56 protein-coding genes and 4 tRNA genes (2 of these 60 only partly in view) are annotated in these 56,312 nt (G+C 60.4%); 30 read left to right on the top strand and 30 right to left on the bottom strand.

The window, feature by feature from the left end:
- The 3 genes from BN2694_RS06445 to BN2694_RS06435 form a co-directional block, all read left to right on the top strand.
- Positions 1 to 238 carry the 3' portion of a HalOD1 output domain-containing protein gene (locus BN2694_RS06445; protein WP_244605376.1) on the top strand. It extends 50 nt beyond the left edge of the window, so only the last 238 of its 288 coding nucleotides appear in the window; the start codon falls outside the window, past its left edge; it ends in the stop codon at positions 236 to 238.
- Between the two features lie 64 nt (positions 239 to 302).
- Positions 303 to 674, top strand: a complete 372-nt coding sequence (locus tag BN2694_RS06440; protein WP_135663625.1) for a methylglyoxal synthase — start codon at positions 303 to 305, stop codon at positions 672 to 674.
- A gap of 54 nt (positions 675 to 728) precedes the next feature.
- Positions 729 to 802: transfer RNA gene (locus BN2694_RS06435), tRNA-Phe, on the top strand.
- 144 nt (positions 803 to 946) lie between these two features.
- Here the strand turns inward: BN2694_RS06435 and BN2694_RS06430 are convergent.
- Positions 947 to 2,548 (bottom strand): oleate hydratase, encoded by a 1,602-nt coding sequence (locus BN2694_RS06430; protein ID WP_135663624.1) that lies wholly within the window; start codon positions 2,546 to 2,548, stop codon positions 947 to 949.
- Between the two features lie 212 nt (positions 2,549 to 2,760).
- Entirely contained in the window at positions 2,761 to 3,090 is a 330-nt protein-coding gene (locus BN2694_RS17395) for a helix-turn-helix domain-containing protein (protein WP_135663623.1), read from the bottom strand.
- Between BN2694_RS17395 and BN2694_RS06420 the strand changes: the two genes are divergently transcribed.
- Entirely contained in the window at positions 3,080 to 3,442 is a 363-nt protein-coding gene (locus tag BN2694_RS06420) for a hypothetical protein (RefSeq protein ID WP_135663622.1), read from the top strand. The genes BN2694_RS17395 and BN2694_RS06420 overlap by 11 nt on opposite strands.
- Before the next feature lie 409 nt (positions 3,443 to 3,851).
- Here the strand turns inward: BN2694_RS06420 and BN2694_RS06415 are convergent, their stop codons facing one another.
- Together BN2694_RS06415 and BN2694_RS06410 are read right to left on the bottom strand one after the other, a co-directional pair.
- Entirely contained in the window at positions 3,852 to 4,382 is a 531-nt protein-coding gene (locus tag BN2694_RS06415) for a 50S ribosomal protein L16 (protein WP_135663621.1), read from the bottom strand.
- An 85-nt stretch (positions 4,383 to 4,467) separates the two neighbouring features.
- Positions 4,468 to 5,775 carry a hypothetical protein gene (locus tag BN2694_RS06410; RefSeq protein ID WP_135663620.1) on the bottom strand — a complete coding sequence of 436 codons (1,308 nt, stop codon included), beginning with the start codon at positions 5,773 to 5,775 and terminating at the stop codon, positions 4,468 to 4,470.
- 179 nt (positions 5,776 to 5,954) lie between these two features.
- Here BN2694_RS06410 and BN2694_RS06405 point away from each other — a divergent pair, with 179 nt between their 5' ends.
- A complete protein-coding gene (locus BN2694_RS06405; RefSeq protein ID WP_135663619.1) occupies positions 5,955 to 6,944 on the top strand; it encodes a glutathione S-transferase family protein in 990 nt (329 codons plus the stop codon).
- A gap of 222 nt (positions 6,945 to 7,166) precedes the next feature.
- On the opposite strand, the gene BN2694_RS06400 is transcribed toward BN2694_RS06405, so the two are convergent.
- Both BN2694_RS06400 and BN2694_RS06395 read right to left on the bottom strand, forming a co-directional pair.
- On the bottom strand, positions 7,167 to 8,156 hold the full coding sequence (locus tag BN2694_RS06400) for a Kiwa anti-phage protein KwaB-like domain-containing protein (protein WP_135663618.1): 990 nt from the start codon (positions 8,154 to 8,156) through the stop codon (positions 7,167 to 7,169).
- A gap of 46 nt (positions 8,157 to 8,202) precedes the next feature.
- The gene (locus BN2694_RS06395; protein WP_135663617.1) at positions 8,203 to 8,895 is read right to left on the bottom strand and encodes a hypothetical protein; all 693 of its coding nucleotides are present in this window, start codon (positions 8,893 to 8,895) and stop codon (positions 8,203 to 8,205) included.
- A gap of 519 nt (positions 8,896 to 9,414) precedes the next feature.
- On the opposite strand from BN2694_RS06395, the gene hcp reads away from it, so the two are divergent.
- Both hcp and serA read left to right on the top strand, forming a co-directional pair.
- Entirely contained in the window at positions 9,415 to 10,722 is a 1,308-nt protein-coding gene (hcp, locus tag BN2694_RS06390; protein ID WP_210408921.1) for a hydroxylamine reductase, read from the top strand.
- 106 nt (positions 10,723 to 10,828) lie between these two features.
- The gene (gene serA / locus BN2694_RS06385; RefSeq protein ID WP_135663616.1) at positions 10,829 to 12,394 is read left to right on the top strand and encodes a phosphoglycerate dehydrogenase; all 1,566 of its coding nucleotides are present in this window, start codon (positions 10,829 to 10,831) and stop codon (positions 12,392 to 12,394) included.
- Here serA and BN2694_RS06380 read toward each other — a convergent pair whose 3' ends face one another.
- Positions 12,395 to 13,660 carry a M48 family metallopeptidase gene (locus tag BN2694_RS06380; protein WP_135663615.1) on the bottom strand — a complete coding sequence of 422 codons (1,266 nt, stop codon included), beginning with the start codon at positions 13,658 to 13,660 and terminating at the stop codon, positions 12,395 to 12,397.
- Between the two features lie 133 nt (positions 13,661 to 13,793).
- Here BN2694_RS06380 and BN2694_RS06375 point away from each other — a divergent pair, with 133 nt between their 5' ends.
- From BN2694_RS06375 to BN2694_RS06365, 3 genes are all read left to right on the top strand, one after another.
- Positions 13,794 to 14,324 (top strand): J domain-containing protein, encoded by a 531-nt coding sequence (locus BN2694_RS06375; protein ID WP_135663614.1) that lies wholly within the window; start codon positions 13,794 to 13,796, stop codon positions 14,322 to 14,324.
- A 51-nt stretch (positions 14,325 to 14,375) separates the two neighbouring features.
- Positions 14,376 to 15,071 carry a phosphoglycolate phosphatase gene (locus BN2694_RS06370; RefSeq protein WP_135663613.1) on the top strand — a complete coding sequence of 232 codons (696 nt, stop codon included), beginning with the start codon at positions 14,376 to 14,378 and terminating at the stop codon, positions 15,069 to 15,071.
- 245 nt (positions 15,072 to 15,316) lie between these two features.
- Entirely contained in the window at positions 15,317 to 15,685 is a 369-nt protein-coding gene (locus tag BN2694_RS06365) for a hypothetical protein (RefSeq protein ID WP_135663612.1), read from the top strand.
- 149 nt (positions 15,686 to 15,834) lie between these two features.
- Here BN2694_RS06365 and BN2694_RS06360 read toward each other — a convergent pair whose 3' ends face one another.
- The 3 genes from BN2694_RS06360 to BN2694_RS06350 form a co-directional block, all read right to left on the bottom strand.
- Positions 15,835 to 16,710 (bottom strand): hypothetical protein, encoded by an 876-nt coding sequence (locus BN2694_RS06360; RefSeq protein ID WP_135663611.1) that lies wholly within the window; start codon positions 16,708 to 16,710, stop codon positions 15,835 to 15,837.
- Between the two features lie 118 nt (positions 16,711 to 16,828).
- The gene (locus BN2694_RS06355; protein ID WP_135663610.1) at positions 16,829 to 17,749 is read right to left on the bottom strand and encodes a dihydrodipicolinate synthase family protein; all 921 of its coding nucleotides are present in this window, start codon (positions 17,747 to 17,749) and stop codon (positions 16,829 to 16,831) included.
- Between the two features lie 469 nt (positions 17,750 to 18,218).
- Positions 18,219 to 18,695 carry a redoxin domain-containing protein gene (locus BN2694_RS06350; protein WP_135663609.1) on the bottom strand — a complete coding sequence of 159 codons (477 nt, stop codon included), beginning with the start codon at positions 18,693 to 18,695 and terminating at the stop codon, positions 18,219 to 18,221.
- Positions 18,696 to 19,033: 338 nt separating this feature from the next.
- Between BN2694_RS06350 and BN2694_RS06345 the strand changes: the two genes are divergently transcribed.
- From BN2694_RS06345 to BN2694_RS06335, 3 genes are all read left to right on the top strand, one after another.
- On the top strand, positions 19,034 to 20,152 hold the full coding sequence (locus BN2694_RS06345) for a TIGR04053 family radical SAM/SPASM domain-containing protein (protein ID WP_135663608.1): 1,119 nt from the start codon (positions 19,034 to 19,036) through the stop codon (positions 20,150 to 20,152).
- A 357-nt stretch (positions 20,153 to 20,509) separates the two neighbouring features.
- The gene (locus tag BN2694_RS06340; RefSeq protein WP_244605375.1) at positions 20,510 to 21,733 is read left to right on the top strand and encodes a Fic family protein; all 1,224 of its coding nucleotides are present in this window, start codon (positions 20,510 to 20,512) and stop codon (positions 21,731 to 21,733) included.
- Positions 21,734 to 21,833: 100 nt separating this feature from the next.
- Positions 21,834 to 22,361: a hypothetical protein gene (locus tag BN2694_RS06335; RefSeq protein ID WP_135663607.1), complete on the top strand. Its 528-nt coding sequence runs from the start codon at positions 21,834 to 21,836 to the stop codon at positions 22,359 to 22,361.
- Between the two features lie 206 nt (positions 22,362 to 22,567).
- Here BN2694_RS06335 and BN2694_RS06330 read toward each other — a convergent pair whose 3' ends face one another.
- The 5 genes from BN2694_RS06330 to BN2694_RS06315 all read right to left on the bottom strand — a co-directional run bounded on the left by BN2694_RS06330 (position 22,568) and on the right by BN2694_RS06315 (position 24,257).
- Positions 22,568 to 22,792, bottom strand: coding sequence for a hypothetical protein (locus BN2694_RS06330; protein ID WP_449272216.1), 225 nt, complete (start codon positions 22,790 to 22,792; stop codon positions 22,568 to 22,570).
- Positions 22,793 to 23,015: 223 nt separating this feature from the next.
- Complete coding sequence (locus BN2694_RS17620; protein ID WP_244605374.1) at positions 23,016 to 23,195, bottom strand: hypothetical protein; 180 nt, start codon at positions 23,193 to 23,195, stop codon at positions 23,016 to 23,018.
- Between the two features lie 9 nt (positions 23,196 to 23,204).
- Entirely contained in the window at positions 23,205 to 23,486 is a 282-nt protein-coding gene (locus BN2694_RS17615; protein ID WP_244605373.1) for a DUF234 domain-containing protein, read from the bottom strand.
- Between the two features lie 50 nt (positions 23,487 to 23,536).
- Positions 23,537 to 23,611: transfer RNA gene (locus tag BN2694_RS06320), tRNA-Ile, on the bottom strand.
- 573 nt (positions 23,612 to 24,184) lie between these two features.
- Positions 24,185 to 24,257 (bottom strand) — tRNA-Asn (locus tag BN2694_RS06315).
- 114 nt (positions 24,258 to 24,371) lie between these two features.
- Between BN2694_RS06315 and cca the strand changes: the two genes are divergently transcribed.
- The gene (gene cca, locus BN2694_RS06310; RefSeq protein ID WP_135663605.1) at positions 24,372 to 25,724 is read left to right on the top strand and encodes a CCA tRNA nucleotidyltransferase; all 1,353 of its coding nucleotides are present in this window, start codon (positions 24,372 to 24,374) and stop codon (positions 25,722 to 25,724) included.
- Here the strand turns inward: cca and BN2694_RS06305 are convergent.
- The 4 genes from BN2694_RS06305 to BN2694_RS06290 form a co-directional block, all read right to left on the bottom strand.
- Positions 25,703 to 26,713, bottom strand: coding sequence for a histone deacetylase family protein (locus BN2694_RS06305; RefSeq protein WP_135663604.1), 1,011 nt, complete (start codon positions 26,711 to 26,713; stop codon positions 25,703 to 25,705). The genes cca and BN2694_RS06305 overlap by 22 nt on opposite strands.
- Positions 26,710 to 27,150, bottom strand: a complete 441-nt coding sequence (locus BN2694_RS17895; protein ID WP_135663603.1) for a histone — start codon at positions 27,148 to 27,150, stop codon at positions 26,710 to 26,712. The genes BN2694_RS06305 and BN2694_RS17895 overlap by 4 nt, the downstream gene beginning before the upstream one ends.
- Before the next feature lie 84 nt (positions 27,151 to 27,234).
- Entirely contained in the window at positions 27,235 to 28,656 is a 1,422-nt protein-coding gene (locus BN2694_RS06295; protein WP_135665477.1) for a single-stranded DNA binding protein, read from the bottom strand.
- Between the two features lie 84 nt (positions 28,657 to 28,740).
- Complete coding sequence (locus BN2694_RS06290) at positions 28,741 to 29,376, bottom strand: twin-arginine translocation signal domain-containing protein (protein ID WP_135663602.1); 636 nt, start codon at positions 29,374 to 29,376, stop codon at positions 28,741 to 28,743.
- A gap of 131 nt (positions 29,377 to 29,507) precedes the next feature.
- On the opposite strand from BN2694_RS06290, the gene BN2694_RS06285 reads away from it, so the two are divergent.
- The 3 genes from BN2694_RS06285 (at position 29,508) to BN2694_RS06275 (ending at position 32,179) form a co-directional block, all read left to right on the top strand.
- A tRNA-Arg gene (locus tag BN2694_RS06285) sits at positions 29,508 to 29,580 on the top strand.
- 449 nt (positions 29,581 to 30,029) lie between these two features.
- Positions 30,030 to 30,950, top strand: a complete 921-nt coding sequence (locus BN2694_RS06280; RefSeq protein WP_244605372.1) for a DUF7139 domain-containing protein — start codon at positions 30,030 to 30,032, stop codon at positions 30,948 to 30,950.
- Positions 30,951 to 31,120: 170 nt separating this feature from the next.
- Entirely contained in the window at positions 31,121 to 32,179 is a 1,059-nt protein-coding gene (locus BN2694_RS06275) for a cell division FtsA domain-containing protein (RefSeq protein ID WP_135663600.1), read from the top strand.
- Positions 32,180 to 32,186: 7 nt separating this feature from the next.
- On the opposite strand, the gene BN2694_RS06270 is transcribed toward BN2694_RS06275, so the two are convergent.
- Positions 32,187 to 32,519 carry a hypothetical protein gene (locus tag BN2694_RS06270; RefSeq protein ID WP_135663599.1) on the bottom strand — a complete coding sequence of 111 codons (333 nt, stop codon included), beginning with the start codon at positions 32,517 to 32,519 and terminating at the stop codon, positions 32,187 to 32,189.
- 86 nt (positions 32,520 to 32,605) lie between these two features.
- On the opposite strand from BN2694_RS06270, the gene BN2694_RS06265 reads away from it, so the two are divergent.
- The 4 genes from BN2694_RS06265 (at position 32,606) to BN2694_RS06250 (ending at position 35,903) form a co-directional block, all read left to right on the top strand.
- Complete coding sequence (locus BN2694_RS06265; protein WP_135663598.1) at positions 32,606 to 33,583, top strand: hypothetical protein; 978 nt, start codon at positions 32,606 to 32,608, stop codon at positions 33,581 to 33,583.
- A 628-nt stretch (positions 33,584 to 34,211) separates the two neighbouring features.
- Positions 34,212 to 34,406: a hypothetical protein gene (locus tag BN2694_RS06260; protein ID WP_135663597.1), complete on the top strand. Its 195-nt coding sequence runs from the start codon at positions 34,212 to 34,214 to the stop codon at positions 34,404 to 34,406.
- Positions 34,399 to 34,683, top strand: a complete 285-nt coding sequence (gene eif1A / locus BN2694_RS06255; protein ID WP_135663596.1) for a translation initiation factor eIF-1A — start codon at positions 34,399 to 34,401, stop codon at positions 34,681 to 34,683. The genes BN2694_RS06260 and eif1A overlap by 8 nt, the downstream gene beginning before the upstream one ends.
- A 161-nt stretch (positions 34,684 to 34,844) precedes the next feature.
- Positions 34,845 to 35,903 carry a hypothetical protein gene (locus BN2694_RS06250; RefSeq protein ID WP_210408920.1) on the top strand — a complete coding sequence of 353 codons (1,059 nt, stop codon included), beginning with the start codon at positions 34,845 to 34,847 and terminating at the stop codon, positions 35,901 to 35,903.
- Between the two features lie 286 nt (positions 35,904 to 36,189).
- Here the strand turns inward: BN2694_RS06250 and BN2694_RS17015 are convergent, their stop codons facing one another.
- Positions 36,190 to 36,768 (bottom strand): hypothetical protein, encoded by a 579-nt coding sequence (locus BN2694_RS17015; RefSeq protein ID WP_167879971.1) that lies wholly within the window; start codon positions 36,766 to 36,768, stop codon positions 36,190 to 36,192.
- Positions 36,769 to 36,945: 177 nt separating this feature from the next.
- Here BN2694_RS17015 and BN2694_RS06240 point away from each other — a divergent pair, with 177 nt between their 5' ends.
- Positions 36,946 to 38,121 (top strand): inorganic phosphate transporter, encoded by a 1,176-nt coding sequence (locus BN2694_RS06240; protein WP_135663595.1) that lies wholly within the window; start codon positions 36,946 to 36,948, stop codon positions 38,119 to 38,121.
- A gap of 59 nt (positions 38,122 to 38,180) precedes the next feature.
- Here BN2694_RS06240 and BN2694_RS06235 read toward each other — a convergent pair whose 3' ends face one another.
- The 3 genes from BN2694_RS06235 to BN2694_RS06225 all read right to left on the bottom strand — a co-directional run bounded on the left by BN2694_RS06235 (position 38,181) and on the right by BN2694_RS06225 (position 40,752).
- On the bottom strand, positions 38,181 to 38,609 hold the full coding sequence (locus BN2694_RS06235) for a universal stress protein (RefSeq protein WP_135663594.1): 429 nt from the start codon (positions 38,607 to 38,609) through the stop codon (positions 38,181 to 38,183).
- A gap of 289 nt (positions 38,610 to 38,898) precedes the next feature.
- Positions 38,899 to 39,375 carry a dihydrofolate reductase gene (locus BN2694_RS06230; RefSeq protein WP_135663593.1) on the bottom strand — a complete coding sequence of 159 codons (477 nt, stop codon included), beginning with the start codon at positions 39,373 to 39,375 and terminating at the stop codon, positions 38,899 to 38,901.
- A gap of 54 nt (positions 39,376 to 39,429) precedes the next feature.
- Positions 39,430 to 40,752, bottom strand: coding sequence for a hemolysin family protein (locus tag BN2694_RS06225; RefSeq protein WP_135663592.1), 1,323 nt, complete (start codon positions 40,750 to 40,752; stop codon positions 39,430 to 39,432).
- Between the two features lie 146 nt (positions 40,753 to 40,898).
- Here BN2694_RS06225 and BN2694_RS06220 point away from each other — a divergent pair, with 146 nt between their 5' ends.
- A complete protein-coding gene (locus BN2694_RS06220; protein ID WP_135663591.1) occupies positions 40,899 to 41,189 on the top strand; it encodes a hypothetical protein in 291 nt (96 codons plus the stop codon).
- 44 nt (positions 41,190 to 41,233) lie between these two features.
- Here the strand turns inward: BN2694_RS06220 and BN2694_RS06215 are convergent, their stop codons facing one another.
- The 4 genes from BN2694_RS06215 to BN2694_RS06200 all read right to left on the bottom strand — a co-directional run bounded on the left by BN2694_RS06215 (position 41,234) and on the right by BN2694_RS06200 (position 45,721).
- Positions 41,234 to 42,265: an NAD(P)/FAD-dependent oxidoreductase gene (locus tag BN2694_RS06215; RefSeq protein WP_135663590.1), complete on the bottom strand. Its 1,032-nt coding sequence runs from the start codon at positions 42,263 to 42,265 to the stop codon at positions 41,234 to 41,236.
- Positions 42,266 to 42,600: 335 nt separating this feature from the next.
- Positions 42,601 to 43,029, bottom strand: coding sequence for a hypothetical protein (locus tag BN2694_RS06210; RefSeq protein WP_135663589.1), 429 nt, complete (start codon positions 43,027 to 43,029; stop codon positions 42,601 to 42,603).
- Between the two features lie 475 nt (positions 43,030 to 43,504).
- Complete coding sequence (locus tag BN2694_RS06205; RefSeq protein WP_135663588.1) at positions 43,505 to 44,542, bottom strand: phytoene/squalene synthase family protein; 1,038 nt, start codon at positions 44,540 to 44,542, stop codon at positions 43,505 to 43,507.
- A 165-nt stretch (positions 44,543 to 44,707) separates the two neighbouring features.
- Positions 44,708 to 45,721, bottom strand: coding sequence for an aldo/keto reductase (locus BN2694_RS06200; protein ID WP_135663587.1), 1,014 nt, complete (start codon positions 45,719 to 45,721; stop codon positions 44,708 to 44,710).
- A 430-nt stretch (positions 45,722 to 46,151) separates the two neighbouring features.
- Here BN2694_RS06200 and BN2694_RS06195 point away from each other — a divergent pair, with 430 nt between their 5' ends.
- Both BN2694_RS06195 and BN2694_RS06190 read left to right on the top strand, forming a co-directional pair.
- Entirely contained in the window at positions 46,152 to 47,150 is a 999-nt protein-coding gene (locus BN2694_RS06195; protein WP_135663586.1) for an SIS domain-containing protein, read from the top strand.
- Between the two features lie 133 nt (positions 47,151 to 47,283).
- On the top strand, positions 47,284 to 48,315 hold the full coding sequence (locus BN2694_RS06190) for a Gfo/Idh/MocA family protein (RefSeq protein WP_135663585.1): 1,032 nt from the start codon (positions 47,284 to 47,286) through the stop codon (positions 48,313 to 48,315).
- A gap of 30 nt (positions 48,316 to 48,345) precedes the next feature.
- Here the strand turns inward: BN2694_RS06190 and BN2694_RS06185 are convergent, their stop codons facing one another.
- A complete protein-coding gene (locus BN2694_RS06185; protein ID WP_135663584.1) occupies positions 48,346 to 49,557 on the bottom strand; it encodes a Gfo/Idh/MocA family protein in 1,212 nt (403 codons plus the stop codon).
- 300 nt (positions 49,558 to 49,857) lie between these two features.
- On the opposite strand from BN2694_RS06185, the gene BN2694_RS06180 reads away from it, so the two are divergent.
- The 5 genes from BN2694_RS06180 to BN2694_RS06160 all read left to right on the top strand — a co-directional run bounded on the left by BN2694_RS06180 (position 49,858) and on the right by BN2694_RS06160 (position 56,061).
- Entirely contained in the window at positions 49,858 to 50,823 is a 966-nt protein-coding gene (locus tag BN2694_RS06180) for a sugar phosphate isomerase/epimerase family protein (protein WP_135663583.1), read from the top strand.
- Between the two features lie 281 nt (positions 50,824 to 51,104).
- A complete protein-coding gene (locus tag BN2694_RS06175) occupies positions 51,105 to 52,265 on the top strand; it encodes a BMP family ABC transporter substrate-binding protein (protein ID WP_244605371.1) in 1,161 nt (386 codons plus the stop codon).
- A gap of 33 nt (positions 52,266 to 52,298) precedes the next feature.
- The gene (locus tag BN2694_RS06170) at positions 52,299 to 53,873 is read left to right on the top strand and encodes an ABC transporter ATP-binding protein (protein WP_135663582.1); all 1,575 of its coding nucleotides are present in this window, start codon (positions 52,299 to 52,301) and stop codon (positions 53,871 to 53,873) included.
- Positions 53,874 to 53,875: 2 nt separating this feature from the next.
- The gene (locus BN2694_RS06165) at positions 53,876 to 55,009 is read left to right on the top strand and encodes an ABC transporter permease (RefSeq protein ID WP_210408919.1); all 1,134 of its coding nucleotides are present in this window, start codon (positions 53,876 to 53,878) and stop codon (positions 55,007 to 55,009) included.
- Positions 55,006 to 56,061 (top strand): ABC transporter permease, encoded by a 1,056-nt coding sequence (locus BN2694_RS06160; protein ID WP_135663581.1) that lies wholly within the window; start codon positions 55,006 to 55,008, stop codon positions 56,059 to 56,061. The genes BN2694_RS06165 and BN2694_RS06160 overlap by 4 nt, the downstream gene beginning before the upstream one ends.
- Before the next feature lie 102 nt (positions 56,062 to 56,163).
- Here the strand turns inward: BN2694_RS06160 and BN2694_RS06155 are convergent, their stop codons facing one another.
- Positions 56,164 to 56,312, bottom strand: the 3' end of a protein-coding gene (locus BN2694_RS06155) for a deoxyhypusine synthase (RefSeq protein ID WP_135663580.1). Its footprint extends 865 nt past the window's final position; the window shows 149 of its 1,014 coding nt (coding positions 866-1,014); its start codon lies off the right edge, out of view; the stop codon is at positions 56,164 to 56,166.

The following is a 56,312-nucleotide window of genomic DNA, read 5'->3' as shown; positions in this document are numbered from 1 at the left end:
AGGCGGTGAAGACTGGATTCAGCCCCGTTCTGTCGACGAAATCGTTATCGACGCAATTCTCGACGCGACCGAGTACGAAGCCGGGGACCTTGATCCGCTCGGCGAGTACGTCGATGACGACTCACTCGGATCGCTGTTCGACGACGAGACTGATCTGGAAACACTCTCCTTCGAAGTCGATCCCTACGAAGTGACGGTCCATCAGTCGGGCGCGGTCGACATCGTTGCTGTCGAGTGACCCAAAAGTTGTCTGTAACGACTGGATCTCAACATCTTTACCTGCGGCCGCCCCTTGTGGAAGTATGACCCGAATCGCACTCATCGCTCACGACGACGAGAAACCTGAGATGATCGACTTCGTTCGTTCCCACGAGGACGATCTCTCGGGGTTCGACATCGTCGCTACCGGGACGACTGGCAAGCGAATCATGGAAGAATCTGAGTTAGATGTCGAACGGAAACAATCCGGGCCGCTAGGTGGCGACACGCAGATCGGCGCGGAAGTGGCTGATGAGGGCCTCGACGGCATTGTCTTCCTCCGGGACCCATTGACTGCCCAGCCACACGAACCCGACATTTCAGCGCTGCTTCGTATCTGTGACGTCCATGACACGCCTATGGCGACGACCCGGACCTCCGCGGAGTTCCTGATCGAAGGACTCGCCGACGAGTAACGGACCGCCGCCTTTCGAAATCCTTTTCCTACCGCTTGCCGACTTTCCGAACAGGCCGCCTTAGCTCAGATTGGGAGAGCACTCGACTGAAGATCGAGCTGTCCCCGGTTCAAATCCGGGAGGCGGCACTCAACATTTTGTTCCGTCGCATAGCCTCGCGGCGCTCGGATCCACTCCTTGTGGAGACGTAGGAAAAGAACTCGGCACTCCTATCGGTCACGTCTGGTGAAACCGCGACTCGTTTCGCTCGTCGCGGTATAGGGTGTCCATTCCTATCGGTAGGAAGCCTTGATCCCGTCCAGTAGCACTTCGGGATCGCGGTAGTGCTTGCTGATCGGCGGGATCTCGTCCTCGTCGAGGTTGAGAAACTCGTAGACAGCGGTCATCGCCGAGCGCACCGAGTACTCGACGGTGAACACGACATCTCGGTCCAGCTCGGCGTACTGGCCGAGGAAGGCGAGGTTGTTCGACCCGTCCGGGATCACTCTCGGTCGGTCGCCGGGCTCGCGGGGCTGGAAATGAGCCGTGATGAACGGCATCATGCAGGGGATGCAGTTCACGTCTTTTAGGATCTCAGGTAGGCGCTCCTCACAGTTCAGGTGATAGCACAGTTCCTCAAGGATCTCTCGGCCGGTGCATTCGGACATTTTCTTCTCGACGTAGTTGCCTTTCCGGTCGGGGAACAGTGCGTAGCCCCAGAAAACCTTCACGTCGTCGGGCTGGTTCGCGAAGTGTGGCTGGGCGGCGACCACGGTGGACATGAGCCAGTTCGAGTCGACGTAGGTCACCAGGCCGTTTCCGGGCTCTTCTCGCGTGAACTCGACGATATGCTCGAACAGATCGGTGTTGTCCAGCGTGACGGTGAACGACTCCCACTTGGTCTCTTGAACGTTCCCAGCGAAGACCTCGGGATCGCCGAACTGTGGGTTGTTCTCGGCGAGGTTTCGCCAGAGTTCCCAGGATGCCCCGGTCTCGTTGGTTTGGGGGGCCTCGTCCATCGTTCCGAGATCGGAGCCGTCGGTCATCGACCCGTTCGTGACGAACACCATGTCCGTCGGGTCGACATCCACGGTTTCGTGGTCGTCATCGGCCTCCATGTGGATGCGCTCGACGGTCCGACCTTCTCGGGAGGTGACCACGTCCATGTCGGTTACTTTGGTGTTGTACTGGAAGTCGACCCCGTTGTCGTCGAGCCACCGCCGGAGCGGCAGGATCATGGAGTCGTACTGGTTGTACTTGGTCCGATCGATCCCCTCCATGGTGTGCAACTGAGGAAACTCGTGGAAGAACCGGTACATGTACCGGCGAACCTCGGCGACGCTGTGCCAGGGCTGGAAGGCGAAGATAGTCGCCCAGACGTACCAGAAGTTCGTCTCGAAGAACTCCTCTCGGAACCACTCCTCGATCCGGGTGTCGCCCAGGCGCTGTTCGGGCGTTGCCAGCAGGCGGACCAGCGCGAGTCGATCCTGCGTGTCTAGTTCGTACTGGGAGGCGTCGATCCGGCGACTGCCCGACATCAGCCGAGTTTCCGCGTAAGACTCGTAGCGCCGGTTGAACTCGTTCATCTCCTCCTTGACGGAGGTGTCTGGGTCCTCCAACGACGGAATCGTCCGGAAGAGGTCCCACGTGCACTCGTAGGCGGGGAAGTTGAACATGCGCCCGCCACGGATGACGTACCCCTCGTCGGGATCGCCGGCACCGTCCATCGCGCCACCCATCACGTCGAGTTTCTCGTAGACGTGGATGTTCTCGCCGGGTACATTGCCATCCCGGATCAGGAACGCGGCGCCGGCCAGTCCCGCGATGCCGCCACCGGCGAAGTGGGCTTCGCGCTCGCTAGCCGGCGGCGTCTGGTTGTATCGGTCGGTACTCATCGGTCGCCCTCCGGCACGCTGTCAGTTGCTTCACGTACGGTGTCCGATTCGACTGTCGGCAATTGTGTGGTCATAGTCCATATCTCCTGTTCGGTGGGGCAACGCCGAAAGTCGATCTGTTCGCCGTCTCCACACACCTACCAGTACGGCTTCCCGGTAGCTAACAGTTTGCAGGATATATCCTGCTATTTATCAGATATCTTCGCCGAGATTCAAGTCGAGCCAGCGATCGTTCGTTCGAGCAACTGACGCTGTCCACGTCCCAATCGTTCTGACAGGGCCGAAGTTATCGTGTTCAGCTCGTCAGCGAGTTCCGAGAGGTTCGACTCGCGCGGCATGTCGAAGTACCCCATCCGGTAGACCACACGCAGCGCCTCGTGCTGGGGCGTGGTCTGACCGTCGTCGTCCCTATCGGCCTCTGTTTCGAAGAGTCGGAGTGGCCGTAACTCGACGCTCGTCGCGCCACAGGGCAGGCAGAGCGGCTCTCGGCCGTCCCTCTGTGTTCCATTCAATCGGCTGTCTGCTAGACCGGTGTCTGCCACACGGGTGGCGACGACCGGCAGTGGAGGAAAACGTCATGGTGACGCCGGGGGACAGCACCGAGGTGATGGACTGAACGACCGTGGTCGATCCCCTCACTTTTTCGCTCTTTCGGTTCAGGGAGCGATCCTCGGACTGTTCGTCGTCGCCGCCCGTCGCGGGAACGTCACAGCCGCTGTCAACGCTTTCGGCGCGTTCACTTTCGCGGTGGCTCCCGCTATTCTCGGAATCGGATTCCGGCTATTGGTAAACCGATCGCTCGCTCAGCCCCCCTTGCTCGGGATCTGGCTCGGCATCGCCGGGTTCCTCCACTCACTTGTCATGCTCGGACGCTACGAATCGACGTGGTGGTGAGACCCCCTCACTCACACCGTCTCGGCGGCGTTCGTCGCGGCGTTGCTCTATGCGGCGTTCCCCGCTCTGGCCGGGAACATGTCCTTTCCGTGACCGTCGGCGCAATGACGGTCGCGTTCACGGTCGTGATCGGCGTCTGCTGGGAACTGCTCGAATTCGTCGCCCGCGATGTGGCCGACCGACTCGATGTCGACCCGGGCTCGTCCACTACGGCTGGCGCCATACGGTCGTCGATCTCGGTTTCGACGTGGTCGGCGCGATCGTGGTCCTCGCCTTCGACGTGCGCGTCTTCGTTTCGGCCGTCGAACGGTTCCCGACTCTGACCGAACAGCTGTTCGTCGCCAGTGGGCGTCGCGTATGAATAGAACGCCGTCGAAAAACGAGAGAGTCGAACGACGGGCCAAGTGATCTACGCGACCAGCAGTTCTTCGCCGCGCTCGACTTTGATCCGGCAGGGTGGTGTGATCTTGTTGTAGGCGCGTCGGAAAGCTTCCTTTACGGCAGCGGCCTGATCGACCTCACAGTATGCTGTGAACAGGCGTTCGCCGGATTGGACGCGGGCAGCCGTACCGACGATCTTGCCGAAGGACTGGCGCATGCCGTCCGAGACGCGGTCTGCCCCGGCCCCGGTTGCCTGTTTGTTCTCCCGGATGACCTGGTGGGGGAACTTCCGGAGGACCATCTTGTAGTTGCCCTCGCCGAATTCCTTGATGAGGTGGCGGTTCGCCGAGAGGCGCGAGGCCTCCATCGAGCCGTGACGTAGCTGGACGGACTCTTCGACCACCAGCGAGATCTGGACGGGGTAATCCTCGGGATCGGCGTCGGCGTCGCCCATCTTGTGCTGTGCGATCTTCGAACCGGGAATGCCCGTGATGTACTCACGCCGGGTATACGACGGCTTGTCGATGTCCCGGTACATCGAGGCTGGTTTTTCGGACATGGTTTCTCTTAGCCGAAGAGAGGGAAACCGTTCAGATAAGGGCTTCGAAGCCGCCCGCCCACAGTTCTCGACGCGTCGTCGAATACTATCGGTCGTCGGCACTGACACCTGTGCCGGGCTGTCGCCCGTCCGTCGTCGATTCTTCCCGAACGATGTCGTTCCGGAGCGATCTAACGTCCTCGAGCATATCAGGTACCCGTTCGCGTGCCAGCGCGTCGGCCGCCTCCAGTGATTCGGTTGCCCGATCACGGGGCGTCTGGAGGCTCGAACGATGGGTGGCGACGTTCTCGCTCGCGTGTTCTCGTGCACGCTGGCAATAGGCCTCCACCAGGTTCCGGGCGGCAACTTCCAGTGCTTGCCGGGCCTTCTCCCGATCGATGTCGAACCGGGGTCGGTCACGGCCCCAGTCCAGGGTGTATACGGTTTCGTACCGATGGATTGTCGTCTTCCACCAGCGGATCGCCGCTTCGGGGTCCTCGGTCGCGGCGGCGACTTCGCGGGCGAACTCGGCGGCTTCGCGGGGTGCTCTGGCGAGTCTCCGGCGGTCGGCGAGGACGATTTCGCGCCGCTGGATCAGTTCTTCGTCGGGTGGCTTCTCGGCGTCGACCTCGATCGCTCGAGTGTAGGCGTCCGCGGCCGCTTCGATGTCGTCGAAGGCCGCTTCGAGTTCGCGGTCGTCCCACTGACGCTCGGCCCGCTCGAACAGGCGATCACCACGTGCCGCGTAGGCCTGCCGACGCAACGCCGTCAGATCGGCTCGAACAGCGGTGATTTCCTCTCCCAGGACGGCGTCGACGCCGGGTAACGAACCGATGATCTCGCTGGCAGTGTCCAGTTCACTCTCGACGGTTTCGAAAAGCGAGCAGGTCTCGGAACCGATCTCCTTTTCGATACGTTCTTCGAGACGATCGAGCGTCCGTCGGGCACGATCGAGGTGATCCTCGGCCGTCCGCCAGGTCCCGACGAGGTGTCCGGCACGTTCCCGAACGGGATCGAGGTTCGCCCAGCAGGGAAAGCGATAGGTACCGTCGGCTGTCTCGACAAGTAACGTCTCTCCGAGCAGCCGGTTCTCGATCGAGACGTCTCTGACGTCCGAGAGTCGGATCGAGATCGTTCGATCGCCGTCCGATCGACCGACGGCGAACAGGATCCGGCAATCGGTCAAGAGTGCCACTCCAGCGTACCATCGGTCCGGGCGATACGCTTGGCTTCCTTCCACGATGACGCCGTTTCGATGGTTCCACAGACAGAACTGCGGCTGTTCGGCGTCCCGGAGATACGTCTCCAGCGATCGATCTGCGAGCAACGGACGTCCAAGCAGTCCGTCGGTTTCGGTCGCAGTGAGCGGCGCTCTGTCCGGATCCTCCTCCGAGAAGTCGGTCACCCCTTGCACATAACCACCCTGACCTACCCGTTAAATACTCATCAATGAAAGTACAAAAATCCATCCTTGTCGGACTACCGTCTTCCGACAGCGGGGGTGGTCCAGTCTGCATGTCGGGATGAATGACCGGCGGTGACACGCGGGTTACTGCGACGCTTTTGGCCGTCCAGACACAACGGCAACACACGATGAATATGCTCGTTGACGGCGAGTGGCGAACCGACGCCTACGAGACAACCAACGAAGACGGCACCTTCGAGCGCCAGACGACTGCCTTCCGTGATCGCATCGAGGACGAGCCCGATGCCCACTTCCAGCCCGAATCCGGGCGGTATCATCTCTACGTCTGTCGGGCCTGTCCCTGGGCTCACCGGACACTGATCACGCGGAAATTGAAGGGATTGGACGACGCAATCACCGTCGACTACGTCGACCCCTACCGCGGCGACGACGGCTGGCAGTTCACCCCCGAGAAGGACGGCTGTACGCCCGATAGGGTCAACGGCGCGGACTATCTCCGTGAGGTCTACGTCAAAGCCGATCCCAACATGACCGGTCGTGTGACTGTCCCTGTCCTCTGGGACAAACAGGAAGGCACCATCGTCAACAACGAGTCCGCCGAGATCATGCGGATGCTCGACACCGAATTCGACGGTGTCGCCGACAACGACGTGGACCTCTACCCGGAGGGTTACCGCGAGGAAGTCGACCGGCTCATCGAGGAGATCTACGAGCCCATCAACAACGGCGTCTACCGGACCGGATTCGCCGACTCCCAGGCGGCCTACGACGAGGCGGTCGCGGAGTTGTTCGACGCCCTGGATCACTGGGACTCGGTACTAGCCGACCAGCGCTACCTCGCGGGCGACCGCCTGACGGAGGCCGACATCGCGATGTTCACCACGCTCGTGCGTTTCGACGAGGTCTACCACACTCACTTCATGTGCAATCATCGGCTGATCCGGGAGTACGACAACCTCTGGCCGTATCTGCGGGACGTCTATCAGACAGGAGACATCGCCGAGACGGTGGACATGGACCACATCAAAGAGCACTACTACACGACTCATCCCGACGTGAGTCCCAAGCGGATCGTCCCGAAGGGACCGGACCCGGACTTCGAGGCCCCACACGACAGGAACGACCTGTCCGGCACTCCGCCGGCCGATCTAGTGTAGCGGCCTTCAACCCCTTCCATGACAACTAAAGACTTCAAAGGCGTGCCACTGTGTATATGACAGCACTTGACCCGTCGACCGATCAGGACACCTTTGTGCATATAATAGAGTTAGAATGAAAATACTAAGTTAATGAAAATAACAAGCTGTGGAGAGCCCTTCTCTTTATTATAGTTCTATGTCTAATCTAATCTAGAATATTAACATGATCAGATCGCCGGATTAGTCTCGCTGATCTTTGCCGTATACCTGATATTGAGTACTTGTAAGTGAAGATTCTAAGTGATCGTCGTCAAGCAGTCGTATTACGTCCCATTTCTTTCTCATATCTGGTATATGTATACCCCACTCTCCACTCTCATCTGCTTGTATTTCTATCCCGAGGTCGTAGTCACTCACAATACTTTCAACCTGTGATTGGTCCAGAGAATCATAGAGTCCCCGCTCTTCGATTGATTTCATCTTACGTAGTGCTCTCCGGTCGCCAAGAATTGAATCAACAAATTCGTCCATATTATGTATACGTAATTCGGAACTGTCTATTCCCCTGAGGACATCATTTGCATGACGCTCATACTGGCTCAAATAATCAAATATATCTTCAAACTTCTTTGAAGCAAAAACATATATCGTGCCTTCATAGAGTATACAGTCGACCCTCTTTGGGATTGTAATTACGGTATCTTCGAACTCTTGATACTGGTCATCTCTCTCACTAATACGAAGGTCTTCTGTGTTACCTGAAATCTGACGATTTGAGAACTTTTGAAAAATAAGTACTTGTTCGTCCGATTCATTACTGATTCGGAGACACTGGAAGCTTATGTCTGAGAAAGTGTCATAAGACTCTGTATTGAAATTTGTCTCGTTCAACAGAGGTTCGTATCGCTCAAAGTGTTCGATACTGTTTGGGTCAGCATATTGGAGCGGAACAGTGTCTTGTTCTGTATTAGTTATATCATATTCCCTATAATCTCGACTCCCATCATCAACATCGGTGAGGTAACTTTGAGCCCTAGAAGATGCGATTGATTGTATCTTCTGGCGAACCTCGGGATCAAGAGAAATTTCGTGGTATTCCAATGCTGTAAGATTGCGCTCTGCTAAAATAGAGTCGGTCGTAGGGACTTCTACACCCAATATATAGTCCCGATCTAATTCCTGATTTGATTCCAATAGATTCACTGCTTCCCGGAATTGATCAATTGTCATTCGTATCTTCTCTTTGTGTTCATTACTGTAACAATAAAGAACTAACTCATTGCTCTGATGAATATTCGCCTTCGTTGAACATCACCTCCATCCCTACCATCCCTCGTTCTTCTCCTAGATCAAGTTCTATGCTTGACTCGATCTTGTCAGTATTCCCAGCAGTAACAATAATTTCAGCATACTCCCACGAAATCTCTTGAAAAGTATCTCGTTCAAGATCGGACCCAACGGATACATTTGTTGCACGGCCAGTATCGTCATCATATTCCCACTTTACGATGCTATCTTCTCCACCCCATCCGTCGGGGCCAGCAAACTGAACAATAAACGTAGGGTCAACTGTAATATAATCATCTGTTTCTTCTGTCATCACCCGAAGAAGATTGTACTTTGCTCGTTCACCGGAATTAATCGTTATTCTACTTGGATTCTCATCCTCATACCAGTGAAGTTGAGTGTTTATCACGTATTCATTCCCATCTAAATTTCCAGTCATCCGCAATTCTGGTTTACAGTTTTCAGCCGAGGACCGGCCATGGTTTTGAATCGGGACTCGAAATACCCGAGCAGAGATCTCTCCTTCGTCATTTGTTTCGAAAGCAGTTGCTGCTGATGCATCAATTGTTAACTTCGGCTTCGTATACCACCGCCATGCCCAGCTCTGTATAAAAGAAAAAACAAGTCCGCCAGAAAGGCCTCCGATAATTGCGCTGAGTAGAGGGATTGTAATGTTAGCCATCCTTATAATAATCGCACTTTTGCGAGTGATAATAAAAGCAATAGTGTCAAATACGATGGCGGTGTTCAGATAAGTACCGATCAGAGAATCTGTTTCTCCCCGCTAATCAGCCGAATCCTGGTGGAGTGAAAGGGCGAGCCAGTTTCGGGAACCCCGACGACGTAAGCACTGCAGGCCGCAACGCGGCCGAAGCGCGCAGCGAGGCGCGGGACTGAAACTGGCGAGGGCTTTCAGAGTAGTCTCACTCTGGTTGGATCCTTATCTGAACACTACCAATACGATACGATACGATCCTGACTGACTGCCGAGTGGACCACCCGCTGACCTCGGTTGAACCATAGAAACAACATTATTTAACACAATCGATCATCGTTTTGTACGTTTGGATCGCTACTGCTTAGGAAATTCGACGTTCAGAATCCCTATATAAATAGGGTGGCCGAACACCTTCGTCCGGATTCCCAGTGGACGGGGAGGCGGTGGACGAAGTATATGGGTGGCGTGACGAGTCAGGGATGTATGATGGACTGCCTGCAATGCGAGCAAACGCTCGACGGTGGCTGTACCGTCCAGGGCGTCTGTGGCAAGGACCCGGACTTGGACAGTGTTCAGGAGACGATGATCCTCGGTGCGAAGGGCGTCTCGGCGTACGCCCACCACGCCCGCGAGATGGGGTACGTCGACGAGGGCGTCGACGCGACCGTCCACGAGACGCTGTTCCACACGCTGACGAACGTCAACTTCGACATGGACGAGACGATCGACCAGGCTCTGGACCTGGGGTCGGCTGCGATCGACGCCATGGAACTGCTCGATCAGGCCCACATCGATACGCTCGGTCGACCCGAACCAACGGAGGTCCCCGAAAATCAGGTTGAGGGCAAGTCGATTGTCGTTACTGGTCACGATCTGTACGCCCTAAAGGAACTGCTCGAACAGACCAAAGGCGAAGGGATCAACGTCTACACGCACTCGGAGATGTTGCCCGCCCACGGCTACCCCGAACTCGCCAAATACGACCACCTCAAGGGCAACGTCGGCGAGGCGTGGTTCGATCAGCGTGACCTCTTCCGTGAGTTCCCCGGTGCCATCGTCGGGACCTCCAATTGCTTGATGCCGCCGGTCGACGACTACGTCGATCGGTTCTACACGACGACCGTCGCCGGTCTGGAGGGGGCCACCCATATCGAGGACGGCGACTTTGCGCCGGTCATCGAACAGGCCAAGGAGCTACCTGAGCCGGCCGCCGAGGAGTGGAACAGCGATGAAACGCTCTCGACGGGCTTCTACCACGAGACCGTCCTCGACCTGGCCCCGGAGATCGTCGAGGCCGTCGAAGCGGGCAAACTCCGGCACTTCTTCGTCATCGCGGGCTGTGACGGACCCACGGACGGCCGGTCGTACTACCGCGAACTCGCAAAGTCGGTTCCCGACGATTGCGTGGTCCTGACGACCGGCTGCGGCAAGTTCCGCTTCAACGATCTCGAGTACGGTACCGTCCCCGGCACGGACATCCCCCGCTTTATCGACCTGGGGCAGTGTAACAACTCCATTTCGACGGTCAAGATCGCCCAGGCGCTTGCGGAGGCCTTCGACTGCGGCGTCAACGACCTGCCCGTGAGCATCGTCCTCTCGTGGTTCGAGCAGAAGGCCGTCGCCGTCCTGCTCGGGCTGTTCGATCTGGGCATCCAGAACGTCCGTATCGGCCCGACGATTCCCGAGTGGCTCACCGATGACGTTGTCGAGCTCCTCAACGACGAGTTCGGTCTCCAGGCGATCGGTGACCCCGAAGAGGACCTCGCCGAGATGCTCGGCGAGCCGGTCTGAAGAGCCCGGAGTACTATTCAGCGGCTCCTTGTTTTCTCGCCGGCTCTGACTCGCGCGTCGCGACGAACTCTAAAAGGTTAATGTGGTGGGGAAATTCCCTTCGTGCATGAAGGTACTGGTCACGGACCCGATCGACGACGCGGGCCTGGCGCGCCTGCGCAGCGCTGGCCTGGACGTCGTCGAAGATGTCGACATCGACACGGAGGGTGTCCTCGAGATCGTCGAGGATATCGACGCGATGCTCATTCGCGGGACGGAAATCACCCGCGAGGTGTTCGAGAACGCACCGAACCTCAAGGTCGTTTCGCGGGCGGGGATCGGGGTGGACAACATCGACATCCCGGCGGCGACCGACCACGATGTCATCGTCGCCAACGCGCCGCGGGGCAACGTCTATGCGGCCGCCGAGCACACGATCGGCCTGGCGTTCAACGCCGCCAAGCGAATCCCGCAGGCCCACATGCAGGTCGAAGACGGGGACTGGAACGGCGAATCCTTCGAGGGGCTGGAACTGGGCGGGATGACCGCCGGGATCGTCGGACTGGGTCGCCTGGGCCAGGAGGTCGCCTGGCGGCTGGACAACCTCGGGATGGATCTGCTCGCCTACGATCCCTACCTCGGGGAGGCCCGCGCCCGCCAGATGGGAATCGAGCTGGTCGAACTCGACGAGCTACTCGAACGTGTCGACATGCTCTCGGTCCAGGCTCGCCTCACCGACGAGACCCGCGGGCTGATCGGTCCCGAAGAGATCGACCGCTTCGCGGGTGACCTAGTCGTGTTGAGTTCCCGTGGCGGTATCATCGACGAGCAAGCGCTGGCCGACGCCGTCGAGAGTGGAGACATCGAAGCTGCCGGCATTGACGTCTTCTCGACGGAACCACCGGCCGAAGACAACCCGCTTCTCGGCGTCGACGATGTCGTCGTCACACCACACCTGGGGGCAAAAACCTACAACGCACAGGTCAACGTCGCTGTCACCGCCGCCAACAGTATCATCGACGGGCTCGAAGGTGAACAGGTCCAGAACGCGCTGAACATCCCCTCGACGGACGCGAGTTCGGATGCGCGAACCCGTGGGTTCGTCGACGTCGCCGAGACGGCCAGTAAACTCGCTCTTCGGCTGTTCGACGGCCGCATCCAGTCGATCGAGATCGAGTACGCCGGCGACCTGGCCGACGAGGAGGTCGACCTGATCACGGCGGCCGTGTTCAACCCCTTCGGCTGGCAGGACGTCGTCGTCGACGCGCCGACGCGGATCGCCGAGCAGCGCGGTATTCAGGTCGTCGAGAGTCGTCGCCGGGAGACCGAGGACTACCAGAATCTCGTCTCGATCACCGTCGGCGACGGCGAGGACGAACTGACCGTCAGCGGGACACTCTTTGGCGACAACCAGCCACGGATCGTCGAGATCGACGACTTCCGTGTCGATGCGATCCCCCACGGGACGATGCTCGTCTCCTACAACAACGACGAGCCGGGCGTGATCGGCTCGCTCAGCTCGGTCCTCGGCGAGCACGATATCAATATCGCCGGGATGGCTAACGCCCGGCAGGCCATCGACGGCGAGGCCATGTCTGTCTACAACCTCGACGACCCCGTCGACGAGGAGATCGTCGCGGCCATGGAGGGTGACGACCGCGTCACCCACGTCGAAGTCGTCGAGCTGAACTGATTAGGCTGGTCGGTCACTTCTTTCGCCCGCTGTCTCCTGGATGTGTCTGATGCGCTCGGGGATCGGGGGGTGATCGTAGTGGAACGTGGCGTACAGCGGGTGCGGGAACGGATTCGAGAGGTTTTCGCCTGTCAGGGCCGCCAGCGCGTCGACCATCGCGTCGGCGTCGGCTACTTCGACCGCAAACGCGTCGGCTTCCCGTTCGTGAGCCAGCGATAGGCGATTTGTCAGCGGCGATATGAACCGTCCGATGGGTTCGAGCCACAGCACGGCAAGGGCAAGCCCCGCATAGATCGGTTGCCCTGCGACGCCGAACATGTCGTACAGCCAGGTCGCTTCGACCAGTAGCGACGCCCCGAACAGCAGGACGCCGATCTGCACGGTTCCGGCTGCGAGTTGCTTCCAGATGTGACCCCGTTCGTAGTGTGCGAGTTCGTGGGCCAGCACTGCCTGGAGGGACGGGATCGACAGTTGCTCGATCAGTGTATCGAACAGGACCACGCGCTTGGTCCGGCCGAACCCGACGAAGTACGCGTTCGAGTGGCTCGACCGTCTGCTGGCGTCCATCTCGTAGAGTTGCGAGCAGGTGAACCCGGCCCGGTCGAACACCTCCCGGACGGCGTCTTCGAGGTCGCCGCCCTCGATCGGCTCGAAGTCGTTGAACAGCGGCGCGATCACCCGCGGATAGATGACCTGCATCGACAGCGCGAAGCCGACGAACAGCAGCCAGGCCGCGATCCACCACAGGCTCCCGATCGCGTCGATCGCTGCGAACAGGGCGGCGGCGAGCACCCCGCCGAGGACGACCATCACAGCCAGCGAGACGACGAGATCGCGCAGCCACAGTCCGAGCGTCTGCTGGTTGAACCCGAACTGCTCCTCGACGACAAACGTCTCGACGACGTCGAAGGGGAGGCTGAGCACCTGGAGGGCGAGGATGGCCCCGAGAACGAAGACGGTCCCGCGGACGACGAATGGCCAGCCGGTCGCCTCGATGCCGGCGACGACGTCCGCGTAGACGCCAGAATAGAGGACCAGCAGGACGATCACGAGCGTAATCCACGTCTGTAGTTGCGAGAGTGCTGTCCCGAGACGGTTGTAATCGAGCAGTTCGCGCGGATCGTCGACGCCGAGGCGCTCCCGGAGCCAGGTACTCTCCTCGGCGACGGTCTGCTCGGCGTGTCGGAGATTCAGCGTCGCAAGCGCAGTGAAGAACGCTTCCGTCCCGACCAGCACCACGATGAAGAGGACGTGATAGACGAGCATACCCGGCGCTTGAACGTCGACGAGCAAAAGGGAACGGACCCGAAGATGGACGGGCCAACGATCACAGCGGGAGACCCCTTCAAACGAGGGGGGTTGCGAGAGGTTTAGGCCGATAGACTTCCAATTGCCGGCCGTGCAACGGTCGCGACTGCTGTCCGGGCTGGCCGGAGCCTTCGCCGCGATGACGGCCACGCTAGCCGTCGCTGGAGCGCTGTACAATCCTGCGATTCTCGCCCCGGCGGCGCTGTTCGGCGTCGTGACGTATTTCCTGTGGATGCACGCCAGCGGTCGACTGGCTGCCCGGATCTATCGTCGCGTCGAGCAGCGGGCCGCGGCCAACGGTAACCGATCGACGGGCCGAGGTCCCAGAAGGGCGGACCGACACGATGGGTCTTCCCGGCGGTGGGCGGAACGTGGTCGTGGACGCCGGGCACGGCGTGAGCGAGCGCGACGGACCAACGGCGGTCGACGGCCCCGCCCGGACGGGAGTTCGATCGCCCGACGGGAGGCTCGCAATGTACTCGGCGTGGGGCCGGACGCCGGTCAGGAGCGGATCAAAGAAGCGTACCGCGAGCGCGTCAAGGACGTCCACCCTGATTCCGCGGAGGGTGACAGCGAGGCGTTCAAACGCGTCCAGGATGCCTACGAGACCCTTCGGGAGTGACGTCCGGGTTGAAGCACAACCGGCAAGCCGACGGGGATCGGACGCTTCGATATGACCGAGAATGCGGCTCCCCCGCTGGTGACCGACATCGACGGTACGCTGACGGACGACGACATGATCCTCGATCCGCGCGTGGGTGAAGCGCTCCGGGAGTGGTCGTCATCGGTCGTCCTCGCGACGGGGAAGGTCCTTCCGTTCCCGATCGCGCTGTGTAACTACCTCGGACTGGATCGCAACGTCATCGCCGAGAACGGCGGTCTCTCTTTCGTCGAGACGGCCGAAGGGATCGAACGCCACGGCGACCGGGAGGCCGCCCAGGCCGTCGCCGACGAGTACGTCGCGGCGGGCTACGACCTCGGGTGGGGGCCGGCGGATCTGGTCAACCGCTGGCGCGAGACCGAGGTCGCGCTGGCCCATGACGTCCCGATCGACCCCCTCAGAGAGATCGCTGCCGAACACGGCCTGGAAGTCGTCGACACGACCTACGCCTACCACGTCAAGTCCCCCGACATGAGCAAGGGGGCCGCCCTGGAGTCTGTCGCCCCGTCGCTTGGCTACGAACCGGGGGACTTCATTGCCGTCGGGGATTCCGAAAACGACGTCTCGACCTTCGAGCGTGCCGGCACGGCGATCGCCGTCGCCAACGCGGACGCCGCAGCGATCGATGCGGCCGACCACGTCACTGACCAGTCCTTCGCCGACGGTTTCCTCGAGGCCCTCGATCGCGTCGTGGCTGGACAATTCTGATCCGACAGGCCGGGACTTGGGGCCACGCAGGTGGCGTCGGTCCCGAGGCCCTGAGCCGGGACACCACGGTTCCTTCGACGACGCCCCGGAGACGACGAAAGTGTCCGTCGTTCCAGTCGGTACGTCCAACGGTCTCGACAGGCCAAGGAGCGATCGCACCCGTCGTAGCGAGCGCTCCCGGTCAGGTAACCCCTTCGTGGATTATTTACCGCCAGCCGCGTAGCACTCACCCACGAGCAGCCCCCATGCAACGCTACGATACGAAACTCGAAGACGGGACGCTTTTCGTCGAGTGGGCGGACGAGTGGCTCGAAGTCGGGAAGATAGACGCGCTCAGAGACCTCTTCGGCGGGGAGACCTACGAAATCGAGTACGACGAGACCCAGTCGAAGGCACCCTGGCTCGAAAACGACCTCGAGGAGCAGACGCTCACTTTCGACGTGACCGAGACGCTCGTCGAGATGGACTTCGACGAGGAGTTCGTTGCGGACGTCGCTGAGGAACCCATCGAAGAGACGGGGCCACGCGGCTATCCGGTCCGAACGGAAGCCTTCGCCGAGAAGATGATCGAGATCTGGGAAGCCCAAGGCCACCAGGAAGACGACGAGGAGTAAGCATTGGTCGCCAGGAAGACGACGAGGAGTAAGCATTGGTCGCCAGGAAGACGACGAGGAGTAAGCATTGGTCGCCAGGAAGACGCGAGTGAGCGCCGGGAAACCGGCAAATCGAAGATATTCCCTTCACCCAGACGGTCCGTCTCGTTTTAGACGTCGTCCGGCTCAACCTCGGCGGCGTCGGCCGGAGCGTCGACGCCCTCCGCCACGGTCCACGTCTCGGTGTGCGTGGCCGTCTCGCCGGGTTCGACGGTCCGGATCGGGCTCAGCGATTCAATTTCCATTATGGCCTGGTCGGTGTAGGCTTCGGCCGCACTGCCCGCGTCCGGATACGTCCCGTCGGGATCGTAGGGGTAGTCTTTTCGGAAGACGTGGCCGTCGTTGTGATAGGCGAGCCACCCGTCCGCGCCCGACGTGGCAATCTTCATCGGATCGCGGTCGGTGTCCTGGCTGACGGAGACGTACTCGTCGCCGAAGTCGATCCGGTCGTCGCCGGGTGTGGTGTAGGGCCACAACTGAATCGACCGGTCGGGCAACAGCGAATCCTCGTCGGCCTGCGGGGTGAACGGGAGCACTGCCGTGCCGTGCGGCTTGAGGACGGAGATTCCCCAGGGCGCGAACTCGATGGGCCAGGGATTCCGGTTCGTGAGTTCGTGTTCGACCTCGACCGACGCGCCGGTCCCCATCCGCACGGTGATCGCCTTCTGGACGCCAGCGCCGGGATCCTCCGGTCCGACGAGACGAACCCCGTCGATCAGTACCTCTGCCTCGATTGGGTCCATGTCGGGTTCGTAGGTTCGATCGCTGTTCTCGGGCGCATGCCAGAGTCGATGGCCCCCGACCAGCGGCCACTCGTCGCGACCCTCCTCGAAGAGCTGGAACTCGTTGGGACCGCCCTCGAACCCGAAGCGGACGATCCGCGGGCCGATCGTCGTCGGCGCCAGCAGCTCGATCGTTCCGTTGGCGATACGGACACTTTCGCCCCATCGCTCGTGATCGACGCGTTCGACTGTGGGTTCACTCATGATTGTCCAGTGCGTACGGTCTCCCGTCGGTCGTATAACGGTTCGGATACGTTCACGCTGCTGTGGCCGACCGGCGGATCAGCATCGGTGTGTCGACACTGCTGACCCACATGGTCCTTTACAGGAGGCCCAGTTCCGCCAAGTCCGCTTTTAGTGCGGCCGTTTCCTCGTCGTTCAGCCGCCGGAGTGGACTCCGCAACGGTCCGGGATCAACGTCTACGTCCCGAACAGAGAGCGCCGTCTTGACGGCTGCCATGTACGGCCCGCGATCGAACGCCGCCAGCACGTCGAGGACCTGCCGTTGGAGCTGCTGGGCTCGATCCTCGTCGCCATCGTCGAACGCCTCGTAGAGGTCGACGACCAGTTCCGGGAAGGCGTTGGCCACGGAGCTGACCAGTCCCGAACAGCCGATCTCCAGGCCGGCATACAGCAGCGCGTTCGAGCCCGCCAGATACGTCAGGTCGGGGCTGTCGGCCATCGCTCGACCGAGCCACGGGACATCCTCGCTGGTGTCTTTCAACCCCGCGATGCCGTCGATGGCCGCGATCTCCTGCAGTGTCTCTGGCGCCAGCGTGTTGCCCGTCCGTGGCGGAATGTGATAGACGTAGATCGGCCGCTCGACGGCTGCTGCAACCTGCCGATAGTGTTCGACCGCACCCTCGTGATCGAGCGGGAAGTAATAGGGCGTGACCACGACGAGTCCGTCTGCGCCCGCTCGGGCTGCGCGCTCGGCGTGTTCGACGGTCTCTTGGGTTCCCGGCGCACCGACGCCGGTGATCACCGGGACCTCGTCCCCGACGGCCGCGACGACCGTCTTGATGACCTGTTCGCGTTCGTCGCCGGATACCAGCGGGAACTCGCCGTTGGTTCCCAGTGGGAAGACGGCATGGGCGCCTCGATCGACGACGAACTCAGCCTGGGCGGCCGTCTGCTCGTAGTCGACGGCCCCCTCGTTGTCGAACGCCGTGAGCGTCGGCGGGATAACCCCCTGGAGGTCGAGCGGGTCCTCCGATCCCGGTGGCGGTGCGTGCTCGGGCATTGTCTCTGGCTATCGGAGGTCCGATATTAAGGACTGGGGTGCATGTAGCCCCCACTCCAGGCACAACTGGACTAGTTCACACGTTCGCCTCGCACCATCACGTTCGGGCGATCGGTGAGGAAGGTGAGGGTATGTCAGGGACTCTGGACAGGTTCGTCCGACGGGGAAAAGACGTGTTGACACGAAAGGGAGGGGATGAGCAACACGCCGAAGAGGCGGCGATCAGCCGTCACTTCTGTCATCCCCGGATGCCCGGGGAGGTGATGAGATCCGAACTGAGCGCGAATCCGCTGTCTGTGTCGCGCCAGTAGACTGGCAGGGGAGCCAGTCCATTCGGATTGACGGGCGATCCGTTTGTAAACGGATAGGCACAACTTCTGACTCAGAAGTCGTTTTCTCTCACTCGAATCAGAATAGTTCCAGAGATGATCACACACGTCGAGAAGCGTCTGTCAGTTCTTGCAGTCGTTCACTGCGAAGCTTCGACGGCTTCGAGAAGCGCGTCGTAATCCGGTTCGTTCGTTGGATCTTCTGCGACCCACTCGTATGTGACAGCGCCCTCGTCGTCGAGGACGTACACTGCCCGGTTTGCGATTCCGTGGAGACCGAGTTCCGAAATGTCCATCGTGAGATCGTAGGCTTCGATCGCGTCGCCGGCCATGTCGCTGACGAGATCGAATTCGAGATCGTACTCGTCGGCGAACGCTCCCAGAGAGAACGAGGAGTCGGCACTGATCCCGAAGAGGGTTGCCCCCGCTTCCTCGAACCGATCGTAGTGGTCTTGGAGTGCGACCATCTCGTTCGAGCACGGCGGAGTGAACGCGCCAGGGAAGAACGCCAATACGACTGGCCCGTCGCCCAACTGTTCTTCCAGATCGAACGTTTCGTGATCGCTACCTTTGAACGTCGCCGTGAACGTCGGTGCGCTATCGCCTGTTGAGGCCATATCTTGTAGGTCCAACATCGCCACATATCTAAACCTTCTGGCGAGTTTATCGACCTCCCGATACCGCGTTACTGGGATCGCGATGGTCCCCGCGTCTCGATGGTCTCACGAAGCCACGTATCAGCGGTGACAACCGATACGTTCCCATCCATCGAAGTATCTCGGTTAAACGAACTGATGCTATCTGGACGGACAAACGGTGTGCCCTTCGCCGGACGAACGTATTCGGGGCGGTCGACTTGTCCGCTCGCCCGAATGCTGCTATATGTACTGCCAGCAGGGCGTTCTCACCGGAGGACGTCGAGAGACACCTGTCATACTATCGGGAGGGAGTTGACGTGCGGCCGACTGATGTGGATCCGAGTGAGCGCCCGGTGGTCCTCATCTGGGAACTGACACAAGCCTGTGATCTCGCCTGCAAGCACTGTCGGGCCGAGGCCGAGGACTTTCGCCACCCAGAGGAACTCACGACGGCCGAGGGCAAGCAGTTGCTCGCCGATGCGACCGACTTTGGCGACGAGCAACTGGTCGTCCTTTCGGGTGGCGACCCACTCTACCGGGACGACGTGGCCGAACTCGTCGAGTACGGTACCGAACAGGGGCTTCGGATGACACTCACCCCGAGCGGGACGGCCTCACTGACACCCGAACGGATCGACGCTCTCGCCGAGGCCGGTCTCCGGCGAATGGCCGTGAGTCTGGACGGCCCCGATGGCACATCCCACGACGAGTTCCGTCAGGAAACGGGTAGTTTCGAGCAGACGATCGCGGCGGCTCGTGCCGCTCGTGATCGTGGCCTGCCGTTGCAGGTCAACACCACTGTCTGTGGGGAAACGGTCGAGGACCTGCCGGCGATCCGCGATCTGGTGGCCGATCTGGGCGCGGTGCTGTGGTCGGTGTTCTTCCTCGTCCCGATCGGTCGCGGGACGGTTCTCGATCCGATCTCGCCCGAACGCGCCGAAGACGTGATGGAGTGGCTCGCGGGCGTCCAGCGTGAGGCCGAGTTCGGCATCAAGACGACCGAAGCCCCCCACTACAGGCGTGTCGTCCTCCAGCAGCGTCGCGGGGCCAAAACTGGCCGACCACCCACTGATACCGGCGACTCCCCTGACCGCGATCGCTCGACGGGGATCACCGCCGGCAACGGTTTTGCATTCGTCAGCCACACGGGCGAGGTCTTCCCCTCGGGTTTTCTCCCCAAATCGGCCGGTAACGTTCGTAACCGGGGTATCGTCGACATCTATCGGAACGCAGAACTGTTCAACCGACTCCGCGATCCGGACGCACTCGCGGGGAAGTGCGGGGCCTGTGAGTTCCGATACGTCTGTGGTGGCAGTCGCTCGCGGGCGTTTGCGACGACTGGCGATCCACTCGCCAGTGATCCTCTCTGTGCGTACGTTCCCGATAGCTACGACGGGCCATTCCCCCAAGGTACGGCAGACAACCCGGCGGATTGAGTCCCGTCGAGTCGTTCCGTTGGTCTTCTCTCAACCCAGCCCGTCAGTCCCTCACGGCGTAGTGGGCCCACTCGGGGAACATCTAGGACGGTCTGGAGCCTCAACTATGGATATTCCGGAGAGTAGGGTGCTGAAAAGCGGCTTGAGATGTGTTGAAATAGTGACCGAAATTTTGAGGAACCATCATAGCAAAGCAGATCAATCCCTATCTGGACAGCACACCGGCCAAGCAAGGTCTCGCCCAATGCGTTTGCCACAGCCAAATCAAGCTAGCTCCCCACACTGCCACCTAGACAACTCCAGAGTTAGCAAACCAATCCCAAAATGTCTTTACTAACAGGGACGAACAACAGTGTAATGCAAGACGGATTCGATCTTCCTGAACGAGCCCCTGGGATGTATCGCCCAGTGCGTTCCGACAGGGGCGTCCCGTTCGGGAAGTTCTACAAACCGGATCCGCTGCCGCCGGAGATTGACCTCTCCGATACGGTCCTGAAGCAAGTCGAGCGGGCCGCTCACGCGCTCGGCCGGCTCGACGGATTTCGCAGTCAAGCCGACGCAGCAGAGACCGTTTTTCGACCGCTCCTGTACAAAGAAGCCGAACAGTCCTCACAGATTGAAGGGACACAGGTGACGACGACCGACATGTATCGAGCAACAGCCGCTGGAGATACTGCCGCCCGAAGCCGCGATGTCCAGGAGGCACTCAACTACGTCGAAGCCCTCCGAGAAGCGGGTGCTCGTCTCCTCGCGGAAGGGCGTTCCCGGGAGAACATCACCGCGGATCTCATCACAGATCTCCACGAGACGGTCATGGAAACCGGGTATACTGACGAGGAGGATCCACTCCCCGGCCAGTTCCGTCCTGACTATGCCTGGATCGAGGAGTCGAACGAGCCCTGGAAGCAATCAGTTCGGTTCGTCCCACCGAAGGCTGCCATGGTCGAATCGATGATGGACGACCTCCTCTCGTATATCCAATCACCTTCGGAGTATCCATCAATCGTCGACGTTGCACTCGTCCACTATCAGATCGAAACGATCCATCCGTTCACGGACGGCAACGGTCGGGTCGGTCGCCTCGTCGCATTGCTCCTTTTGGTCGCCTGTGACCTGCTCACGACACCGTTGTTCTACATGAGCGCCTATATCAAGGAAAATCGAGAGGAGTACACCGATCGATTGCTGGCCGTCAGTGAGAACGGCGCGTGGGAAGAGTGGCTTCGATTTTTCATCACTGGAATGAGAGACCAGGCGGAAGAAGCCCTCTGCCGTGCGAGTCTCCTCTACGAGCTATACGAATCGTACGGAGAGCAATACGCGTCTACCCCGCAATCCGTGCAACGACTGCTGGAAGTACTGTTCGAACAGCCGTATCTGACTGTGCCGACCGCAGCAGATCAGATCGACATGTCGTACCCAGCAGCCAACAGTGCCGTAGAGCAACTTGTCGAAGATGACGTTCTCTCACAGGTGGACACGAAAGAGCGAAACCGAGAGTTTGTCGCCACGCAAATCATGGACATTGTCGAACGAGACGTGGCCAATCTACCCGCTCCGTCATCCGTACTGCGGTCATAGTTTGTAGGGGTGGTCAGGCGTCGGTCTCTCCGTCTATCGACATCAAACAATAACGTAAGCAGGATGAGGGATATATTACGAATCCTCGCATAATTGTCCCATGGAGTTCGATCACGAGAATTCTTCCACCCAGCGTATCACTATAGAAGACATCGACCATTTCCCGAACAAAGAGAAGGGGATGTTCGGAGAATTTCTGAGTGGGATTTACCTCAAAAGTCAAATCAGACAAACCCCCTCACTTCTCGCCGATACTGAAATCGAGAACGCTGATACCAGAATCTGGATTTCACATGTGAAAGGCCCGAGCGTTGTCCAAAGATTGTGTTTTCTGGATGATGACAACGATAAAGAAGTCACATGGGAGCCTGATTTCAGCTTCGAGGCCACGCTACCAGACTACGATGTCAGGCGACGTATCTTTATCGAGGCGAAGACCGGATCTTCTAAGCTCAAAGGAGATCAACGTCGAGCAATACAATTAGCTGCCGAGCAAAAAACTCCTGAAAGGACGACTGGACTATCTCAACCCACAAATCCAGACAAGAGGCTGGTGTACGTTTGTCAGTTGCAATTAGAGCGAACCGCGATAGAGCTCACCTACAATCGGGCTTCACCGGATCATTGACCGCATGGAATGCATCGATATGAGATCTGTTTCAGCGTGATCCTTTTCGATCTATACTGATTGAGTTGAATAGCGCCGATCTCGGAAAGCGACGTCATTGCCTACGGTCCCAATATCTCTCATACCGTTACTGATAGTTCCCGAGTTGACCGCGATCGTCCGGAGTTCTGTCCCGATATAGTCCTAGCCGAATCTGGAACGTTCACTCATAGGGTGATGTCATACTCTGTTGCTGTCTGTTTGAACGCTTCCCATTCGGGGAGCCGATCAGCTGTCGCCTCGCCTTCTGTCTCTCGGTACTCGAGGAGTTCATCGATGACAGCACGCAAGTCGAGTGCCGCTTCGGGCTGATAGTGAGCAGCGCGGTCCTGCAACGCAGACGGTTTGACAGCTTGCTTCTCCATCAACAGCAGACAGTAGGTTTGAGACAGTAAGTCGGATTTCTTACTAGAGCTGTCATAGAACTAGACTAGTTCTGTCATTCTTTCGGTGGAGGGTCTTGGATTGTTACCTTCGCCACGTGATATACAGATACCGCAGTTACCGTGTGGATCATTGCATACTATGTGCCTCTGAAGCGCTCACGGATAACCAATCGCGAGTGCTGAATTCACGTTGTGTATCGCACTAATGAGGAACAAAGGGTGTCACGGCTCACAACACAGACAGTACGTCAGCCAGACCGAAGAGACGAACGTCGCTTCGGGCAGCTGCCGTCTGTTCGACATCGTCGGAGTATCCGGAGCGACTGAACAAGACGTACAGCAGGTCGGCGTCCGCTGGTTCGTCCGACCAGCGGACCGCTGCTGTCGTCCGTTCGAGATCCGAAAGCATCCCCCTCACTCACGGGATCGGACGTGAGCTTGCCCTCGCCAGCCACGAGTCCTCCCGACTCAGCCCGGGGACATCTAGTTCCTGTTCCTTGAACCACCACCGACCGACATCGGTGAACTGCCGGTCGAGCAATCGTGGCAATGCCCGCTGGCAGATCCATTCGAAGAGTGGGGTCACGTGATCCGCGATTTCCGGTCCGACGACCTCGCTGTAGGTGTCCTCACCGAGCGGTGGAATTGGTCCTGCTTGCTTGCTCCGCTCGCTGTGCGGGCTGTGACTGCCTGGGCTCAAATCCGTGGGGTAATACAGCAGCCTTTCACCTTCGTCCGCGACATGCTGAGTGGGCCCGCTCGGATTTGAACCAAGGACGAAGCGGTTATGAGCCGCTCTCTCTAACCAGACTGAGATACGGGCCCTCACTCGGCCATATCTCGTCGGCCAACTAAATTGTACCGTCTTCGACAGCCAGGCTGCCCATCCGAATAAGCCGACATGCGAAATCTCTCCTTTAGTCGCTACCAAGCCGCTGCCAGAACCCGAACCGACGCAAGACGATCTTGTTCGTTCACTTCGTTCATTGCGCGAGCTGGGACTTCCGTGTTCGAGTCCCGGATTGCGCCGTATTTCGATGGCGTTGTCGCCCGGCAGATAACCACCCCACCCAAGAATGGCAAGCGCTGCCCGAGAACTGCGTGGCAGCTCTCGTGGGCCGGAAAATCGCTCTGCGATTTTGCGCCGCAGTTATAAGAAATATTTTATTTCTGTCCGACTATCAAGACCAACGGTCTTCCGATCGCCGCAGGGCTCGAACCAATGCGAGACGCTCCTGCTTACTTCGTTGTGCGAGCTGGGACTCGCGTGATCGAGTCCTGGCGTATGTTGCTCTCGCTACTTATCGACGACTCGCTCTCGCTCGCGGTTACACCGCTCGCATCGAGGGTTCACTTCGTTTGCCTCGCTACGCTCGTCGTCTTGTTCACAGCAGAAAGCGCCGCCGCCAGGACTCGAACCTGGGACAACCACGTTAACAGCGTGGTGCTCTACCATCTGAGCTACGGCGGCAGACATTCCGGAGTAGTCGGAGTTATTTGATAGGGCTTTCGTTTCGAGTCCGGTGCCTGACGGCGGTCACGTCGCACCGATACCCTTTCCCGTTTCTGTCGAATCACTTTTGGTATGAGCGACGCGGTCACGCCGGTACTCGAATCCGTTCGCGAACGCGTCGACCCCGACGCCGAGGAGCGCCGTCGTCTCCGATACGTCGCCGAGACAGTGATCGAACGGGCCGAAAGCGCAATCGACGCCCGCGACATCGCGGGTGACGTGATGCTCGTCGGCAGTACTGCCAGGGACACCTGGATTGCCGGCGACCGCGACATCGACGTCTTCGTGCGCTTCCCACCCGAAATCGACCGCGAAACTCTCGAAACAGTCGGTCTCGAGATCGGCCACGCAGTCCTGCCAGAGGGCCACGAGGAGTACGCCGAACACCCCTACGTCGTCGGCGAGGTCGATGGCTACGACATCGACCTCGTGCCGTGTTATGCTGTCGAAGCTGCCACGGCGATCCAGTCTGCCGTCGATCGCACCCCTTTCCACACCCACTACATCGAGGCGCGACTCGACGAGGATCTCACTGCCGACGTGCGACTCTGCAAAGCCTTCCTGAAGGGTATCGGCGTCTACGGCAGCGATCTCCGGACACGGGGCTTCTCGGGCTACTTGACAGAACTGCTTGTCCTCGAACACGGCGGCTTTCTCCCCCTGCTCGAAGCCGCCGCCGACTGGCACCCTCCTGTCCGATTCGACCCGGAGTCCCATGGCGATGCCACTTTCCGAGACGATCTCGTGATGATCGACCCGACTGATCCCGAACGGAACGTCGCGGCTGCCCTCTCTTCGGCCAACCTCGCCGCCTTCCAGCACTACGCTCGCGAGTTCCTCGCCGATCCTCGGGAATCGCTGTTCGAACCGTCCGAACCCGATCCACTCTCACCTTCCGATGCCCGTTCGTTCTTCGATCGGCGCGGAACGACCCCGCTCGCGGTCACGTTTGGGACACCAGATCTGGTAGAGGACGACCTCTACCCCCAACTCGAAAAATCCCTCGAAGGCATCGTTGGGCTGCTCGACCGCAACGGGTTCGACGTCCTCCGTGCCGACGCCTTCGCCAGAGAGCGGACCGTCTTGCTTGCGGAGCTGGAAGTCACCGAACGGCCCGCAGTTGAACGTCACGAAGGGCCGCCGGTGGCCGTCCGGGAACACGCCGAAGGGTTCTACGACGCGTATCGGGACGGGGACGCCTATGGCCCGTTCGTCGACGAGGATCGATACGTGGTCGAACGCGAGCGCGAACATCGGACCGCGACTGACTTGCTCCGAAGTGACGCCGTCTTCGACGTGGCGCTTGGCGCGGCGGTCGAGCGGGCGCTCGCCGACGAATACACGGTACTTGTCGGTGGGGGTGTCGCCGAACTCGCCACCGAGTTCGGAACGGAACTCGCGGGTTACTGTGGCCCGAAGCCCTGATAGACAAGGGCATCCCTGACGTTACGACCGTCCTCGCTTGGCTCCGTGTCGACGTCGGCTAGTTCTTTGCCTCCTAGGACGTCGTGGACCTCGCGGACTCCCGAAGAGAGCGTCTCGAGGCCGTACCCACCTTCGAGGACGAACGCGAGCGGCGCGTCGGTCCGCTCGGCGAAGTCGGCCAGCCGTTTGGCGAGCACGCCGTAGCCCCCAGTCGAGACGAGCATCCGCGAGATCGGGTCCTGTTCGTGAGCGTCGAAGCCAGCGCTCACCAGCAGCAGGTCCGGATCGAACGCTTCGAACTCCGGCTCGACGATCGTATCGTAGACCGACAGATAGTCCGCGTCGCCACAGCCCGGCGGAAACGGGACGTTCATCGTTTGGCCTTCCCCTTCGCCGTCCCCAGATTCACTGATGTCTCCAGTCCCGGGATACAGTCCTTCCTCGTGAAACGAGACGTAGTAGACGTCGCCTCGATCGTAGAAGATGTCTTGGGTGCCGTTGCCGTGGTGGACGTCCCAGTCCAAAATAGCTACACGATCGACATCGCGTTCCGAGAGGGCACGCTCGGCCGCGACGGCGACGTTGTTGACGAAACAAAATCCCATCGCGTCGTCGGCGACGGCGTGGTGTCCGGGTGGTCGGCCCAGCGAGAACGGGGTTTCAGCGCCGTCGGCGCCGTCCAGCGCAGCCTCGGCCGCCCAGGCCGCAAGCCCGGCACTGGCCATCGCCGCGTCCCATGTCTCCTCGACGGCGACCGTGTCGGCGTCCCAGTTACCGCCGCCGTCCGCGCAGAACTGGCGCACGGATCGGACGTATTCGTCCGCGTGGACGGACGCGACTTCCGCCTTCGTCGCCGCGTCCGCCGCTACGTACTCGATGTCCTCCGCGTCGTCGAGTGCCCGTCTGATCGCCCGAAGACGGTCAGGACTCTCCGGATGGCGGCTTCCGGTGTCGTGTTCCAGGCAGATCTCGCGATAGCCGAATTTCATTCAACGTATTGGTGCAATTCGAAATACGTTTCGACGTCCTCCGCCTTAACGGTTCTGCGCCCTGCGTGTTCGGCCAGCAGCGCCGCGGCGGCGGCGATGTCGTCGGCTTCCGCCTCGAGAATCGACGCCAGAGCGATCCGCGCGTCCATCGCCACGCGGTACCGGTCGTCGATGTCCAGCCGCGCGATACGGTCGACCGGCGCGATCGGCAGTTCCAGTGTGTCTTTCTCCGGGGCAGTGTTCACCCCGAAGTCCGGAGCCATCAGCGTTTTCCGACCGTCGGCTCTGGCGCGCTCGGCCGCGTCGACCGCCAGTTGCGCCCCGCTTGACTGGATACGGCGAGTGAGTTCTTCTGTCGCTTCTGCACTCACTCGCAACCCGCCGGCGTTGCGTCGGATGATCGAGTCGACGGGGGCGAACGGTAACTCGACGCTCATACGCCACACGGGGGCGGTTTGGGTCTTAAGGGTTTCCTCACGTTCGCGGAACTTTTCGGCGGAGCGACGTACTCGTCCCCTGGATCAGAACAACTCCTCGGCCACGACGTCCCCGTCACGGCGCCTGCCGCGGATCGTCACCTCTTCACCCAGTCGGACTGACTCACCTGTCTCGACGGTGATAGTCTCCTCGCCGTCGTCGACGATCACTGGATCGCCCGTCTGGACGACTGTCCCCGTGAGCTCGATTTGCGTTCCGTCGTCTGTACTGTCTTCGGTACTCGTACTCCCGGCAGCGTCACCGCTGCCGTCGGCGAAGTCTGACAATCCGGTCGCGCCGTCGTCTCCGCCGTTGGAACCACTCGCTGCGTCCGGCGCAGACGACATCGACGCACCGTCTTCGAGGACGACGACTGTCGCACCCCATCCTGCAGAGGCTTCCAGATCGTCTTGCCAGCCGTCTTGAATTTCGACGTCCGCGCAGACGACTTCGTCGCCCGGCGCTAGATCGAGGTCGGCTTTCTCCCCCCACAGCGCGACCCGGATGTCGCCGGTGTCGTCCTGGATGCGGACGTTCTTGACTTGCCCTTCCGAGCCGTCGTCGCGGTCGAACGTCCGTTTGGGGTCCGTTGAGCGCACGACTCCGCCGATGTCGACCGTCCGTTCGATCTCTACCTCGTCGATGGGCGTCGTCTCGGGCGCGTACTCGACGTCGGCGTCCGCCAGTCCCTCGACGGCTCCCTCCTCGCCCACGTGGACCTCAAGATCGCCGTCGCGCTCGCGGACGTACGCGTCAACGACTTCGACGGTCTCGCCGGCCGTGACTTCCTCGACGGTATCAGCCTGGTCGTCCCACAGCGTCACTCGGACGCGGCCGGTCTCGTCGCCGATCGCCAGGTTCGCTACCCGCCCTTCCGAACCGTCGTCGCGATCGAACGTCCGGATCCCCTCGGTATCCAGCACTACTCCACGGACGGAGACGTTCGACTGGCCGAGCGTGAGTGCCTCGATCGTCTCGCCGTCGCCAGGCTCGACATCGATCGTCGCCTCGTCGTCGGGTTCGGCCTTGTCGACGCTGACTTCAAGGCCGTTGTACCCGTCCTGTGGTCGGCCCTTGATGCGGAGAACCTCGCCGACCTCGAGTTCGCCCTCATCGATCGCGACGGCCTGCTCGTCCCAGAAAGCCAGCCGGACCGAGCCGGTCTCGTCGGCCGCCTCGACGTTTATCACTCGACCGTCTTCGACGTCCTCGCCGTCGCGCTCGAACGTCCGCAACTCGCCGACTGAGAGTACCTTCGCGAGGAACTGTACCTCTTCCATTCCGGCCTCGATGTCGGCGACGGTCTCGACCTCGCCTTCGGTCAGCTTGTGAGCGACGAGCATCGCTGCCGTTTCCTCGTCCGCCAGGCCCCCCATCTGTTCGACTTTCTCCTCGACTGCCTCCCGGAAGCGCTCCTCGGAGACGTCGGCGTCGAGATCCTCGAAAACCTCTTCGATCGCACCCATCTGTGTACCGATGGGCACGGCAGCGGTCCGTTTAAGCATTGCCGTCGGCCGGCGTGCGGCCCCAGTCGTGCGGTTTCTTGGTCGTCACTCGTCGGTTGTTTCGTCCGGCGGCGTGACGCGCGCGCTTTCGTGTGCCCCACTCATGATATCCCGGCCGTTGTGGCTGACTGAGACGCTCTCTGGGACCCCATTCTCGAATGAGAACGTTCCCTCGTACGGTATTTCGACGATACATTGACCGCCCGCCTCGCAGTTTTCATCTTTGACCGATTCGATCGCGACCGAGAGATGGCTCTCCTCGCGATCGTACGAGAGGTCGGCCAGGCGGGCGCGGCTGCAGAGGTCACTCCCACTGATGACCCCCTCAACGATGATCTCGTCTGTGTTTGTCTCGAACTCGACGCCAGCTTGGTCGATCCTTCTCATCTCGGCCGCTCCACTGCACTCGGGTCCGTCCCCTCGGAACTCGAATTCGACGCCGTCCATCATCTTCCCGCTGGCGCAGCTGTCGTTTTCGATCCCGGTTTCGGTCCTCGTCCTCTTGTTGGCGGGTTCGCCGTTCTCGGTAGTCGGTTCGTGAGACGTCGTCCTTTCAGCCTCGGTCGGCGTCTGTTCGTCTGTCGTCGAACTGTCCTCTCCTGGATCGCTGTTCATGCAACCCGCGAGCAAACCGAACGCGCCCGCCGTGGTCGTCGCCGTGAGGAACTGTCGTCGGTTCATACGAAGCCGGAGGGTCCCGTAGGAAAAGACAATTCCGTATGGTCAAACAATCGTTTGTTCCCGACACAGTGGATCCGTCGAGCCGGCCGAACCGTAACCCCTTTATTCGGGACCGCGAAAGGTCGAATCGAGTCCGGGTAGGGTAGTGGACTATCCTCTTGGCTTGCGGAGCCAGGGACCGGAGTTCAAATCTCCGTCCGGACGTTTCTGCCGACGCAACACGCGAGCGACAGCTCTGTCGCTCGTATACGGGCCGTGTTATGCGTCAAGAGGCGATCTGTGCAGGGAAGTCACAGCCCGGGAGCGAACGTAGTGAGCGACCCGGCATGACTTCACGAGTTCAAATCTCCGTCCGGATGTTCCTTCACGCCTTTCAGTCGTTCATTCACGCCCGGACGTGCCCACGCTCCCTGCGTTCGCGCGGGACCGGTTCGACGGGAGTCATCCCGCCGAACGGCAGGCCAGACCAACCTCGTCCTCGACGTCCATGTCGGAGATGTGACAGAGGCAACAGACAGACACTCACGTCAATGAAACGATATGAGCCACGATAAATGACTATAATCCTGGGGCCTGAACCATATCATAATCACATGAATGGAGACGGGTCAACAACGGACGCTCAAGAATCAGAACCCGACGCAGAGACCGGTTTGGTCGCAACGTACCGACGATACATCGAAGCCGACACGTCTCGCCCAGAGATTTACAGCGGCTTCGGGTTGTTCTTTGCCGGGGTCACGTTTGGTATCGTCGCACTTGTCGTGTTTCTTTACAGTGGTAGCTACGAAATCGGGACCGACCTGTACTGGTTGATGCGTGAGGTTGCGTTGGTCTCCGGATCGCTGATGATCCCTGCCGTCGCGGTGAGCATCGTCATTCTCCTGCCGGTCGGCCGCCGAACGCACGCAGTCAGCACGGTCGGGACAATCATTATTCTCGTGTCGGTCTTGTGGTTCACACAGGTCTATCCCTGGCGGTGGAGTGGTGCCAACGATACGAGTGTGATTAGTCTTTACGCCCTGGGAGTCGCGTTGCTTATCGGGGCGACGGGCGCAGCGCTGGTTGCTCAGTACATCGATCGGGCTACTGATCAGCCACGAAGGGGAACCGTCACTGGCGAAGATGAATCATCGGAAGATGGTGTCACCGACGAGGAAGTTCGCGCGGACATTGACGATGCGATGGCCGATTCCTCGCTGACCTGGGGAGGTGTCGAAGCCGAGCCGACCACGAAACGGCTCGAACTCGATATGCCTGACGCCGCTGAGGTTGGCACCGTCGATACGAACGTTGATGCGGCAACCGAAACCAGATCGTCCGATGACTCGGTCGAGAACGCAGTCAATGGGTTGCGAAAACTCCAGGGTGGAGAGGATGAGACGGCCCGCGCGGAAAGCCCAGACGATCAGGTCTCCGCACTCGCACAGATGCGCGAACAACAACAGGAAGAAGACGAGATCGAGACAGGCGTTGACGCCGAAGTGGGGCTAATTGGTCGTCTGCGTGCACGATTTGTCGCTCCAGACAGCGAGGGCCGATTCGCACGTCTCCGACGGCGACTGTTCGAGTGACTCGGTTGAGTCACGTCTCGACTCAGAACGAAAATAAACGTATCTCGACTTCGAAAGTAGGAGAGGGACTCTGCCGGCACTTGAGATGGATGAGTGGCCAGAATTCGTTATCGACTCAGGCGGAGGAAAACATACAAAATTATTTCTAATCCCCGGCACAATGACTTTTCATGGCAAAAGGACTTGATGTGGGGACGATGAACCTCCTGTCTGCCAGACAAGAGGGAGACGAAACGGTCTTCGTGCAACAACGCAACTCGTTTGTCGAGATCGACTACAGCGACATGGCCGATCAAATGTTGTCTCGTAGCGATGTGTTGCACATCCGAAAAGACGATAAGGTGTATATCGTCGGGGACGACGCGCTCAACTTCGCGAACATTTTCAACGAGGAGACGCGCCGGCCGATGCAAGCGGGGATTCTCTCGAGTGATGAGAAGTCCGCGATTCCGATGATCAAACTCATCACCGAACAGGTGGTCGGTGATCCGCAGTTCCCGGACGAGCGACTGTTCTTCTCGGTGCCGGCTGATCCGATTGACGACGACACATCAACGTTATACCATCAGAAGACCGTCGAGTCGCTGCTCAGCGACATGGGGTACGATCCCGAACCGATCAACGAGGGGATGGCGGTCATTTATTCGGAACTGGCCGACATGGAGTTCACGGGGCTGGGTATCAGCTTCGGGGCCGGCATGACCAACGTCTGCCTGTCCTACTACGCGGTACCGGTCATGAAATTCTCCATCGCTCGGGGTGGTGACTGGATCGACGAGAAGGCAGCCCAGGCGACCGGGACACCTGTCGACAAAGTCACCTCCGTCAAAGAGGAGGACTTCGAACTAGACTTCGAGACTGACGTTGGCGGAATCGAGGGTGCACTAAGCATTTATTACGACAACCTGCTCGATTACGTCATCGAGAACATCATCAAAGAGGTCGACGAAGAGGACATCGAAGAGGGCCTCGACGTTCCGGTCGTGGTGACTGGTGGGACCTCGACGCCAGACGGCTTCGAAGACCTGTTCGCCGAACGGCTTTCGGAGGCAGATATTCCGTTCTCGATCCAGGGAGTCGAACGTGCCCAGAACCCGCTCTACAGCGTTGCACAGGGTGCACTCGTGGCTGCCCGATCGGAAGAAGAACGTGGCGGCACGAGGCAATCTGCCGAAGCTGCCGCCGACGAACCAGAAGAAGCGAGCGCGGAAGCCAAGAACGACGACTGAAGGAGTCTCAGGCGTCTTTTTTCGAATTCGTATCGAGTGACGCTGCAACCGTCACCGTTCCGAGTTCAGCCATCGTGGTTCCAGACCCTGTTTCGGAATCAGAGCCGTCGTTCGGGATGGAAACTCCGTCTTCCCGACCGATGAGACAGGTGGCCTCCGGTGGGAGTTGTTCGCTCTCGAACCGTTTCATCGCCCGATCCCATGTCTCAGTCTCACTGTCCTCGTGGCGGTGTGATGCTGGGACCCCACTGAACCCACAGGACTCACAGACCACGGCTGTCGCTTCTGTTCCCTCGATAGCGAAAGTCGCCAGGTCCTTCCCACAGCGCGGACACTCCATAGCAGTCCTTCGAACTGTATGCTAATTAATGCAATGCGGGAGCTTCAGGGACGGAATTATGCCCCAGGACGCCGTTTACCTCGACAATGCCCGAACTTGCCATTACCGAAACCCAGCAGGACCGGCTCGAAGTAGTGCGTCGCGAAGTACAAGCCGCATACGTCGAGGCCTATGGTGAGACGCGACCACGGGATGCCCTCGAGTACTTACTCGATACCTATACCTCACCCGAGAAACGGGAGGTCATCGCTGCCTACGAAGAACTTGCCACAGCGGAGTACCCAACACTCCAGCAAGTTGCGAGCGATATCGATGAAGTTCCTGGGAGCGGTATCGGTGCTGCAGAGATGCGCGGGCGGTTGCTAGCCGCGCTTGGCCCGGAAACTCTCGCCGAGCACCTCCGGGCGGCGAACACAGGATCTGACGACGAAGAAACATTGATGGATAGCGATGCTGACTCGGAAGAAACATTGATGGATAGCGATGCTGACTCGGAAGCGACATTGACGGATAACGATGCTGACCCGGAAGCGACATTGACGGATAACGATGCTGACCCGGAAGCGACACGCGGTTCCGACGGTACGAGGACGACTGCCTCGGGGCTGCCAGTCGGCGACGGAGCGGTCACGAGAGAGGCGTCTTCTGATACGGCTCCCAATACGGGAGCGTCCGCCGATACATCACCTGCTGAGGAGACGGGAGGCGAAACTTCTCCGTCAGGCCCGATGCTGGCGGACTCTGCGGGCGAAGAGTCGCCTACAGGGAACGAGACGGACGAGAAGTCACTTACAGAAGACGAAATTGAACAAGAGGCAGCCGACCAGTCGGGTGCCGACTCGAATGACAGTCCGAACGATGGTGACGTATCGACCTCTGAGGACCAAACAGGGTCGCCCGCGGCATCACCACTCGCGTCGGTCAACAAGTTACTGGACGACCACAGCGAGAAGTGGCGCAGAGGCGAAAGCGACGCCCCATACGAAGTCGATTTGCCCGACGGGACCACTGAATCTGCCCGGACGAAGGACGACGTGCGCCAGTTACTGTTTCGTCACTATTAGGCGATATCCACAGCCTGACGTCACAGCTAATGACGGTGTTTCTTGCCTCCGCTGACGGCGCTTACTGCGTTCGCGTTGGACTCCGTCCGGATGCTTCTCTTCAGCGCATCACCGTGAGTGTAGCGAACGGCCCGCGCTGAAGGACACGACAACGGCGGTTTGAAGAGATGAGACAGGCACAGCGAAACGAATATTTATCAGTGGATTGTGGTTTCCGGTTGCGAATCGCACACTCTAGGGAGTTAGCTCGTCAGTCACCATCCATTCCCGGGATGGCCCGCCGAGATCGGCCACTAACGATATTACGCCGTGGCCGTAATAGTGTGATCCACGTTACATACACTCATGCCGAGAACACGAGCGGATCAAACACGGAAACGGGATGAAACGTCGGACGGAGTGGAGTGATTGCCCGTGGACCGAACCAGGATCGCGCTGGTCGTCCCCGCCGTGCTTTTGGCCGGGGCAGTAGCCGGCGGGCCGGTGCTCGTGGCCGCCGAGCGGCCGGTCCTTGATTCGGGTGCGTGACGGGCCCATTGCCGCCAAGGACTGCTACGAGGCGGTTCGGTCGCCCTTCGTCACGACTGTCTGCGAACACCTAGCTGGGAGAGGCGATGCGGCTCCCGAGATGACTCTGCCCGGAGCCGAGGTTCGCCCGTTCGATCGGAAGGCCTTCGCCGATGCTGCCGTCCCGCTGGAGTGGCTACAATTCAATTTCGGTGCTCAGCATGTTTTCGGTGGACGGTACGCACCCCCGTGTCGGAAGGTAGCACCGTTCCCGCATCCCTTTACCGTGCGGGGTGCCTATCGGATGTATGAGTGAGAATTCAGGGCGACGGAATCTCCGGATGCCCGACGACGACGAGGTGTTCGCCGTTGTGACACAGCACAACGGTGGCAACCACGTCGAACTGCAGTGTGAGGACGGCAAGACCCGCATGGGGCGCATTCCCGGACGGATGAAGTACCGCGTCTGGATCGAGGAGGGCGACGTCGTCCTCGCCGAGCCGTGGGACTGGCAAGACGAGAAAGCCAACGTGGAGTGGCGCTACGACAACGCCGACGCCGAGCAGCTCCGTCGCGAAGGCCACATCGACTGACGCGCAGTTCGTTCTCGCCGTGTAGCAGGCAATATCGACCGTGCGTTTCTGTACGCCATCGTGAGTCGTAATTTCGAACGTCCCCCGGTTTTTCGGTGAAATCTGCACTGGACCGTTCACGAGCGCGAGGACTTTTCCCGTCGCCTCCAGTAACCCCGATCATGCCAGGTGCCGGCGACGCGCCGAGTGATCGGCTGCGCGAGCGGGCCGGCGGGAGCCGTCTGAAGCTCTGGCTGCTCATGGACGCCGACCGTTGGCTCGTTACGGCTCTTCTCGTCGCCGTCGTGTTTGTCACGCTGACCGGCGTGGGTTCTCTCTTGCCGGCCGCCGAGATCGCGATCCGTTCCGGCGACTCGGTGGACACGCTCTTTCAGGCACTCCTGACGGCGACAATCACCGGCGTCACGCTCGTGCTCACGCTAAACCAACTGGTGCTCTCCCAGGAACTCGGCGCTGCGGGCGACCAACGCGAGCGGATGGAAGAGGCGATGGCGTTTCGCGAAGACGTCGCCGACGTCGTCGGTGCGCCAGTCAGTCCTTCTCGACCTGCCCAGTTTCTCCGGGCGCTCGTGCAGGTTTCCGGTGGGCGGGCACGGGACCTCCGGGAAGCCGTCGGCCTTGACGCCGCCACGGGTGCGGGTACACCTGACGAGGATTTGCAGGCGGCGGTCGAAGATCTCACCGACAGTCTGATAGAGAACGCCGACGCGGTCGCAACGGGGCTCGACGACGCCCGGTTCGGCGAGTTCGACGTGACCGCCTCGGCACTCGACTTCAACTACTCCTGGAAGATCTTCACGGCCCGTCGCATCCACGAGCGCTACGGCGATACACTTGCGGAGGAAAGTCAGGTCGCCCTCGAACAGTTGACCGACGCGCTGGAACTGTTCGGTCCCGCCCGCGAGCACTTCAAGACGCTGTACTTCCAGTGGGACCTCATCGATCTCTCGCGGCACATACTTGCCGTCTCGATCCCGGCATTGTTGGTCTCGACGAGTATGATCACGTTCTTCGACCCAACAGCCCACGCGCCGACGATCGCCGGCTTCGACGCGCTCGTCCCGCTCGTCGCGGCCATGACTACCGTCGCGCTGGCGCCGTTCCTGCTTTTGCTCGCCTACGTCGTGCGGATCGCGACGGTCACCAAACACACTCTCTCGATCGGCCCGTTCATCCTTCGGGAGACCGACGACGTCGCCGAAGTCGAATGGGATCGCTGATGATACTCCATCACGGTCAGTCTCCCGTTTCTCTCCTGTGACGAACCCGATAGTCGGCCTGTCCCGATCGCAGAGACGACGATCAGGTACCGCTGGGCGCGTTGGACGAACGAGCAGGTGCTCCGCTGGCGCCCATCAAGCTACCGGGGGTCCTTCCATTTCCGTGAAGTGGTGGCCAACCAGGCGGTATAACGCAGTCGGTGCATCCCCTTCGAGGTAGGTCACGCCTGCGTGACCGTCCGTGAGGGCCGTGCTATCGGCTACTCTTGTTCGTGTCGCGGTAGGACTACGCGTCCTCGTCGTCGCCAATCTCTTTGCTGACTGTCTTTTCGACTTCTTCGCTGACGGTGTCTTCCACTTTCTCGCTGACTTCTTCGCTGACAGTCTCGCCGACCTGTTCGGCCACCTCGTCGACCTCCTTGGAGACGGTTTCTTCGACGGTTTTTTCGACCTCTTCGCTGACTGTTTCCTCGACGCGATCGACCTCCTCGCTGACTGTTTCGCTGACTGTCTCTTCGACCTCGTCGTGGACGGCTGCCTCGACTGTCTGTTCGACTTCTTCACTCATGGTGTCGCTGACCGTCTGTTCGACTTCCTCGCTGACAGTGTCACCGACGGTTTTCTCGACTTCCTCGCTGACCGTCTCGCTGACCGTTTCCTCGACGCGTTGGGCCATCTCGCGAGTCATCCAGTCGGGATCGAACCGCCCCATCTTCCAGCCAATGTGGATGACATAAGCTACCAGCGCACCTAGTCCGAACGCGACGCCGACGCTCGTCTCGGCGACGAAGATGATGCCGATCGAGACAAAGATCAGTGTCCCGTAAGCCAGATCGACGAGGAAATCGACGCGAGACGGCTTCATCGGTGACCTCCGATAGCGTGGACAAGCCGGTTGCTGTCGTGATTCATACGCCACAGTAGGACCAGCGATAGGAATAACCCTCCGTTCGCAGTCGCTCGCTTCCGACTGGATTGGGATCGAACGCTTCATCCGCGACTGATAACGCACGCTTAAGCCACTTCGACGGTTCGTTACTGTATGGTCGAAGTGCTCCTCCTCGTCGGCATCGTCGTTGCGTTGTTCGTTGGGTTCAATATCGGTGGTGCGACCACCGGGCCGGCGTTCGGGCCGGCGGTTGGGGCCGATGCCATCTCCAAGACCGTCGCAGCCGGGCTGATGGCCGTGTTCTTTTTCGTGGGTGCCTGGACGATCGGGCGCCGCGTCGTCGACACGCTCGGTAGCGAGCTGTTCACCGACGCGACCGTCTTGACAATGGAATCGAGCATCGTGGTCCTCTTTTTCATCGGCGGGGCGCTGTTCCTGGGCAACTACTACGGCGTCCCGGCCTCGACGTCGATGACCGCCGTCGGCGCGCTGGGCGGACTCGGCGTCGCAACGGGGACGCTAGATTGGGCCGTGATGGGCGGGATCGCGATCTGGTGGATCGTCGCGCCGATCGTCGGCTTCTGGATCTCGGGAATGATCGGCCGGTACCTCTACCCGCGAATCAACGAATTGGTTGCGATCACGACCACTGAGGGTGCCCTGTTTCGGATCGATCACTCGGGCGTGATTCCGCGACCCGTCGCCGGGCCGAACACGACACGTCGGGAGGTGATCGGCGGCGTCGTCGTCATCGCGATCGGTTGTCTGATGGCCTTCTCCTCGGGGACCTCGAACATTGCCAACGCGATCGCCCCGCTCGTGGGTGCGGGCGCCGACATCAACATGATGATTCTGCTTGGCTGTGGGGCGGTTGCCGTCGGCGCGTTCACGATCGCTCGACGGACGCTGGACACGCTGGGCAACGACATCACCGACCTGCCGCTGACAGCGGCGATCGTCGTCGCGATCATCTCCTCGACGATCGTCATCGGCCTCTCGATCATCGGCATCCCCGCGAGCTTCGTCATCATCGCGACGACCTCGATCGTCGGGCTGGGCTGGGGGCGGGCGACTCGGACGACCGCTCTCCCCGAGGTGGTCCGCGGCGAGGAGTCACCAAACGTCTCTGTCGGGGCGCTGGCCGCCGAGGATCCCGGCGAGGAGGTACCCGAGATCGGCGAGGAGGAACCGGCGGAAATCCCGTCGGCGGCCGATCTCTTCGATCCCGCGACGACTGGCCGTGTGATCGTCATGCAGAACGTGGTCCCGTTGCTGTCGACGATCGGCGCGTACGGGACGTTTGCGCTATTGTTCCAGTTTTGGTGGTAGTCACCGGGACGGCCGGTGTCGACTTCCCGTCAGCGATGGGCAACAGCGACGGCACTGACTCATCGGACCACGGTGACGGGGACGGGAACCTCACCGACGACGGCCGTCGCGACGGTCCCCAACAACCGCCGGGCAATCCGCCCAGCGTCGCCGCCGTGACTTCCCATGACGACGTGGTCGACGTCGTGCTCCGTGACGAACGCATGGATCACGTCGGCGGGATCGCCGGTCCGGACGACTGTCTCGATCTCCCGATCCGCGGCCTCGGCCTGGGCCGTGGCGTCGTCGATCACTTCCTCAGCTCGCTCCCGGGCGGTCGACTCTTCCGGAGCAACGTCGACGAGGTTGCCTTCGCTCATCCCGGCGTCGATCGACGTGACGACGTTCAACACTGTCACCCGACACTCGAAGGTCTCGAGTGCGTGAGTCAGTGCTGCCTCGGCCATCGGCGACCCATCGAGCGGGACGAGGACGTGTGACGGGGCCATACGACACCATCACGGGCCAGGCCTAATCACCGTGGCGGCCGGGACCCTATCCGGGCCACCGAAGAGTTCGGGCTGTCCCACCGCAACTTGGGTGGCTATTTATCGACCCCGGTCTCGTCGAGATCGCCACGGCTCCTCCGGGCCGGACACGAAGTGGCTGTCCCCTCCTGCCGCGGACAGCACACCAGTCGGTGCCCAGTGATGCTTCCGCCCGAGGGATATTGGCAAGACGGCAATCGTCGGGTTCCGAGTGGTGGCACCTGGTGGCGTGTCCGACCAACGGCCGCAGTTACCGTTGCCGGCGGCCCCACGTTTCGAGCGTATACCCGTCGAACCGCCGTTCGTCGACGATTTCCCACTCGCTCTCCTCGAAATCCGGGAACGTGGCGTCGCCGTCGTACTCACCGTCGATCCGGCTCAGGAGCATGCGGTCGTAGTACGGGAGGAAGGCCTCGTAGATCGCCGCGCCACCGAGGACGTAGAGAACCGGCTCGCCCGCCGAGCGAGCCCGTTCGATCGCCTCCTCGACGCCGCCCGCGTGACTCACGCGCGGATCGTCGTACTCTTGGTCCGTCCGGCTCAGGACGATCCGGTGTGCGCCCGGGGGATCGTCGAACATCTCGAAGGTCCGGCGACCGATGGCGACGGTCTCGCCGGCGACGCGTTCGCGGTACCGTTTGACCTCTTGGGGGCGGTGCCAGGGTAGGGTGGAACCGTCACCGATGATACCGTTCTCGGCGACCGCGGCGACGGCGATGACATCCATAGACGCGATACGTGACCGGAGCCTATCAAGTGCGGCGGTCGCTCGTCCGGGCAGTCACTCGTCCACCTCGTCGTCGTCAGTGTCACGCTCGGTGACCCGGAGCGCCGCGATTCGTGCTCCCTCTACGTCCGTCACCTCGATGGTGTGCCCGTCGACCTCAACCTGGTCGCCGGTCTCGGGTGCGCGCCCGAGACGAGTCAGAACCAGCCCGCCGATCGTCTCGACCCCTTCGTGGGTGAAGTCGGTGTCGAGGGCGTCGTTGACCGTCGAGAGCGCTACACCTCCGTCGACGTCGTAGCCGTCCTCGCGCTGGGTGATCGAGGGTCCTTGCTCGTCGAACCCGTCGCGCAGGTCCCCGACGACCGCTTCGACGACGTCCTCGACGGTGGCGAGTCCCTCGAAGGCTCCCCACTCGTCGATCACCGCGGCCATCTGCTGGCCCCCCTCGCGGAACTGCAACAGGAGATCGCTGACCGCCGTCGTCTCCGGGACGACGAGGAGGTCGCGGGCCAGGTTCTCGGCCGTGACGCCCTCTTCGTCTCCGTCGATCGCCCCCAGCACGTCCTTGACGTCGACGAACCCGACGACCTGATCGTCGTCTGGCTTGACGACCGGATAGCGCGTGTGGCCGGACTCGCGGACGACTGCTTGGAGCGTCGACGGTGTGGCGTCGGGCGGGACGCTCACCACGTCCGGTCGCGGAACCATGACCTCTCTGACGACGACGTCGTCGAGGTCGAAGACACCCTCGATCATCTCGACTTCCGCCGTGTCGACGTGACCCTCCTCGCCGGACCGCGCCAGGACCCGCCGGATCTCGCGCTCCTCGAGGGTCTCGTCCGTCTCGGAGGCCGGCGGGACGCCGAGCAGCCGGGTGAACGCGTTTGCCGTTCCGTTGAAGACGACCAGCCCCGGGTAGAATACGTAATAGAAGAGCTTCATCGGTGGCGCGACGAACAGCGAGAGGTGCTGGGCCCGAGCGATCGCGATCGTCTTCGGCGCGAGTTCGCCGAAGACGACGTGCAGGAACGTGATGAAGCCAAAGCCGACCGCGAAGGCCACGAGATGGATCAGTCCCGCCGGGAGGACCGGATCCAGGACGGGCTCGATGAGCGACGCGACTGCAGGTTCGCCGACCCACCCGAGCCCCAGCGAGGCGAGCGTGATCCCCAGTTGTGTGACCGCAAGGTAGTCGTCGAGATTCGATATTATGTCCTGCAGCGTCTTCGATCCCGCCCGCCCTTCCTCGGCGAGTTGTTCGACCGACGTCGAGCGGACCCGGACGAAAGCGAACTCCGCGGCGACGAAGAACCCGTTCAACGCGACGAGGACGAGTGCGACGAAGAAACCACCGAGCGACGAAACGAGATCTACCATCGGTGACCCCCGGACGCGAATGTCTTGTGCATGCCGGCTTCTTTCGGGCCAGCCACAAAAAAGGTCGACTGCGGCCCTATTTTTCGGCCGGCCGTAACCCCAACTCGTGCCGACACGCTGTTGCCGGTGGCCACCAAACCGCAGGTATGCCCGACAACCCCGAGCGTACGCTCGAGGAATGGAAAGACTCGATGCAGGACGAACACGCCGCTGCCATCGCGAACCCCGACCCAGACGCGACTCACCAGATAGAGGGGATTACGCAGGTGAGCTATCGGTATTCCTTCGAATACGATGCCGACGATGACAGTCTCAGGCGCATCGATCGCACGCAGGTCGATGAACCGCACGAGCCAGAACTGTTTTCGTGTACCTGTGGGGTTCGGGGCATGACTCGTGCGGAAGCCCGCGAGCACCTCGCCGCACTGGCGGACTGATCAGCGCATTGGCGGATTGACTCCCCGCTCGGCCTGTCGCCCCCTCATCGGGACTGTCGAATGCGGTCGGCTGTCTCGAGTCCACTGCGGAGCGCCCCGTGGAGGCGGGCCGTTCCGACGGTCCAGTCGCCCAGACAGTACAGATCGTGCCCTTCGGCCGCACGGAGCAGATCCGTCGGCGCGCCAGTCTCTGGCTGGGCATACCGCCAGCCCTGCCAGTCCGACCACTCGGGTGTCGCCAGGCGCTCGTCATCGAGAATCTCGCTGGCCATCTGCGCGAGGCGACTGATGTTTTCGCTCGGCGGGTCGTCGTAGTGTGTGACCGACCAGTCGTGACTGGCCTGGATGATCAGTACCGACTCGCCATCAGGGACGTGACCTGGCTTGCACTCCTCACGAGCGATCCAGCCGATAGCGTGCTCGTTGTCGATGTTCACCAGTGCGTAGTAGGGCCGATCGATCTCGAAGGGATACCCCACGATCGCGGTCCAGACCGTCCGAAAGTCGACTGCCCCCAGTGCGTCGATCAGCTTTTCTCGGAGCGGATCGTCCCAGGTGCTGTCGGCGAGCAGCGCGGCGGTCTGGGGTGCTGGCGGATTGACCAATAGGATGTCGAAGGGGCCGAATCGCTCCTCACCTGCGGAAACTTCCCAGCTTTCGCCCCTGCGATGGATGGCTGTCGCCCGGGTGTTGCGATGGACGGTCGCCGCGGTCCGCCCGAACAGTCGCTTGGCGATCTGTGTTAGCCCCTGTTCGTAGCTCCATTTGTGCTCGTCGGCGTCTCGGCCTTCAGCGACCTGGCCTGCGCCGTCGAAGGTGTACACTGGCTCGCCGATGTCGACGAGTCCCTCGGTGTCCAGCGTTCCGGTCACGAGGTCGACGACGCGATCGTCCTCTGCTTTGAGGTAGTTCGCGCCGTAGTCGTAGGTCACCGCGCCGCGGCGGCGTGTCGCCGCACGCCCACAGAGGCCGCCCGACTTCTCGACGACGGTGATCGTCGCCTCAGTTTGGGTGTCGATAGCCCAGGCCGCCGCGGCCGCGGCCGCACCAGCGCCGATGATGCCGATCCGTGTCACAGGCGGTGATTCGTTCGACACCCAGATAGTCGTTCGGACGGGTGAGACTTGTGGTGACTCCGTGCCGACCACGGTCCTGTCATCTTGGCATAAAAGTTGGCCTCGGCACTCTCGACTCACAATATGTCAATGATGAATGTATTTTGCAGCTCTATAGACGGCCCTCAATTCGTAATCTTACACTCTCTTGTTACTTTTTCCTTCATGTTATCCAAATTTTAAGTCAAAAATGTCGTTGTCTCTTACCGAAGATAGCGAAGTGGTATTCTCTCGGTTCTATTAGGCGTCTGTGTGAGAGACAAGGAGCGCCTTCAGCACAGTTATCGATTCAATAGTCAGTGGACTGTTTCGAGATATCGGATATTTCGGGAAATCTGAATCCAGTCACCCACTTCAAGAGTATTCTCTGCTTCTGATGGATCAAACAAGATTGTTCCGACACCAACGTCCAGAACGCCACGACTATTATCGGTATCACAGTCGATCTCGGTCACCCGACCATGAAAGACGGGTTGGCCCTCGCCATCAAATACGACCCTGCTTTCGCTCGTATCGAATTCGGCCACATTCGCCAAGAAAACAAACAACTCGACTGATATGGTCATCCCCACGTGTTTGGAGTTGAGAAGTACCTCATGGTCGTAAACCTCGAACTGCGTACTATCTTCTAGAGAAACGACTACATCCTGTGTATAAACCCGTCCCTCATAGACTGCAGAGGGGTGAATCGCGTGGATCTCAAGTGGGAGTGAGGCGGAAACCACGTCATTTCTGAAGTTGTAAACGTTATTAAGTTATTTGAATGCCTATTGGGGATGAGTAACCGTGCTTCACTTCTTTCAGTTCCGTCCTCGGTCAATGGTTTCTGACGGATACTTTGTGACCGAGCGCCTGCTGACCCTATTCTCTGTATCTTGAAACGCGTTGTGTAATCGCCCCCGCACCATCATTTTCTGTCCCGAGTTGCACCGTAGTAAGTCAACTGTGAATGTTTCTATGGCACGCCAAATCTGTATTGCATTTAGAGGCCACCCTAGCTGACCTCAATTAACAACTGTTTTCTCTCAGAAGGTAGCAGGTACGATTCTCCCATATTCGTTCACTCCATTATATGCATAGAAGGCTGGCCTCGGCACTCATAGGGCTCGTCGTCGCCGGGTCGTGAGGCCGGCTCGGCCCGTGGGCTCGTCATCGGCCAGCCGAATATAGCGAACCACTGTGCAAAAACGATTGGTCTCCCTACTCGGCAAGCGACCCGGCCTGGACTTCCTGTCGCAACCGCGACAGTGAGGGGTCGCTGTCGTCGGCGAACCGTCCGAGCAGGGCATAAACCTCTTGGCGGGACACCTTTACGTCCCCTTTCAGGACGGCGGCCGGCCTGGCCTGGAGTTCCCGGAGGGTGCCGACGCCGAGCAGGAACGGGATCGCCCAGGCGGCCAGGGTATTCCCGCGCGTCTCGGGCATCGTTTCGATCCAGGCTTGCGTGTCGTCGAGATAGTCCTCAGCCCGGTCAGCAAGTGAGGTAATGACAGGCGCGAACGCTTCTGCGTTCTCGATATCGCCGATGTCAGCAGCCGTCAGTCCGTGTTCGGCCAGCAGTGCTGCCGGGACGTAGACGTTGTCTTCCTCGCGGTAGTCCGTCGCGATATCTCTGGTGACGTTGACGAGTTGCAACAGCCGCGAAAAGGCAGTCGCGTTGTCCGCGAAGGCGGCCCGCTGATCGGGCGGGACATCGTCGATGAGTAACTCGGTGACAAACGAGCCGATCGTCCCCGCCACGTACCAGCAGTACTCCTCGAGTTCGTCGACCGATTGAATCCGTAGTCCACCTTCCTCGGCGTAGCGGTCGACGAACTCGGCCATCCCGTCGGTCAGTTCCCGGACCGACGGCCGGATGATCGCCCGGGAGGCCTCGGGCAGGTCCCGAAACGTCGCGACGACCCGCGGCGTCTCTGCGACGACCGTCCAGTCATCGTCGGGACTCTCGGGAATATACGGCTCGATGTCCGTTCGGAACGCCTCGACGGTCGTCGGGTCGTCCGGGTCGAGCACCCGGCTGTAACACGTAAGCAGTTCGTGTTGATCAGCGGGTGGGATATGCGTGGCGTCCTCGACGGTATCGGCAACCCGACAGAGGAGGTAGCCGACGCAAATCTCGGCAGCCATCGGCTCCTCAAGCTCCGCGATGGTCAACGCGAACGTCCGGGAGACGTCCTGGACGGTGTTGTAACACCAATTCATGTCGCTCGGGTGGGACTCGACCTGCTCGTTCGACATTCCGGATACCTAACCGATGGGTCCCACGAGTAAAAACCCCTCCCGGATCGTCCCAGCCACCGCCGATCCCTCTTGGACCCCCACAGCCACCACCGATACGTCTCGGAGTTTCGCGGGGTCCACCGGTCACTGAGCCGCTGACCCTGTCGGTCCGGCCCGGCTGTATCAGGCGTTCGTTTTGTAGAGGTCTCCATTCTCGTCGTAGCGTGCCTCGAAGATACGGCGGAACTGCTCGTCACTCAACTCGACTTCGAGCGCCCCGAGGTTCTCCTCCAGTTGCTCGACAGTGCGAGCGCCGACGATCGGGACGCACGTGAACTCCGGCTGGTCGATCAGCCACCGGAGAGCAACCTGTGCGGGCGTGGCGTCACGTTCCTCAGCGATCGTCTGGACCTCATCGAGGACGTGCCAGCCCCGTTCGGAGACGTACCAGTCAGTGAACATTTCGTCGAGTTGGGCACGGGTGTCCTCGGGCGCGTCGAGTTCGTAGGTGCCGTCACCGACGCGCTCGTATTTCCCGGTGAGGAAGCCACCCGCCAGTGGCGAGTACGGGACGACCGCCAGGTCTTGATCCGCACAAACGTCCAAGTACTCCGCGACGTCCTCGTAGTAGGCGGCGTGGAACAGGGGCTGGGTGACGGTGAAGGCCTCGTAGTTGTTGACGTCGGCTTTCCAGAGGCCCTTCGTGAGCTTCCAGGCGTCAGCCGTCGAGAGGCCGACGTGATGGACTTTCCCCTCGCTCACGAGATCGTCGACAGTCCTGAGCGTCTTCTCGATGGGGGTCCCGTCGTCGAAGCGGTGAAGGTACAGGATGTCCAGGTAGTCCGTGTCGAGTCGGTCGAGCGAGCCCTCGACTTCGGCGCGGACGTTCTTTCGCGAAAGGTTCTCCTGGAATCGGGATTCGTTCGACCAGTAGCACTTCGAGGCGATCACGTAGTCTTCGCGATCACGGTCAGCGAGCCACTCGCCGATCCAGCGCTCGCTGTCGCCGCGGCCATAGCCGTTGGCCGTATCGATGAAGTTCCCGCCAGTCTCGGCGTAGGCGTCTAAGAGTTCGTGAGCCTCTTTGCGACCCGTCTCGACGACACCGCTTTCCTCGTGTTCCTTCCCGAAACGCCACGTGCCGAGCGCGATCGGCGATACCTCCAGTCCAGTCTTGCCGAGTCGTCGATAGTACATCACCACGACACTGCGATCGGCAGCGGCTTAAACACCGGGCGTCCCGGGGCGGTTCACCCGCCATCGGGGGCTTCTAGGTCGGGATCTGGGTGCCGGTACCGGCTATCGTACGCATCGGTCGGTACAACGCGGCGGGACTCGGGGGCATGATCAACATCGTCAACCCTGGGGTCGTCACACTTGGCGGCGTCGCTCTCAACAATCCCGAGGTCGTACTTAGGGGGATCGAACGGCACCTCGATGACTACGTTTCGTCTCCCGTCCGAGCGTCGAGATTACGTCGCTGGGCGCCGATCTGGAGTTGTTAGGTGCGATCGCGTCTGTGACGGTAGCTGACCTCGACCTGTATCACGCCTGATATCGGTATCTCCTTCTCGAAAGAGTTTAGTTCGGACAGCTACTATCATCATTTTCCGATCAAAATGAGGTCATGACAGTCACTGACACGGAGATACGTGACGGCTGTGCCGCGATCGAAGCGACGTTCGATGAGCGACCCGCGCTGTCGACGATCGCCGACGCGATTGCCCCGGCGTCTCGCTACTACTTCCTGGGGTGTGGCTCTTCGTCCTGGGTGGGTACGATGGCAGCACACTGGTTCCGCGACGCAGGCACCGACGCCGAGGCTATCACGGCCTCGGAGTTCTACTTCGGCGAGTATGCAGTCGACAAGGAGACGGTCGTTGTCGCCTACTCGCAGTCGGGCGAGACGACTGAGACCGTCCAGGCGTTCGAGGCGGCGGTCGAAGCGGGCGCGCGGACGGTCGCGATCACGAACACGGCGGGATCGGCGCTTTCGGAACTCGCTGATCACGCTTACGTCACGCCAGCTGGGACCGAGGAGTCGATCCTCGCGACCAAGTCCGTCGATGCCGCCGTCGTGGCCTCGATCCTGCTGACCGAGGCAGCCGACGACGGAAATCTGGGCTCCACGTGGTCGGCTGAGACGTGTCGATCGATCGCGGATCGGGACTTCGATACAGCCGTTGACGTGTTCCGAGACGCCAGCCATGCCTATACACTCGGGACAGGGATCGACTACGCGCTGGCCGGCGAAGCTGCTCGGAAGTTCGGCGAAGGACCATTGCTTCACTCGACGCCCATGCCGGCCATGGAGATCAGTCATGGGCCGATGGCGAACGTATCGGGCGATCCTGTGCTGTTGGTCCTCAGCGATCCCACGATGATCGATCACTACGAACCTCTTCTCGAGGAACTGCGTGACGCTGGTGGGCGGGTCGTGGCTATCCATCCCGATACCACCGACCTTGCCGTCGAGGCGTCGATTGCCATCCCAGTCGGCCGCCCACAGTTCCTCTACACGCTCAAAGCGATCCAGCGACTCACGTTCGTTCTGGCTAGAGATCGAGGGGTTGACCCGGATCAGCCACCGGCGCTCAGCAAGCACGTCGAACGCGAAGGTCTGTGAACGAGTTTCTTTCCGGAACAGGTGGCACCTACGGTTCCAATGGAGGTACGTCCGCGCTAAGGGGACCTTCGAGTCACTGGTGGTCACTCCTTGCCTAGAAACATTCATTATTGTTTTCGAATATATATCGAGTATGGTCTATCGCGTCGTCGGTGCGAACTTCGATCAGATGCACATGAACACCAATCTCGAGTGGGTTCGCGATCATCCGGAGACAGAACTTGTGGGTGTTTGTGACGAGGATCCGTCGACCTCGACCGGATCACTCGAGCAGGCCCTCTCGGATCTCGACATCCCCGAGGCAGCCGTCTTCGATGACCTCGAGCGCTGTCTCGAAGAGACGGCACCCGACGTCGTTCTCGGGTGTCCGCGCAACTCCTTGCACGCCGATTTCGTCGAGCGCGTCACCGAATTCGACCTCGAAGCTCTCGCCATCGAGAAGCCACTGGCCGTCTCGCTGGCCGACGCCGACCGCATGCTCGATGCGGTCGAGAACGAACTGTTCGTCGTCAACTGGCCCGTGACCTGGGATCCGGTCAACCACACGGTCAAGCGCTTCGTCGATGAGGGTACGATCGGCGATGTTGTCGAGGTTCAGTATTACGGCGGCAACGCGGGCGCACCACCCGAGGGAAGTTGGTTCTACGATCCCGAGGACGGCGGCGGGTCGATGCTTGACTACCTTGGCTATGGCGCGACGTTCTCGACGTGGTTCCGCGGCGGCGAACTCCCCGAGTCAGTAACAAGCGATACCTACGTCCCTGCGGACATGGCGGTCGATGTCCAGAGTTCCACGATCGCACGCTACGACGAGGGTATGAGTGCGTTTCAGACGACCTGGCGGATGTTGACCAGTCCCTGGGAGATCGAGCCCACGCCGCCGAAGGGTTACGAACTCGTTGGGACCGGGGGTTCGATCAGTACGCGCGTCAGCGGTCACGACGTGTATGTCACGACCCGAGACGATCCAGAAGGCTACGGCGTCGAGGCCGATCCACTGGCCGACCGCTACGAGAATCTCGTCGCGTACATCGTCCACCTGCTGGAGACTGACAACGATCCCGAGGGTCCGTGCGACCCAGTTTTCTGTCGGGAGGCCCACCGAATCGTCGAGACCGCTCGCCGGAGTGCTGCGGCTGGTGAGCGCCTCGAGTTGGTAGCGTAGTTCGCAGCGAAAATCGGCTTCTGGACGGCGCTATTCGCGGGCTGGCGGCGGTCGATACCCGTCCAGATCGGCCGTGGCGAGATCGACTTCTTCGCCGTCTTCTGCGGCCCTGTAGGCGGCCATACTCAATTCGATCATCCGCAAGCCGTCCTCGAGGTCGAACCGTCCGTTCTCGCCGTCACGGAACGCGTCGATCGCGTCTCGGTTCTCACCGACGTACCCGCTGTTGACGACGACTTCGGCGTCGATCGGCATTCGCCCACTCGTGGCGGTTTGTTTCTCAGCCCAGCCCTCGCCCGACAGCTCGTCTGAGAGGAAGATGCTCGAGGAATCGTCGTCTGTCCGGACTTGTCCGGAGTATTCCGGGCCGAGCAGTTCGACGGTTCGACTGACCCCCGACCCGACGTAACACCAGGAGCCGGCCGCTTCCGAGATGACTGGCCGGCCCTTTTCGTCCTCGTAGCGAATCGTCACCCGGGCGTAGTCGTCGGCCGGGGAGTCCTCGTAGTCGACGCCGTACTCTTCCTCGAGTTGGGCTGCGTATTCCTCGCGGCTCCACTTCAACGTCTCTGTGTCTGCGGAGACGGCCACCGGTTCGAGCTTGCTGCCCTCCGGATCGGTCAAGAGGTAGTCGTTGCCACCCATCGCGTGGACCAGCATGTCCGTGAGCGCGCCCCCTCCCTGTAGCTTCCCATTCCAGAACCACGCCGAGTGTGGCCCGCCGTGCTCGGCCTGAGCGCGTGCGATGTAGGGTCGCCCGGCGTCGCGGCCTTGCTCCCAGAGGAGTTCCCGCATGTCTTCGATGGCAGGTTCGTGGACCCAGTTCTCCAGATAGGCGTGGGGCAACCCGGCGTCTTCGACGCGCTCGAGGATTCGGTTGGCCTCGTCGACGTTCCTCGCGATCGGTTTCTCCATGGCGATGCCCTGGAGAGTCGCCCCGTCTTCGACGGCCTCGACGATTCCCTCGACGACGTCTTTCCGCGTGAAATTGGGACTGGTAACCCAGACGGCGTCGACGTCGGTATCGGCGACCATTTCGGCTAGTTCGTCCTCACCGTAGATGTTCGGATTGCCAACCCCCAGGTCCCGACTGTCTTCGGCGAGGTCCTCGGCGCGTTTACGATCCAATTCGTGGATCGCGGCTACTTCTGCGTCGGGAATGTACTCGAGGCTTGGGACGTGAGCCTCACTCGTAATGAACCCTGCACTGACGAAACCAATGCCGAACGTTTCAGAAGCCATAGCGTGATGTAGTTACTCAACATACATAGTCGTTTCTTATATTTTTAGTCCGCACCTCGTATGTTGTCTGGGGGGACTTAGAGACTCTTTTTCGACGTTTCTGGGGCTAGAATCCATTGTTGGGCCAGGTAGTAGTATCAGCTGTCCCGTGCGTCCTGATCGAGGTGACACGTCACGGGCAGTAAATCATGATTGAATGCATATTTATAAATGATGTCGGGCATGACGAACGGATGTCTCCGTCTTCGCCGTTTCGGCCGCCCCAAGACTTAAAACCCCAAATTTTGAAATTTACTGGTGATGCAAATTGGCGTACTTACCGTTCCGTTGAAAGACGAGTCACTCGAAAGCACGCTGTCGTACCTGGATTCGCTCGGCGTCGACGCCGTCGAATTAGGGACCGGTGGCCATCCGGGACAACCCCACATCGAGCGACGTGCCGTTCTCGACGACCCAGACGAGCAGGCGGCATTGCTCGATACGCTCGAGGAGTACGACATGTCTATCAGCGCGTTGGCGACCCACAACAATCCGGTTCATCCCGACGAGGAGACGGCCGAGCGGGCGGACACGGAACTTCGCGAAACGATTCGGCTCGCTGACCAACTGGACGTGAACACGGTAACGTGCTTCTCGGGACTCCCGGCCGGTGGTCCCAACGACGAAGTCCCTAATTGGATCACAGCACCGTGGCCGACCGAACACGCCGAGGCCGAGGAGTATCAGTGGGAAGTCGTCTCTGAATACTGGGCCGAAATCGGTCACCTGGCCGAGGACCATGGCGTTGACATTGCCATCGAGATGCATCCCAACATGTTCATTTACGAACCGACGGGGCTGCTGGAACTGCGCGAGGCGACATCAGATCGGATCGGTGCGAATCTCGATCCCTCGCACCTCTACTGGCAAGGGATCGACCCGACTGAGGCGATCCGACTGCTCGGTGGGGCCGATGCAATCTATCATTTCCACGCCAAGGACACCAACATCTACGACGCGAATGTCCGCGAGAAGGGGGTTCTCGATACGACCACCTACAGCGATGAAGTCAACCGGTCGTGGATTTTCCGGTCGATCGGATACGGCCACGGTGAGGAACACTGGAAGGACATCGTCTCTACCCTACGGATGGTCGGCTACGACGACGTGATGTCTATCGAACACGAGGACTCCCTGACGTCTGGTCGAGAGGGTCTGGAGAAAGCTGTCGACGTGCTCCAGCGAGTCGTATTCACGACCACACCCGGTGAGGTCTACTGGGAATAATCTACACTCTTTGATGCTCTGCCTGAGTTTTGGCTTGTCTGGATGGCACAGGTGAGACCTGTGTGTCCTTACCCGCTCTTTGGGACCGTTACATACCAAAAACTGAACTCTTCTTATTCGATTCAAAATATTTACTAGTAGAATTTTCCCTACTTTCACATAAACCAAATTCACTTCTGGATGTGGAATCACGGATGACAGCCCGTCGAACCACGCATTTCTATGTGATGAAAAATGCCTTCATCAGTACCTTTATCTATTTCCATTTTTAATCATGTATTATGGCGCAGAAAAGTGACAACATGGGACCGAGGACTCACACCGTGACGGATTCGTCGACGGTTCTGGACCGTCGTTCCGTGCTCAAAGGTGGTGCGGCCATGGCGAGCGCTCTTACCCTTGCTGGCTGTAGCGGGGGCGACACAACGACCGAGCCGGGAGGTGGAGACGGTGGCGGCGGTGGGGAGACGACGAACATCGCTATCGTCTCAAGCTCGGCCGGGTTTGGAGACCAGGCGTTCAATACTCTCGCCGTCCAGGGCCTGGAGACGGCCGCTGAAGAGTACGACATCTCGCTCAACCAGGTTGAGGAGACGTCACCGTCGAACTACCAGTCGGTGCAGTCGAACCTGGCGTCGAGTACGAACCCCAGTTACGATGTGATCGTCCTCGTCGGGTATCAGCACAAACCTGCGCTCCAGACGAACGCCGAGGAATACCCTGGCCAGCAGTGGATGATTATCAACGATCACGTCGAGCAGCCCAACGTCGCGGGATACGTCTGGGCGAACCACGAGATGTCGTTCCTTGCCGGCGTGATGGCCGGGACGATGACGACGCGAGACTTTTCCTATGAAGGTAATTCGACCGATCCAGACAGTGCCCAGGTCGGGTTTGTCGGTGGCGTCGACGGCCCGCTGATCAACGCGTTCGAACGCGCTTACAAGGCCGGTGTCGGGTGGGTTAACGAGGAAACGGACGTTAGCGTCGGATACATTGGCAACTACCAGGACACCCAGAAGGCGACCAACATCGCCAGTTCCCAGTACGACAGCGGTGCCGACATTGTCTACCAGGCCGCGGCGGCCGCCGGCCAGGGTGTTTTCCCCGCTGCACAGAGCGCCAGCCGATTCGCTATCGGCGTCGACGCCGACCAGTCGAAGACGTTACCGGAGTATCAGGACGTCATTATGGGGTCGGCAGTCAAATTCATCAATGAAGGGACACGAGAAGTTGCCCAAGCTGTTGTCGAGGATGATTTCGACAGTGTCTCCGGACGCAACGTCCTCGGTGTCGCCGAAGACGGTGTGGCACTGGTAAAGGGCCAGGCGATCGGTTCTGAACTCCCGGATGTCGTCGACCAGAACCTCGAAGAGGCACGACAGGCGATCGCCAACGGAGACATCAACGTGCCGTGTACTGCCGCTGGCTGTCAGGACTGACGCAACGCCGTTTTAGTTCCACGAGAGCAAGCCATGGCGCAAGATAGAACTGCGGCCGTAGAACTGCGAGCGATCACCAAGCGGTTCGGCGACGTGGTCGCCAACGACGAGGTTGATTTCACACTCGAGGAAGGGTCTGTCCACGCCTTGCTTGGCGAGAACGGGTCCGGCAAGACAACGCTGATGAGTATTTTGTACGGGCTTTACGAACGGGACAGCGGTGAGGTTATCATCAACGGCGAGCCGACCACCTTTGACTCACCGCGGGACGCGATCGAGGCAGGCGTCGGCATGATCCACCAGCACTTCCAGCTCGTCGAGCCGATGACCGTCCTCCAGAACATTGTACTCGGCAACGAACCAACCCACAACGGTCTCGTCGATCAGGACGACGCCAGGGAGGACGTGTTAGAAATTTGTGAACATTATGGTTTCGATGTCGATCAATACCTCGACACGCCGGTTCGCGAACTCGATCTTGGGGTTCGTCAGCGCGTCGAAATCGTCAAAAGCCTCTATCGAGAGGCTGACATCCTGGTGCTTGACGAACCGACGGCCGTGCTCACGCCCCAGGAGGTCGAAACCTTGCTCGACGTGATGCAGGAACTCTCCGCGCGAGGGCGTTCGTTGATCTTCATCACGCACAAACTCAACGAAGCGATGCGCGCGGCCGACGAAATTACCGTGTTGCGTGACGGCCAGGCTGTCGGAACGGTTGAGGCCGAAGAGACGTCCCGCCAGGAACTCGCTCGGATGATGGTCGGCCGAGACGTCCTTTTCGAGACAGACGACAGAGAGACGGAACCGGGTGCGGACGTCTTCGCGGTCGAGGACCTGCACGCCCAGGGTGATCGCGGCCTCGAACAGGTGAAGGGGGTCAATTTTTCAGTCCGAAAGGGCGAGATCCTTGGCGTGGCTGGCGTCCAGGGTAACGGCCAGTCGGAATTCGTCGAGGCACTCACTGGCTTGCGACCTGCGACCGAAGGCACGATCACGTTCGATGGCGAGGACATCACCGGCACGGATCGTCGTGAACGTATCGAGTTGGGCATCACGTACATCCCCGAAGATCGGGTGGCCGAAGGACTGGTCATGGATTACTCGCTGGTTCGCAATGCGTTGCTCGGCAACCAGACGATCGATTCGTTCACCGAAAACGGCTTTCTCGACTGGCAGGCCGTCAGGGATCACACGGACTCGATCCTCGACACGTACGACATCCAGCCCAACGATCCAGACACCAGCGCAGAGTCGCTTTCGGGCGGCAACCAGCAGAAGTTCATCGTCGGTCGCGAGATCGAACACGATCCGGACGTGATCGTCGCGATGAACCCGACCCACGGGGTCGATATCGGTTCGATCGAGTTTATCCACAATCGCTTGATCGAGATGCGCGATCAGGGAATGGCCGTGATACTCGCCTCCTCGAAGCTCGACGAGATCCAGAAACTGGCCGACCGGATCGCCGTGATGTACGAAGGCGAATTCGTCGACGTGGTCGACCCGTCGACGGTCACCGAAGAGGAACTCGGACTCATGATGACCGGCTCTGGCCCCCCGATGACAGACGAGCCAGCCGCCGACGCGCTTCAAAAAGGTGAGCGCTGACGATGGCTGAACCGACAACGCCACGCGTTCGGGCGGCCATCGGACGCGCAGTCGACCGACTGCTGGATCCGACTGTCAGGGAACGACTGGCCATTGCCGTCGCCTCGACACTGCTGGCGCTGCTCACCGGCCTGGTCATCGTGACCGCCTCGGGGTACGATCCGATCCGGTTTCTCGAGGACATGCTCTACGGGGCATTCGGGAGCGCCGATCGCTTTGCGCTGACGTTGAAATCGACGACGAGCTTCATTCTCGCTGGCGTCGCCGTCGCCATCGCCTTTCGGGCCGGCGTGTTCAACATCGGCGTCCAGGGCCAACTGGTCGTCGGCGGCTTTGCGACCGCGGTGACGATCATTTCGTTGGCCCCCCTCTTCCCGACTGGTCCGATCGGCGGTGTCCTGTTGATCACTGCCGGCATCCTGGCCGCGATCGTCGCCGGCGGACTCTATGGAGCTTTCCCTGGCTTGCTGAAAGCCTATGCCGACGCTAACGAGATCATCACGACCATCATGTTGAACTTCATCGCGACGGGGATGGTATTCTGGCTGATCGATAACTTCTTTCGGCCGGAAGGGACGTTTTTCGTCCGAACTGCCCACTTCCCGGACTACGCTACATTCCCGTCACTTGTCTTCGATACCTCGTCGTTTTCGATCATCGGCATCCTCATTGCGTTGGCTGTTGCCGTCCTCGTCTACGTCATCATGGAACGGACGAGTTCGGGCTACGACATGGTGACAAGCGGCCATCAGGAGCGGGCAGCAGTCTATTCTGGGGTCGATGCGGCTCGGACCATCATGAAAACGATGACGCTCTCTGGCATGGTCGCGGGGTTGACTGGGGCGGTGTTCGTCATCATGACGCTGTCGTATTACAGTAATCCCGCAGGGATTCCGACGTTTGGGTTCGACGCCATTGCGGTCAGTCTACTCGGCGCGAACAACCCGCTGGCGGTCATTCCTGCTGGACTCCTGTTTGGTGGCCTGGAATCGGGCGGGAATTTCATCAGTCAGTCTTCGCCCGTCCCCCGGCAGTTGATCGACGGCGTGATCGGGCTGGTGATCCTGTTCGTGGCTGCCCCGGAGCTGTTCCGGATGGCCGGCCAGTCGTTCGATTTGGGAGGTGACGAGCAATGAGTGTCAGGGACTACGCGGCCCGAAATCGACTCCAGGTTGGGAGTGTCCTCGCTCTGCTCGCACTCGTCGCCGGGCTGACGGTGCTGTTCGATCTTCCGATCGCCGACATTGTGACCGTCGGGTACGTCCAGCGTTCGTTCCAGGCCGCGACGCCCATCGCGCTGGCTGCTATCGGTGGTCTCTACGCCGAGAAAAGCGGCGTGTTCAACATCGGACTGGAAGGGTTCATGATCTTCGGCGCTGTCAACGCTGCAGCGGCGGCATACCTGCTCTCGAGTGGCGATCAGGCCTCACAGGCGACGCTCTGGCTGGCGATCCTCGTCGCGGTCCTGATCAACGTCATTTTGACGCTCGCTTTCGCCGTCTTGACGATTCGCTACGAGGCCAACCAGATCGTCGCGGGCTTGGCCGTCTGGTTCGTCGGGCTGGGATTTGGGCCGTTCACGTCGATTCTCATCTGGGGTGACGTTTCCAGCCCGCCGATCAATAGTATCGCCGAACTCACTATCCCTGTCCTCGCCGACATTCCGATCCTCGGTCGGCTGCTGTTCGATACCTCGCCGCTAGTGTTGCTAACGGTCGTCATCGCTGTCGTGGCGTGGGTCGTGCTCTATCACACTCGCTACGGCTACTGGATCCAGGCGGCCGGCGAGAATCCTGAAGCATTGGACACTGCCGGCGTGGGCGTCAATCGCGTCCGATACGCCGCAGTGCTGTTCTCGGGGGCCATGTCGGGGCTGGCCGGTGCCGTCGTCTCAATCGGGATCGGTAACGGCTTCGTGGGGACGGGCGTGACGATGGTCGACGGCCGCGGCTGGATTGCCATCGTCGCGTATCTCTTCGGGAACTACAACCCGATCGGAGCCTACCTCGCGTCGTTGCTGTTCGGCGCAATGGATCTGCTACAAGTCCAGTTGCAGACGGTCGGCATCTCAATCTCGGCGAACATCACCGGACTGTTCCCGTATGTCGTTGTGATCGTGGTGCTCACGCTGTTCGGGTCGACACGCGTTCCGTCGGCTGTCGGTGAGTCCTACGAGAGTGAAGACTGATAGTGATTACTGTAGCTATTTACCGCTACGACCGCACAAATACGTGCGGTCGATGTGGAACCGACCGACAGTAATCACTATGAAACGACCGCGAACCCGTCGCTATTCTTCGACCCGTTCGCGTGCGGCCGCGACCAGCAGCGGGAACGTGATCGTCGCATCGGCGTAGACTGAGGCGTTCCGGGCAGCCTTCTCCAGTTTGCCCCACGACCGCGCCTCGTCTAAGGTCGCCCCGGAGAGCCCGCCGGTCT

The organism is Halorhabdus rudnickae (assembly GCF_900880625.1).
GTDB lineage: Archaea > Halobacteriota > Halobacteria > Halobacteriales > Haloarculaceae > Halorhabdus > Halorhabdus rudnickae.
The sequence above is the reverse complement of the archived record's forward strand: the minus strand, read 5'-3'. Positions and strand labels throughout refer to the sequence as shown.

Bases quoted from the DNA above. Each gene is read 5' to 3' on its own strand.
- BN2694_RS06235 (WP_135663594.1), bottom strand. From the start codon at position 38,609: ATGGCCCCGTCACACGTCCTCGTCCCGCTCGATGGGTCGCCGATGGCC.
- BN2694_RS06350 (WP_135663609.1), bottom strand. From the start codon at position 18,695: ATGGCCTCAACAGGCGATAGCGCACCGACGTTCACGGCGACGTTCAAA.
- BN2694_RS06370 (WP_135663613.1), top strand. From the start codon at position 14,376: ATGACCGAGAATGCGGCTCCCCCGCTGGTGACCGACATCGACGGTACG.
- BN2694_RS06415 (WP_135663621.1), bottom strand. From the start codon at position 4,382: ATGTCCGAAAAACCAGCCTCGATGTACCGGGACATCGACAAGCCGTCG.
- BN2694_RS06170 (WP_135663582.1), top strand. From the start codon at position 52,299: ATGGCGCAAGATAGAACTGCGGCCGTAGAACTGCGAGCGATCACCAAG.
- BN2694_RS06335 (WP_135663607.1), top strand. From the start codon at position 21,834: ATGGAGTTCGATCACGAGAATTCTTCCACCCAGCGTATCACTATAGAA.
- BN2694_RS06250 (WP_210408920.1), top strand. From the start codon at position 34,845: ATGCCAGGTGCCGGCGACGCGCCGAGTGATCGGCTGCGCGAGCGGGCC.
- BN2694_RS06200 (WP_135663587.1), bottom strand. From the start codon at position 45,721: ATGTACTATCGACGACTCGGCAAGACTGGACTGGAGGTATCGCCGATC.
- BN2694_RS06405 (WP_135663619.1), top strand. From the start codon at position 5,955: ATGAATATGCTCGTTGACGGCGAGTGGCGAACCGACGCCTACGAGACA.
- BN2694_RS06430 (WP_135663624.1), bottom strand. From the start codon at position 2,548: ATGAGTACCGACCGATACAACCAGACGCCGCCGGCTAGCGAGCGCGAA.
- BN2694_RS06225 (WP_135663592.1), bottom strand. From the start codon at position 40,752: ATGGTAGATCTCGTTTCGTCGCTCGGTGGTTTCTTCGTCGCACTCGTC.
- BN2694_RS06205 (WP_135663588.1), bottom strand. From the start codon at position 44,542: ATGTCGAACGAGCAGGTCGAGTCCCACCCGAGCGACATGAATTGGTGT.
- BN2694_RS06230 (WP_135663593.1), bottom strand. From the start codon at position 39,375: ATGGATGTCATCGCCGTCGCCGCGGTCGCCGAGAACGGTATCATCGGT.
- BN2694_RS17895 (WP_135663603.1), bottom strand. From the start codon at position 27,150: ATGAGCGTCGAGTTACCGTTCGCCCCCGTCGACTCGATCATCCGACGC.
- BN2694_RS06355 (WP_135663610.1), bottom strand. From the start codon at position 17,749: ATGCCCGAGCACGCACCGCCACCGGGATCGGAGGACCCGCTCGACCTC.
- BN2694_RS06185 (WP_135663584.1), bottom strand. From the start codon at position 49,557: ATGGCTTCTGAAACGTTCGGCATTGGTTTCGTCAGTGCAGGGTTCATT.
- hcp (WP_210408921.1), top strand. From the start codon at position 9,415: ATGATGGACTGCCTGCAATGCGAGCAAACGCTCGACGGTGGCTGTACC.
- BN2694_RS06340 (WP_244605375.1), top strand. From the start codon at position 20,510: ATGCAAGACGGATTCGATCTTCCTGAACGAGCCCCTGGGATGTATCGC.
- BN2694_RS06195 (WP_135663586.1), top strand. From the start codon at position 46,152: ATGACAGTCACTGACACGGAGATACGTGACGGCTGTGCCGCGATCGAA.
- BN2694_RS06275 (WP_135663600.1), top strand. From the start codon at position 31,121: ATGGCAAAAGGACTTGATGTGGGGACGATGAACCTCCTGTCTGCCAGA.
- BN2694_RS06360 (WP_135663611.1), bottom strand. From the start codon at position 16,710: ATGAGTGAACCCACAGTCGAACGCGTCGATCACGAGCGATGGGGCGAA.
- BN2694_RS06400 (WP_135663618.1), bottom strand. From the start codon at position 8,156: ATGACAATTGATCAATTCCGGGAAGCAGTGAATCTATTGGAATCAAAT.
- BN2694_RS06220 (WP_135663591.1), top strand. From the start codon at position 40,899: ATGCCCGACAACCCCGAGCGTACGCTCGAGGAATGGAAAGACTCGATG.
- BN2694_RS06380 (WP_135663615.1), bottom strand. From the start codon at position 13,660: ATGCTCGTCTATCACGTCCTCTTCATCGTGGTGCTGGTCGGGACGGAA.
- BN2694_RS17015 (WP_167879971.1), bottom strand. From the start codon at position 36,768: ATGAAGCCGTCTCGCGTCGATTTCCTCGTCGATCTGGCTTACGGGACA.
- BN2694_RS17620 (WP_244605374.1), bottom strand. From the start codon at position 23,195: ATGCTTTCGGATCTCGAACGGACGACAGCAGCGGTCCGCTGGTCGGAC.
- BN2694_RS06240 (WP_135663595.1), top strand. From the start codon at position 36,946: ATGGTCGAAGTGCTCCTCCTCGTCGGCATCGTCGTTGCGTTGTTCGTT.
- eif1A (WP_135663596.1), top strand. From the start codon at position 34,399: ATGAGTGAGAATTCAGGGCGACGGAATCTCCGGATGCCCGACGACGAC.
- BN2694_RS06305 (WP_135663604.1), bottom strand. From the start codon at position 26,713: ATGAAATTCGGCTATCGCGAGATCTGCCTGGAACACGACACCGGAAGC.
- BN2694_RS06290 (WP_135663602.1), bottom strand. From the start codon at position 29,376: ATGAACCGACGACAGTTCCTCACGGCGACGACCACGGCGGGCGCGTTC.
- BN2694_RS06190 (WP_135663585.1), top strand. From the start codon at position 47,284: ATGGTCTATCGCGTCGTCGGTGCGAACTTCGATCAGATGCACATGAAC.
- BN2694_RS06160 (WP_135663581.1), top strand. From the start codon at position 55,006: ATGAGTGTCAGGGACTACGCGGCCCGAAATCGACTCCAGGTTGGGAGT.
- BN2694_RS06270 (WP_135663599.1), bottom strand. From the start codon at position 32,519: ATGGAGTGTCCGCGCTGTGGGAAGGACCTGGCGACTTTCGCTATCGAG.
- BN2694_RS06265 (WP_135663598.1), top strand. From the start codon at position 32,606: ATGCCCGAACTTGCCATTACCGAAACCCAGCAGGACCGGCTCGAAGTA.
- BN2694_RS06180 (WP_135663583.1), top strand. From the start codon at position 49,858: ATGCAAATTGGCGTACTTACCGTTCCGTTGAAAGACGAGTCACTCGAA.
- BN2694_RS06440 (WP_135663625.1), top strand. From the start codon at position 303: ATGACCCGAATCGCACTCATCGCTCACGACGACGAGAAACCTGAGATG.
- serA (WP_135663616.1), top strand. From the start codon at position 10,829: ATGAAGGTACTGGTCACGGACCCGATCGACGACGCGGGCCTGGCGCGC.
- BN2694_RS06175 (WP_244605371.1), top strand. From the start codon at position 51,105: ATGGCGCAGAAAAGTGACAACATGGGACCGAGGACTCACACCGTGACG.
- BN2694_RS06165 (WP_210408919.1), top strand. From the start codon at position 53,876: ATGGCTGAACCGACAACGCCACGCGTTCGGGCGGCCATCGGACGCGCA.
- BN2694_RS06295 (WP_135665477.1), bottom strand. From the start codon at position 28,656: ATGGGTGCGATCGAAGAGGTTTTCGAGGATCTCGACGCCGACGTCTCC.
- cca (WP_135663605.1), top strand. From the start codon at position 24,372: ATGAGCGACGCGGTCACGCCGGTACTCGAATCCGTTCGCGAACGCGTC.
- BN2694_RS06365 (WP_135663612.1), top strand. From the start codon at position 15,317: ATGCAACGCTACGATACGAAACTCGAAGACGGGACGCTTTTCGTCGAG.
- BN2694_RS06260 (WP_135663597.1), top strand. From the start codon at position 34,212: ATGACTCTGCCCGGAGCCGAGGTTCGCCCGTTCGATCGGAAGGCCTTC.
- BN2694_RS06395 (WP_135663617.1), bottom strand. From the start codon at position 8,895: ATGGCTAACATTACAATCCCTCTACTCAGCGCAATTATCGGAGGCCTT.